52 protein-coding genes and 1 rRNA gene are annotated in these 56364 nt (G+C 47.7%); 18 read left to right on the plus strand and 35 right to left on the minus strand.

Going from position 1 to position 56364, the window contains the following annotated elements; all coding sequences use genetic code 11:
* The 3 genes from HAL07_RS08225 to HAL07_RS06275 form a co-directional block, all read left to right on the plus strand.
* The coding region (locus HAL07_RS08225) for a methyl-accepting chemotaxis protein (RefSeq protein WP_238374500.1) at positions 1-549 on the plus strand (549 nt) is incomplete at its 5' end.
* Positions 550-580: 31 nt separating this feature from the next.
* On the plus strand, positions 581-1471 hold the full coding sequence (locus HAL07_RS06270; protein ID WP_053945478.1) for a DMT family transporter: 891 nt from the start codon (positions 581-583) through the stop codon (positions 1469-1471).
* A gap of 73 nt (positions 1472-1544) precedes the next feature.
* Entirely contained in the window at positions 1545-2744 is a 1200-nt protein-coding gene (locus tag HAL07_RS06275) for a hypothetical protein (RefSeq protein WP_053945479.1), read from the plus strand.
* Here the strand turns inward: HAL07_RS06275 and gatC are convergent.
* The 3 genes from gatC to HAL07_RS06290 all read right to left on the minus strand — a co-directional run bounded on the left by gatC (position 2741) and on the right by HAL07_RS06290 (position 6575).
* Positions 2741-3025 carry an Asp-tRNA(Asn)/Glu-tRNA(Gln) amidotransferase subunit GatC gene (gatC, locus tag HAL07_RS06280; RefSeq protein WP_053941555.1) on the minus strand — a complete coding sequence of 95 codons (285 nt, stop codon included), beginning with the start codon at positions 3023-3025 and terminating at the stop codon, positions 2741-2743. The two genes, HAL07_RS06275 and gatC, sit on opposite strands and share 4 nt — an antisense overlap.
* 8 nt (positions 3026-3033) lie before the next feature.
* A complete protein-coding gene (locus tag HAL07_RS06285) occupies positions 3034-3987 on the minus strand; it encodes a Gfo/Idh/MocA family oxidoreductase (protein ID WP_053945480.1) in 954 nt (317 codons plus the stop codon).
* A 65-nt stretch (positions 3988-4052) separates the two neighbouring features.
* Complete coding sequence (locus tag HAL07_RS06290) at positions 4053-6575, minus strand: TonB-dependent receptor domain-containing protein (RefSeq protein ID WP_202903488.1); 2523 nt, start codon at positions 6573-6575, stop codon at positions 4053-4055.
* 295 nt (positions 6576-6870) lie between these two features.
* Here HAL07_RS06290 and HAL07_RS06295 point away from each other — a divergent pair, with 295 nt between their 5' ends.
* Entirely contained in the window at positions 6871-7854 is a 984-nt protein-coding gene (locus HAL07_RS06295; protein ID WP_053941558.1) for an outer membrane protein, read from the plus strand.
* Between the two features lie 16 nt (positions 7855-7870).
* Here the strand turns inward: HAL07_RS06295 and HAL07_RS06300 are convergent, their stop codons facing one another.
* From HAL07_RS06300 to HAL07_RS06330, 7 genes are read right to left on the minus strand one after another with little or no spacing between them, the layout of a single operon-like run.
* A complete protein-coding gene (locus HAL07_RS06300) occupies positions 7871-8890 on the minus strand; it encodes a GDP-L-fucose synthase family protein (protein ID WP_053945482.1) in 1020 nt (339 codons plus the stop codon).
* A gap of 8 nt (positions 8891-8898) precedes the next feature.
* Positions 8899-10143, minus strand: coding sequence for a hypothetical protein (locus tag HAL07_RS06305; protein ID WP_053945483.1), 1245 nt, complete (start codon positions 10141-10143; stop codon positions 8899-8901).
* Positions 10130-11668 (minus strand): carbamoyltransferase HypF, encoded by a 1539-nt coding sequence (locus HAL07_RS06310; protein ID WP_053945484.1) that lies wholly within the window; start codon positions 11666-11668, stop codon positions 10130-10132. Before HAL07_RS06310 ends, HAL07_RS06305 begins: the two co-directional genes overlap by 14 nt.
* A complete protein-coding gene (locus tag HAL07_RS06315; RefSeq protein ID WP_053941561.1) occupies positions 11665-12204 on the minus strand; it encodes a HyaD/HybD family hydrogenase maturation endopeptidase in 540 nt (179 codons plus the stop codon). The genes HAL07_RS06310 and HAL07_RS06315 overlap by 4 nt, the downstream gene beginning before the upstream one ends.
* Before the next feature lies 1 nt (position 12205).
* Positions 12206-12874: a Ni/Fe-hydrogenase, b-type cytochrome subunit gene (cybH, locus tag HAL07_RS06320; protein ID WP_053941562.1), complete on the minus strand. Its 669-nt coding sequence runs from the start codon at positions 12872-12874 to the stop codon at positions 12206-12208.
* On the minus strand, positions 12867-14624 hold the full coding sequence (locus tag HAL07_RS06325) for a nickel-dependent hydrogenase large subunit (protein ID WP_053945485.1): 1758 nt from the start codon (positions 14622-14624) through the stop codon (positions 12867-12869). Before HAL07_RS06325 ends, cybH begins: the two co-directional genes overlap by 8 nt.
* Positions 14624-15790 (minus strand): hydrogenase small subunit, encoded by a 1167-nt coding sequence (locus HAL07_RS06330; protein WP_053941564.1) that lies wholly within the window; start codon positions 15788-15790, stop codon positions 14624-14626. Before HAL07_RS06330 ends, HAL07_RS06325 begins: the two co-directional genes overlap by 1 nt.
* 511 nt (positions 15791-16301) lie before the next feature.
* Between HAL07_RS06330 and HAL07_RS06335 the strand changes: the two genes are divergently transcribed.
* Positions 16302-17051 (plus strand): carbonic anhydrase, encoded by a 750-nt coding sequence (locus HAL07_RS06335; RefSeq protein WP_053945486.1) that lies wholly within the window; start codon positions 16302-16304, stop codon positions 17049-17051.
* Here the strand turns inward: HAL07_RS06335 and miaA are convergent.
* The 16 genes from miaA to glyS are packed head-to-tail and all read right to left on the minus strand — an operon-like array spanning position 17032 to position 33099.
* Entirely contained in the window at positions 17032-17916 is an 885-nt protein-coding gene (miaA, locus tag HAL07_RS06340) for a tRNA (adenosine(37)-N6)-dimethylallyltransferase MiaA (RefSeq protein ID WP_053945487.1), read from the minus strand. The genes HAL07_RS06335 and miaA overlap by 20 nt on opposite strands.
* A complete protein-coding gene (gene rsfS / locus HAL07_RS06345) occupies positions 17913-18233 on the minus strand; it encodes a ribosome silencing factor (protein WP_053941567.1) in 321 nt (106 codons plus the stop codon). Before rsfS ends, miaA begins: the two co-directional genes overlap by 4 nt.
* The gene (gene nadD, locus HAL07_RS06350) at positions 18220-18819 is read right to left on the minus strand and encodes a nicotinate (nicotinamide) nucleotide adenylyltransferase (RefSeq protein WP_082355911.1); all 600 of its coding nucleotides are present in this window, start codon (positions 18817-18819) and stop codon (positions 18220-18222) included. Before nadD ends, rsfS begins: the two co-directional genes overlap by 14 nt.
* Positions 18803-19246: a nickel-responsive transcriptional regulator NikR gene (gene nikR / locus HAL07_RS06355; protein WP_053945488.1), complete on the minus strand. Its 444-nt coding sequence runs from the start codon at positions 19244-19246 to the stop codon at positions 18803-18805. The genes nadD and nikR overlap by 17 nt, the downstream gene beginning before the upstream one ends.
* 25 nt (positions 19247-19271) lie before the next feature.
* Positions 19272-20117, minus strand: a complete 846-nt coding sequence (gene lgt, locus HAL07_RS06360) for a prolipoprotein diacylglyceryl transferase (RefSeq protein ID WP_053945489.1) — start codon at positions 20115-20117, stop codon at positions 19272-19274.
* On the minus strand, positions 20092-20847 hold the full coding sequence (locus HAL07_RS06365; protein WP_053945490.1) for a pseudouridine synthase: 756 nt from the start codon (positions 20845-20847) through the stop codon (positions 20092-20094). Before HAL07_RS06365 ends, lgt begins: the two co-directional genes overlap by 26 nt.
* The gene (gene waaA / locus HAL07_RS06370; RefSeq protein ID WP_202903489.1) at positions 20834-22021 is read right to left on the minus strand and encodes a lipid IV(A) 3-deoxy-D-manno-octulosonic acid transferase; all 1188 of its coding nucleotides are present in this window, start codon (positions 22019-22021) and stop codon (positions 20834-20836) included. Before waaA ends, HAL07_RS06365 begins: the two co-directional genes overlap by 14 nt.
* A 3-nt stretch (positions 22022-22024) precedes the next feature.
* Positions 22025-22744 (minus strand): zinc ribbon domain-containing protein, encoded by a 720-nt coding sequence (locus tag HAL07_RS06375; RefSeq protein WP_053945491.1) that lies wholly within the window; start codon positions 22742-22744, stop codon positions 22025-22027.
* Position 22745: 1 nt separating this feature from the next.
* The gene (locus tag HAL07_RS06380) at positions 22746-23501 is read right to left on the minus strand and encodes a Nif3-like dinuclear metal center hexameric protein (RefSeq protein WP_082355914.1); all 756 of its coding nucleotides are present in this window, start codon (positions 23499-23501) and stop codon (positions 22746-22748) included.
* Entirely contained in the window at positions 23494-24375 is an 882-nt protein-coding gene (gene glyQ, locus HAL07_RS06385; RefSeq protein ID WP_053945492.1) for a glycine--tRNA ligase subunit alpha, read from the minus strand. The genes HAL07_RS06380 and glyQ overlap by 8 nt, the downstream gene beginning before the upstream one ends.
* 10 nt (positions 24376-24385) lie before the next feature.
* Entirely contained in the window at positions 24386-25318 is a 933-nt protein-coding gene (locus tag HAL07_RS06390; protein ID WP_053945493.1) for an NAD(P)H-dependent glycerol-3-phosphate dehydrogenase, read from the minus strand.
* A gap of 35 nt (positions 25319-25353) precedes the next feature.
* Positions 25354-25644 carry a DUF3240 family protein gene (locus tag HAL07_RS06395; protein WP_053945494.1) on the minus strand — a complete coding sequence of 97 codons (291 nt, stop codon included), beginning with the start codon at positions 25642-25644 and terminating at the stop codon, positions 25354-25356.
* On the minus strand, positions 25644-28706 hold the full coding sequence (locus HAL07_RS06400) for an efflux RND transporter permease subunit (RefSeq protein ID WP_053945495.1): 3063 nt from the start codon (positions 28704-28706) through the stop codon (positions 25644-25646). The genes HAL07_RS06395 and HAL07_RS06400 overlap by 1 nt, the downstream gene beginning before the upstream one ends.
* Positions 28706-29770 carry an efflux RND transporter periplasmic adaptor subunit gene (locus HAL07_RS06405; RefSeq protein WP_053945496.1) on the minus strand — a complete coding sequence of 355 codons (1065 nt, stop codon included), beginning with the start codon at positions 29768-29770 and terminating at the stop codon, positions 28706-28708. The genes HAL07_RS06400 and HAL07_RS06405 overlap by 1 nt, the downstream gene beginning before the upstream one ends.
* Positions 29767-31026 (minus strand): TolC family protein, encoded by a 1260-nt coding sequence (locus tag HAL07_RS06410; RefSeq protein ID WP_053945497.1) that lies wholly within the window; start codon positions 31024-31026, stop codon positions 29767-29769. Before HAL07_RS06410 ends, HAL07_RS06405 begins: the two co-directional genes overlap by 4 nt.
* Before the next feature lie 3 nt (positions 31027-31029).
* Positions 31030-33099, minus strand: coding sequence for a glycine--tRNA ligase subunit beta (gene glyS / locus HAL07_RS06415; protein WP_202903490.1), 2070 nt, complete (start codon positions 33097-33099; stop codon positions 31030-31032).
* Positions 33100-33200: 101 nt separating this feature from the next.
* On the opposite strand from glyS, the gene HAL07_RS06420 reads away from it, so the two are divergent.
* Together HAL07_RS06420 and gpmI are read left to right on the plus strand one after the other, a co-directional pair.
* Positions 33201-34076 (plus strand): hypothetical protein, encoded by an 876-nt coding sequence (locus tag HAL07_RS06420; RefSeq protein WP_202903491.1) that lies wholly within the window; start codon positions 33201-33203, stop codon positions 34074-34076.
* Positions 34077-35546 (plus strand): 2,3-bisphosphoglycerate-independent phosphoglycerate mutase, encoded by a 1470-nt coding sequence (gene gpmI / locus HAL07_RS06425; RefSeq protein ID WP_053945499.1) that lies wholly within the window; start codon positions 34077-34079, stop codon positions 35544-35546.
* Here the strand turns inward: gpmI and HAL07_RS06430 are convergent.
* The 4 genes from HAL07_RS06430 to HAL07_RS06445 are packed head-to-tail and all read right to left on the minus strand — an operon-like array spanning position 35538 to position 39121.
* Positions 35538-36476: a 5-oxoprolinase subunit C family protein gene (locus HAL07_RS06430; RefSeq protein WP_053945500.1), complete on the minus strand. Its 939-nt coding sequence runs from the start codon at positions 36474-36476 to the stop codon at positions 35538-35540. The two genes, gpmI and HAL07_RS06430, sit on opposite strands and share 9 nt — an antisense overlap.
* Entirely contained in the window at positions 36469-37176 is a 708-nt protein-coding gene (pxpB, locus tag HAL07_RS06435; RefSeq protein ID WP_053941581.1) for a 5-oxoprolinase subunit PxpB, read from the minus strand. Before pxpB ends, HAL07_RS06430 begins: the two co-directional genes overlap by 8 nt.
* Positions 37177-38313, minus strand: coding sequence for an NRAMP family divalent metal transporter (locus tag HAL07_RS06440; RefSeq protein ID WP_053945501.1), 1137 nt, complete (start codon positions 38311-38313; stop codon positions 37177-37179).
* A gap of 25 nt (positions 38314-38338) precedes the next feature.
* Positions 38339-39121: a LamB/YcsF family protein gene (locus HAL07_RS06445; RefSeq protein WP_053945673.1), complete on the minus strand. Its 783-nt coding sequence runs from the start codon at positions 39119-39121 to the stop codon at positions 38339-38341.
* A 37-nt stretch (positions 39122-39158) separates the two neighbouring features.
* Between HAL07_RS06445 and HAL07_RS06450 the strand changes: the two genes are divergently transcribed.
* The 6 genes from HAL07_RS06450 (at position 39159) to HAL07_RS06485 (ending at position 45247) form a co-directional block, all read left to right on the plus strand.
* The gene (locus HAL07_RS06450) at positions 39159-40034 is read left to right on the plus strand and encodes a class 1 fructose-bisphosphatase (RefSeq protein ID WP_053941583.1); all 876 of its coding nucleotides are present in this window, start codon (positions 39159-39161) and stop codon (positions 40032-40034) included.
* The gene (locus HAL07_RS06455; RefSeq protein ID WP_053941584.1) at positions 40010-40192 is read left to right on the plus strand and encodes a hypothetical protein; all 183 of its coding nucleotides are present in this window, start codon (positions 40010-40012) and stop codon (positions 40190-40192) included. The genes HAL07_RS06450 and HAL07_RS06455 overlap by 25 nt, the downstream gene beginning before the upstream one ends.
* An 8-nt stretch (positions 40193-40200) precedes the next feature.
* The gene (locus HAL07_RS06460; protein ID WP_053945502.1) at positions 40201-40884 is read left to right on the plus strand and encodes an outer membrane protein; all 684 of its coding nucleotides are present in this window, start codon (positions 40201-40203) and stop codon (positions 40882-40884) included.
* A 515-nt stretch (positions 40885-41399) separates the two neighbouring features.
* Positions 41400-42248, plus strand: a complete 849-nt coding sequence (locus HAL07_RS06465) for an aldo/keto reductase (RefSeq protein ID WP_053941586.1) — start codon at positions 41400-41402, stop codon at positions 42246-42248.
* Between the two features lie 753 nt (positions 42249-43001).
* Positions 43002-43760, plus strand: coding sequence for a hypothetical protein (locus tag HAL07_RS06475; RefSeq protein WP_156295955.1), 759 nt, complete (start codon positions 43002-43004; stop codon positions 43758-43760).
* A gap of 332 nt (positions 43761-44092) precedes the next feature.
* A complete protein-coding gene (locus HAL07_RS06485; protein WP_053945505.1) occupies positions 44093-45247 on the plus strand; it encodes a DUF2130 domain-containing protein in 1155 nt (384 codons plus the stop codon).
* A gap of 630 nt (positions 45248-45877) precedes the next feature.
* Here the strand turns inward: HAL07_RS06485 and HAL07_RS06490 are convergent.
* The 4 genes from HAL07_RS06490 to HAL07_RS06505 all read right to left on the minus strand — a co-directional run bounded on the left by HAL07_RS06490 (position 45878) and on the right by HAL07_RS06505 (position 49448).
* Positions 45878-46408 (minus strand): tetratricopeptide repeat protein, encoded by a 531-nt coding sequence (locus HAL07_RS06490; RefSeq protein WP_104707354.1) that lies wholly within the window; start codon positions 46406-46408, stop codon positions 45878-45880.
* A 489-nt stretch (positions 46409-46897) separates the two neighbouring features.
* A complete protein-coding gene (locus tag HAL07_RS06495; protein WP_104707363.1) occupies positions 46898-47350 on the minus strand; it encodes an S-ribosylhomocysteine lyase in 453 nt (150 codons plus the stop codon).
* Between the two features lie 28 nt (positions 47351-47378).
* Positions 47379-48521 (minus strand): cystathionine gamma-synthase, encoded by a 1143-nt coding sequence (locus HAL07_RS06500; protein WP_053945506.1) that lies wholly within the window; start codon positions 48519-48521, stop codon positions 47379-47381.
* Positions 48522-48530: 9 nt separating this feature from the next.
* Complete coding sequence (locus tag HAL07_RS06505) at positions 48531-49448, minus strand: PLP-dependent cysteine synthase family protein (protein ID WP_053945507.1); 918 nt, start codon at positions 49446-49448, stop codon at positions 48531-48533.
* Between the two features lie 689 nt (positions 49449-50137).
* On the opposite strand from HAL07_RS06505, the gene glaH reads away from it, so the two are divergent.
* A complete protein-coding gene (gene glaH / locus HAL07_RS06510; protein ID WP_053945508.1) occupies positions 50138-51094 on the plus strand; it encodes a glutarate dioxygenase GlaH in 957 nt (318 codons plus the stop codon).
* Positions 51094-52299: an L-2-hydroxyglutarate dehydrogenase gene (lhgD, locus tag HAL07_RS06515; RefSeq protein ID WP_053945509.1), complete on the plus strand. Its 1206-nt coding sequence runs from the start codon at positions 51094-51096 to the stop codon at positions 52297-52299. Before glaH ends, lhgD begins: the two co-directional genes overlap by 1 nt.
* Here the strand turns inward: lhgD and HAL07_RS06520 are convergent.
* Complete coding sequence (locus HAL07_RS06520; RefSeq protein ID WP_156295956.1) at positions 52296-52688, minus strand: C40 family peptidase; 393 nt, start codon at positions 52686-52688, stop codon at positions 52296-52298. The genes lhgD and HAL07_RS06520 overlap by 4 nt on opposite strands.
* Positions 52689-53087: 399 nt before the next feature.
* On the opposite strand from HAL07_RS06520, the gene HAL07_RS06530 reads away from it, so the two are divergent.
* The 3 genes from HAL07_RS06530 (at position 53088) to HAL07_RS06540 (ending at position 56315) form a co-directional block, all read left to right on the plus strand.
* Positions 53088-53417, plus strand: coding sequence for a DUF1104 domain-containing protein (locus tag HAL07_RS06530; protein ID WP_053941849.1), 330 nt, complete (start codon positions 53088-53090; stop codon positions 53415-53417).
* 528 nt (positions 53418-53945) lie between these two features.
* Positions 53946-55445, plus strand: a 16S ribosomal RNA gene (locus HAL07_RS06535).
* Between the two features lie 234 nt (positions 55446-55679).
* Positions 55680-56315 (plus strand): DUF262 domain-containing protein, encoded by a 636-nt coding sequence (locus tag HAL07_RS06540; protein ID WP_053945511.1) that lies wholly within the window; start codon positions 55680-55682, stop codon positions 56313-56315.
* Positions 56316-56364 lie beyond the last annotated feature (49 nt).

The following is a 56364-nucleotide window of genomic DNA, read 5'->3' on the forward strand; positions in this document are numbered from 1 at the left end:
ATTTATAAATTCATCAAATTTGCGCTAGATGTTACAGGCAAAGAAGAAAAAATTCTAATGATTCTCGGTTTAATTAAAGACAACCAACGCTTAACCGGCGAGGGAAACACCATGGTTGAAAAAACCACAAATAATATCCAAAGCGTGACCAACACGATGAGAAACAATGTGCATTTAGTGGATGACTTGAGCACGCAATCTGATTCGATCAGCTCCATCACTCAAACCATTAAAGACATCGCCGATCAAATCAACCTACTTGCCCTAAACGCCGCCATTGAAGCCGCCAGAGCAGGCGAGCATGGGCGTGGCTTTGCGGTGGTGGCTGATGAAGTGCGTAAATTAGCCGAGCGCACAGGTAAGTCTGTCACAGAGATTGCGGCCATCATCGGTTCGATTCGCGAAATCACCCAACAAGTGGTGACCAACATCAACATGGGTGCAGAAGAATCGGAAAAAACCCTAGAGCTCTCTTACCAAACCAAAGAACTCGTGGAGGAGATCAAAACCGCCACCGATCGCGTGGCTCAAGGCATCGGGGTGGTTTAATGCTATAATGCCCTTTTGTTAAAGGGGCATTATGGAGATCAAGAAGGGCTTGTTTTTTATGGCTTTGGGGGCGTTTTGCTTTGGCCTGATGAATGCCTTAGTCAAAATCACCAGCCAGCACTATTCCCCCCTTGAAAATGTCTTTTACCGCTCGTTTTTTATGATCATTTTTATGGGTTTGTTCTACTTGGCTAAACCTTTTAAACTCAAGGCGCATAAAAAAGGCGGGGGCAAAATCCTAGCGTGGCGCATGGGGTTAGGGGCGGTGGCTATGGTGCTTTTGTGCTACAACATTTACACCATGCCCCTTGGCACAGCGATGGCGTTTGGGCAAAGCGCGCCCGTTTATGCGATTTTCATTGCGTGGCTGGTGTTTAAAGAGCCCTTAACTTGGCGTTTGGCTTTAGCGGGGTTTTTAGGGCTTTTGGGCGTGCTTTTAATCGCCAACCCGCACACGAGTGGCTTAACTTTTGGCTTGATCTTATGCGGGGTTTTAAGCGCCTTGTTTAAGGCCATCGCCTACACAAGTCTTAGCCAGCTGAAAACCTACTACGACAGCGAGTTTGTGATCTTCACCTTTTCGCTCTTTTTATGCGCCTTTGGGGCTTTGGGGCTGTTTTTAAATGTCCCGCCCTTTGCTACGGGTTATCATCCCATGCGCTTTGAGGGACCTTGGTGGCACTGGGATTTGTGGCTTTTAATGGGCATGGGCTTTAGCGGGACTTTGGGGCAGTATTTTTTAACTAAGGCGTATATGTGCGCCCCTGCGGGGTTGGTTTCGCCCATAGATTACACCCGTTTGTTTTGGGGGACTCTCTTTGGCATGTGGCTTGGCGATCCGTGGCTTGGGGCTTATGAGGGGCTTGGCATGGCTCTTGTAGTGGGGGCGGGACTGCTCATCACTTTAGGGCATAAAAAATAGTTTATCTTTACAAAGTATAATGGGGCTTTACACTTAAGGAATTTTATGTCTATCCCAAGTCTTTTTCAACCCCTTGAGTAGTTTGCCCCAAAGCGCTCCCAAAACGCTCTACCATTTGGGTTTGGCGTTGCTGGTGGTGTTAAGCCTAAGCTTGGGGGTGTGTAAAAGTTTAGAAATCTCTGTGAGTTATAAAGAGGCTTTGCTTTACTTTGGCACGCCACACTTTTTTTTAGACAAAATCCTTTTAGAGGGTTTGCGCGGTTTTGTCAAGTACACTCCCTTTTTGCCTAAAGACTTGGCCCTGCGCCTGCCCGGGTTGCTCTTGCACGCCTGTAATATTGTCTTAATGTATGTGCTGAGTCTGCGCCTGCGCGCCCAAAGACCTTACGATCCGCTGTTAGTGGCCCTCACTTTCGCGCTCTTGCCGGGCATCCAGCTAGGGGCGATTTTATTAGGCAAGGTGAGCTTGTTACTCAACCTCTCCTTATTGTCTTTGCTTCTTTACAGGACCTATTTTATTTATCCTCTGGTGTGCCTGAGCACTTTTTTAGACGCGAGTTGTGCGGTGTTGCTCTTAGGACTCTTGCTCAACGCCTTTAAGCGCAAACAAAAAGTCTTAGGCTTTTACTTTGCGCTGGCTTTAGCAAGCAACCTTTACGCCTTTGCACCCATCTCGGGCATCCCACAGGGCTTTTTCTTAAACACCCTTTTTTTAATGCTCATCCTCTATTCCCCTTTTTTATGCATTTACTACCCCTACACTTTATACGCCCAAGTGGTGAAAGACTATAAGCAAGAAAGTTTAGTGGGGATTGTGGGGGCTGTGGGCTTTTGTGCCCCCTTATTGCTCTCCTTGCGCCAAGAACCCAGCCCCGAGTTTTTAAGCTTCGGGGCTCTTGGCATGCCCGTTTTATTGCAAAAAGCCCTCTCTAGCATCCGCTTACACTTGCCTATCTTTCGCAGCCATTACCGCATCCGCCATAGCTTAGTTTTTGGTACGCTCTTGCTTGAAAGCGTGCTGTTATGGGGGGGGGGATACAACCAATTTGTGCGCACCCACTATGTGGCTAAAGAATTGGCCCACGCGCTCAAAAGGCGGGGAATCACTTCGATCAACACCCTATCGCCTAAAATGGCCCTTAGATTGAAGTTTTATGGCATCGGCTTTGGGGGGGATTTGTACTTGATCCAGCAAGATCGGCGATCAGACATAGAAATTAGCTACAGGCATGAGATCGTGGCCCGCTACGCCGTGTTGCAAAAACACCCTTAAGTTTCTATGATTTTAGGCACGATGAAATAGCCATCCTGTGCCTTTGGGGCTTGTTTTAATAAGTCTTTGGATATTTGCGAGTCGTGGATGATCGTGTCTGCTCTCAGGGGGGCGGGCGCGCTTTGGTGAGGCTGCACGCCACTTAAATCCATCTCGTTTAAGAGATCCACAAATTCCAAAACTTCTTTCAAATGCCCCCTTAGCTCTTCGCACTCTTTAGGGGTGATCTCTAGCATGGAGAGCGTGGCAAGCTTGTCTAAAAGCGCGTTGTCAATTTGCATGTTTTTCCTTAGTTGTGGTGTGCGCAAGCGGCCTTGTGGCAGAGCGGGTGGCACCCTTCATCCGGGTTGCTTAAGTTAGCGTGGCTGATGTCTTGAGCCAATTTTAAAACGGGGCGGACATCCTCTAGGCCAAAGCCCTCGCCATTGATGATCTCTTGGTAGCTCTTGGTGTGTAAATCTTCAAAGCCAGTGGAAAAATCGATCTCTTGACCTTCGAGTACTAAAGACCGATAAGAGCTGTTTCTGTGTAGGCCCAATTTGGCCGGATTGATGGAGAGAAACCAAGACACGTTGGCGTGCTCTAAGGTTAAAGAACCGCCGATGCAATCGTGTTCATGCACATGCACCGCAAAATCCACAACCCCCCCAAAAATGTCTAATAGCATGTCAAAAAAGTGGATGCAAAGATTAAAAGCCAACCCCCCGCTGCGCTCTTCATTGCCCTTCCACGAGTTAAAATACCACTTGCCCCGCAAGATCAAATAAGTTAAAGAGAGGTTATAGACCTTATCCGGCTCGTTTAAAAAGGTGGCTTGTACGCTCTTTTTAAGGTCAATCACATGAGGGTGCATGCGCAGTTGCATGATGCTAAACACCCGCTTGTTGTATTTTTTCTCTAGGTTGCGGATTTCATCCAGTTCACCCGGGTCGAGCACTAAAGGCTTCTCACAAATGACATTGATCCCGTGGTTTAGGGCAAATTCAATGTGTTCAAAGTGCAAATAGTTGGGCGTGCAAATCACCATGTAGTCCAAAAACTTTTCTACGGCTTTGCATTCTTGCAAATATTGGTGCAAGTCCTCTAAACTCGTGAAAAACTCACAATCTAAGTAGTATTGGTCTAAAACCCCCACGCTATCATGTACATCCACAGCGCAATCTAAAACATGCCCGGTTTCATAAATGGCTCTCAAATGCTTGGGTGCAATAAAGCCCCCCACCCCGATGATCCCAAACAGCATGCACACTCCTTTAATGACAATACCTAAAAGCCTTTATGCTAGCAAAATTCCCTTTAGGTTGTCCTTTAATACTGGTAGGAGATTTCAAAACGGGCGTTAAAGCCGGGTTCTGGTAAGGCCATGCGTACTTGCCCGGCGCGGGCCACCATGTCCTCGTGTGGCGCGTCTGCGCTCGCCTGCCACACGGAGGTTTGGTTGACATACTGCTTGTTAAAAATGTTGTTAAACACCGCAGACAAGCGCAACCCATTCCAGCGTCTGTAAGGCGGTGTCCAATTGACAAAAATGCTGCTCACGCCATAACCGGGCTTATGCACGGGCATGAGCCCATAGCCGGGGTAGTAAATGCTATAACCATTATAAAACATGTTCGTCACAAAGCGGCTAAGCCAAGTTAAGCTTAAGCCCGCGCGCTTGAAAACATAGTCGGCCTTTAAAATAAAGACATTGCCGTAAGTGGCCGCTAAAGCGTAGGTGTCGGCAAGCAGATAATATCCTCTGCGATACCCCGTAGGATTAGCCACCGTGGGCCACGAGCGGGCAATAGAAAAGGTCCCTGTAAAGCCCTTGTATTTGACATTGCCGCTCACTTCGTAACCAAAAATGGCGATGGTTTGGGGCAGGTTGCCTGTGAGGTTTTTAGCGGTGGCGTTGCCCCCGCCGTTTTTAGAGATGTCTTGCCCGTAGGAATTGACGAAGTTGTTGATGACTTGATAAAAGCCTGCCCCGCGGACATTAAAGTAAGGGTTGTTGTAGTCAATGTTAAATTCCACATTTTGCCCGATCGCGGGCTTTAAGTTCTTTTCATAAATCACGCTTGGATCGCGCATCAAAACCCCATCCCCGGGCAGTGCCCCCTTCGTCACATAGGCGTAAGAGAGCTTTAATCCCAGCGCTTCAATGGGGTTGTATAAAATCGTGGCGCTGGGGCTAAAGCCAGAGGTCAAGTGGTTGTCGCCGTCCTTGTCTTTGAGGGTGTAAATGTCATAGCGCGTACCCGCCCCCACGATCAAGTTTTTTAAGAAGTTGTAGTTGGCTTGCACATAGCCCCCGATGATGTTGCCGATGCCATAGGAATTTTGGGGCAAATTGCGGTAAGCAGGGTTGGCTGTGCTCATGTTTTGGTCGTATTCATCGGTGTTTGGATCGACATAGTAGTGGCGGTAGGGCAGGCCCGGACCGGTGGGGTCGTTAGGGTTGATGTTGCCCGGATACAAGCCGTTCTTTTTGCCAAGACCTGAAAAGGCGCTTAAGTTTTGATAAATCGCCCCGTATTCGAAGACATTGCCATAATCTGGGCTAATGGGGTGCTGGACCTTGACATTGACCCCGGAGTTGATGAGGAAAATATCCCTTTGCAAAGTCCCCTCAGCGTCTGCGTTGCCTAAAGTCCAATCATTAGGGGTGGGGTTACTGGCGTTGGGCGGAGTCATGTCATAGGCTTGGTGTATGGGGACCATCTGCTTGCTATCAGCGTTGTAGCCGATGTCATAACCGCCCCCGGCAACGGGGGTGATCGTGCCGGGTTGGCACTGGCTTGGGTTTGCAGCACACCAACTATTCACCTCTGAAACATAATAGGGGTTTGTGGGCTCGTTGGAGGTGACAGCAAAGGGGTTGCGCACGGGTTTATAATTGCCGTTGCGGACATTTAAAAAGGTCGTGGCGGTGATTCGTGGCTGGCCAAAGCTGTCCCCGCCCTCGTGGTTGTATTTAAACGAGAGGTTGTGATTCACATTGATGAGGTAGGCCAATTCTTTACCAAAGTCGATCAAAAAGGGGGCGGGTTGTGTGCCCGGATCATTTGCCTTGCTCAAAGCACTCGTGGCATTAGGGCGCAACAGCCGTTCAGAGTTGTAGCGGGTCATGTTGTAGCTCACGGCGAGGCTGTCTTTTTCATTGAAGTAGCCATTGATTTTAAAGAGGATATTGTTTTGTTCTCCCATGCTGCCGATCACTTTGTCGCTTAAAGCGGGGTTGTTGATGTCATAAGTGGGGTGGAAAAGATTTTTCATGTCATTGGTGCCATCGCGGTAATAATAAATATTTTGGTTGGTGTAATAACCCAAGATGTCCCATTTATTCGCCCGGTAAGCAGCGATGGTGTTGACACGGTAACCAAAGTTCGTGTAAAAGCTCACGGCTGCGCTCCCCCCATAGGTTTGTCCCCGGCGTAAAAAGTCGTTCGCCCCGATGGTCTCCATCGCCATTTTTCCCGCGATCGCACCGGGCCCAGCGGAGGCATTGGCCGCCCCTTTGATCACATCGATTTCTTTCAACATCCCGGGGTCAATGATTGTGTTTGCATCGTGGTGAAAAATATTCCCATTTTGCGCCGCTCCATCGATTGTAACACGCAAAAGCCGACTCTCCATGCCCCGCACATAGACTTTTTGCGCCATATAGCCCCCACCAGCCACATTCACATCCGCTCTAGTCCTAAATAGATCATTGACTTGGTTGCTTTGGCGCTGTTGCAACTCTTTACGGCCGATGGTCATGCGGTTATTGTATTCAAAGGTGCGCTCGCCCAAAGTGGTTACCTTACCCAAAGTGTGCGACTCCTGGGCCAAGAGGGCACCCCCCATAGCCCCCAGCACACAAAAGGCCGGGGCACAAGATCTTAATCTTCCACCGGAAGTGTGGCGGCATTTACGCGAAGTTTTCATCAAATGGTCCTAATCAAATGGAATATAAGCGTATTCTATATACGGAAAGCTTATATTTTATTTAAAAATAATTTTTAGTAATATGCAAATGGATTATAATATGTTTATATTTATGTAATAATGACATTTATATATTTCATTTGCTTTTTATAAGTGCTTATGCTATAATAAAAAATCTTTATATGATAATACCTACAAGGAAAATGCAATCTTTATGAATACACAAGGTCAGGCTTATGTCGGGCGAAAAGGCCTACAAATTGGGTTGTTATTGGGGGTTTGTGCGTTGCAAGCCGAGCAAAGCGGGGCTTTTATCGGCGTGGGGCTAGAAATCGGGCGCGCAAATAAAGAAGTCGTGGGCGAGAAAAATGGCCAAGTCTTTCAAGTGCCCAGCGGTACGGTTGTGCAAACCGCATCTTATGCACCCGGGCATGAGAGCGATCAATGTGTCAAGGGCAATTGTAAGGCGGTATGGACCTCTGGGGTCAATGGCTGGATGCAAAGCTCTAATGCGACAAATTATGGGCGCAACCAGCCCATGTTTGGGCTGAATGTCTTGGCCGGGTATAAACAATTCTTTGGCAAGAAAAAATGGTTTGGTTTGCGCTATTATGGGTTTTTTGACTATGGACACAGCAATTTTTCCAACGCCACAGCCGCCAATCGAGTGAGTGTCTTTTACCTCAACAACGACAAAGTGGATATGTACACCTACGGTGCGGGAATCGATGCCCTCTTTGACATCATCAATAAAAAGAAATTTGCCTTTGGGTTGTTTGTGGGGGTGCAGTTTGCAGGCAATTCTTGGACGAGCAACAAGACGGGCTATTACAACCAGGGCTTTGTCATCGGCACTGTCCCCGGACAATGCGCCTATATCCCCGATAGCGGCAACCCTTGTGATGGCAAACCCTTGAGCGGCCCGGTGGGCACCACAGGCGAGATCAACCCCGCAAGCCTCATTTCCACTGGCCCGCTAACCTCCCACATTAACAATACACACTTTCAATTCTTGGTCAATGTGGGACTGCGCACAAACATCATCAAACACCACGGCGTGGAGTTTGGGATCAAAATTCCCACCATAGCTAACCTCTATTACAAGGGTAGCGCCACTAAAGGGGGCAACCTCTACACTCTAAGCGAAACCTTTAGGCGGCAATACTCGATGTATTTGCGCTACATTTATAACTTCTAATCCCCCACAGCGCGCTTTAAGGGCGCGCTAAATACCAGTCATACACCCTCCTAATCCCCTCCTCTAATTTAATGCTCGCTTTCCAGCCCAAGTTAGCAATTTTAGAAACATCGCAGCGTTTTAATAAAGTCCCATCGGGCTTAGAGTCATCAAACACCAACTCCCCCTTAAAGCCCACAATCTCTTTCATCAAGTAGGCCAAATCTTTGATGCTGATGTCCTCACCTGTGCCAATATTGGTGTGATTAAGCGTGGAGCTAGCCTGTTGGTGTTTTAAGAGAAACAAGCAACCATGCGCCAAATCCTTGACATGCAAAAACTCGCGTCTGGGCGTGCCAGAGCCCCAAACTTTGACGGCCTCCACACTGATGCCCTGCTGTTTTAAAAAGCTTAGGGCGTGCTCTCTAGGTAAATTTAAATCCTTAAACACGGCCTCTTCTTGCTTGTTTTCTAAGAGTTTAGCTAGGTGCAGCTTTCTAAGCAGGGCGGGCAAGACGTGGGAGTTTTGCAAATCAAAGTTGTCAAACTCTCCGTATAAATTCGTGGGCATGGCGGCGATGAAGTTTGTGCCATACTGCGTGTTGTAGGCCTCACACATTTTAAGCCCGGCAATTTTGGCGATGGCGTAAGGCTCGTTCGTGGGCTCTAGGGGGCTGGTTAAAAGATACTCTTCTTTAATGGGCTGGGGGCACTCTTTGGGGTAAATGCAAGTCGATCCCAAAAAGAGCAATTTTTTAACCCCGTATTTGTAGGCATTGTGGATGGTGTGGGTTTGGATCGCTAAATTTTCATAGATGAAGTCGGCTCTATAGGTGTTGTTGGCTAAAATCCCCCCGACCTTGGCCGCCGCTAAGACAACAATCTCGGGGCGTTCTTTTTCAAAAAACGCCTCCACTGCGCTTTGATTGCTTAAATCTAACTCGCTATGGGTTTTTAAAATGAGATTGCTGTAGCCCTGCTCTTGCAAACACGCGGTGATCGCGTGCCCCACTAAACCCGTATGCCCGGCGACAAAAATACGATCACTGCATTGCATACACTCTCCTAGACATTTTTCAAGGTTTGTTTAAAAAGCCACGCCCGGATAGGCTCAATGTTGTAAGCCACCTGCCAAGTGCCACGGTGTACACTCATTTTATCCCTACTTGGCAGACTGCCTTTTTTAAGCACGGCGTAATTGATGGGTGCATTTTGGGCCATCATCTCTGTGCAAGCCTGCATGAAGTGCGCTTGATCCCACCTGCCATCCCAAACGGCTTTAGCCACTTTAACCCCCTCACGCTCTAATTTTTCGACAATGGCCGTTTGTGCCGGGTAAGCCCCTAGGTCGTCTTGAGAAACCAAAATCCATAGCCTATCATGCACTAAGGGACCACATAAAGACGCTTTCCACTGCCCGGCAACTAAAAAAGCCCCAGCAAAAAAGTGTGGATATTTGATGAGCATAGCGATGGACATCATACAGCCCATAGATTGCCCTGTGGTGTAGATTCTAGAGGGGTCTATGGGGTATTTTTGGCACAATTCTTTGACAAGGTGCATGGTAACATCCAGCATGGGCGAGGCGTTGGAGTTGTCATCGACCACGATCTCATTGTATTGCGGGGCAAGCACATAACAAGGGCGTTTAGCTTGCTCTTTAGGGTGCGCCCAAATGAGCGCGCCCAAACCTTGCAATAAAGTGGCCCGCTTTAAATCGCCCACCACGCCTGCATCGTGCATGAAAAGCACGAGGGGGAGTTTGTCTTTAGATTGGGGGATAAACAAATGATAGGGCAAAGTCCTTTGCAAGGCTTGATCCTCAAAAACAAATGGCTTAAAATCCTCGACAATCGGGTAAGACACCCTAGCAAGCCCCAAAGTCCTGCCTTTAATTTTAAGGAGCATTGTCGGGATTTGCAGCTTTAGAGTGTGCTCGGGTTTGCCCCCAGCGATAAATTTCCTTTGGGGGTGTGCCTGTGGTTTGTGGTGCTGGATGCTTTCTAACAGGGGCTTAGCCTCCTTAAGCTTTAAAATGACAAAATGTCCGCTTGCGTGGTGGTTTGCGCCCCAAATGTCTTGACTGATATAGACCTCTTGAACCACACGCCCATGCACTTTAAAGTCGTGGGGATGCACCCTAGAAACCTCTGTGTCGTAGGCGATGCTTAGGGTGTCTAGCCTCGCTCCATCACCAAAAACATGCACAATGCCGACCACTTCTTTAACCCGTGCCTGTGCTAAAAGGGGCATGCTAAGGCTTAAGAGAAGCCCCGTCCCCGCCAAAATAAATTTTCTACGCGCCAGCATCTTGGTAATCCATCGCCTTTGTGGGGAAAATGGAGGGACATTCTTTGGGGAAATACTGCAAACACAAATCCAAGAAGACCTTTTGCAAAAACACCTCTCCACACAGATACACCCGATCGCAACTAAATTTTGTGTGCGCATCGTAAATGACATTGCCTAAAAACTCCGCCAAAGAGTCTAAAATCCCAAAGCACATCGTGGGCGCGTCCGTGCCCCCTAGTGTGTAGCTGGCAGCACTCCTTAAAGTGGGGGTGGGATTAAGGCTCAAAGGCTCTTTAGTGAGTTTGAAGTCCACGCGCGGGCCCTTGTTGCGTAAAAAGCTTGTGGCTAGCTCAAAAATGGTGTGGGGGTTATGGGTTTGGCTAAAGCCTAAAACCTGCACTAGCCCGGCTAAAAAGTCTAAGAGATTTTGGCTGGGCGGGGTTTGGGGGGCTTGCTCTAGGGCTTGGCACAAATCAGGGAACGCCTGCTTATAGTTGGCATAAAGTTTGCGCCCCTTGGCATTGCTTTGCAGCTGGGCGAGTAGGGCTTGTGGGTGGGTTTCTTGCTCCACGCTTAAAAGTTGCTTGTAGCCCTCTTGATACACCCAAAAGCAACTGGGACGCTCAAAGTTTAAATAAATGAGTAAATGTGGCTCTTTGGGGGCTTCTTGTCTAATAAAATCTAGGGTGTTTTTAGCCCTTGTGCGCTTGTGGGCAAGCAAGAGCCCATTTTGTGCCACACTGAAGGTTTGCGCTTGGGTGCTGGGGGCTTTAGGGGTGTAGGCAAAGTCAGGGACACTTTCAGGGCTTTGGGTGAGAAAGAGATAGGAAATGTCCTTTTCTAACAAAAAATGCCCCAAAAGGGCTAAACCCAAATCATAGGGCAACAACGCGTCAATCTCTAGGCGTTGAAACTCTTGGCTAAACACTTCTTTGAGTGTGGCGCGGATCGTGGGTTTTTCAAAGGCGCACAACACCTGCGCACTCTTGTGATCAAGCCTTGTAACCGAGAGCACGCTGGCTAAATCCATGAACAGCACGCTGGCATCTTTTTTAGGCGTGGGTGAAAGGGTTACAACCCCTCGAGAAGTTTTTACGACAAGATTTTGCCCCGCTTGCAGGGTCTGCACGGCACTTTGCATGGCCTCTTGCACCTGCGTAGGGGTTGTTAGCTCTTGGTTTTGGTAGCTAAGGCTGAAAAAATGGACTTTAGGGGCGCAAAAGTCCTTGTGCGTGGGGTCTAAAAAGTCCTTGGCTTGACTGATGTCAATGGGTGGGCAGGGCACTTCCTGACTGTGCCACTCTAAGGGCTCTTGCGCCACTTCTACGCCCAAAAAGTTAAAACTAAGGGCTAAAGGCAGGCGCAGACTAAGTTGGGTAGCAAAGCTTTTGGCCTGCTCTAGGGGGGCTTTGAGATAAAAGACCTCTGGGGTTGTGGCGTAGGACAACCCTTGGGCATGGGCGTGGTGCGCCATAAAGTCCATGAACAAAGGAGCTAGCTCTGTGGTGCCGACAGATTTGAATTTAAACGCAAAGGTTGTCATAGGGCCATCCTGTAAGAGTTGTTGGCGATTTCTTGTAAGCTTAAGGGCTTTGGCTGTGGTGTGGCTCTTACGCCCCATTGTTGTAAAATTTCTAAGGCTTTTTCTTTGGCAAGCTGTGCGCCCCGCAACATTTTAGGGCTCAACTCAAAGGTCGTTGTGTCGGAGACAATTTCAGGGATCAACCCTAAAATCGTGGTGGGGGGCAAATCTCCCATTAAAGCGGTGAGTTTTAAAGTTTGCAACATCTCCACTTCGTGCGCGCTGCCCGCCCAAGTGATGTTAGAGGGGACATTTTCAAAGTCAAAGCAAAACACCTCGCCCACGCTTGCCCCCGCCACGCTCACGCAATCTAAGAGCAGAATTCGATCGTATTCCACAATCCACGGGATCAAGGCTTGCGCCATTGTACCCCCGTCCATAAATGCCAAACTCTGTCCGCTAAAAGTGTAGTTGTGCTGCAATTGGTTACACAGATGCACCCCCACCCCCTCATCGCCTAATAAGATATTGCCGATGCCAAGGACTAAAATTTTCAGACTAGTCTTTCACATAGCGGATGCCACTAACCATCACATCCGCCCCACCATCGGGGAATTTAACCGAGTGGAAAACCACCATATAAACATGGATGGGAATAAACAAACAAATCCCCCAAGTGGCTAAATGGTGCAAATAGCGCACATTAGACAACCCCCCGCACAACACTTCAAACCACTTAAAGCAAGGCTCCAACACCCCGCCTAGCCCCAAATGATAGACATTGTAGTAAAGCACCAACCCACTTAAAATCACAAGCACAAGCAAGACACAAAAGGTGAAATAAGCCATGAACTGCATGGGGTTATAGGCCCCTTGTTTGTGCTGGGGCTTGCCTAACCAAAAATAGACCTTGAGCTGAGAAACCCACGCCCCCACGCTGGCAAGATTTTTTGCCGCTGCGCGCTCGCCCTTGCTCTTGCGGTCGAAAAAGAAGAGGTAAAAGCGGAAAAGACAAATGGCGATGAGGACAAGGCCTAGCATGGTGTGTGTGCTTCTGACGTAGGCTTGCAGCAAATCCATGTGCTTATACACGCTAGAGTGGGGGGCTAAAAAGGGGTAGGCGATGTAAAAGCCTGTGCCCATTAAAGCAAAAATCGCCAGCGCCCGCCCCCAGTGAAATAGGCGCACCAATCCGCTAAATTCTTGCGTTCTGTGGTAACTATCCATGCTGTCCCCCCTTGTCAAAACGGGCAAAACTAGGATCGACTCTAAACTCCCCGAAGTCTTGCCCTTTGCTATCGATCACATGCACTGAGCAGGCAATGCAGGGGTCAAAAGAGTGAATCGTGCGGATGATCTCTAAAGGCTGGGTCAAGTTGGCTAGTTTAGTGCCAATGAGGCTCATTTCATAGGGCCCCTTTTGCCCCTTAGAATCGCGTGCCCCCGCGTTCCAAGTGGAGGGCACGACCGCTTGGTAATTCTCCACCACGCCATTTTTGATCCGCACCCAGTGGCTTAACATCCCGCGCGGCACCTGCCCGATGTAACGCCCCTTGTATTCTTTGTTTTTATCGATCACATAGGGGGCGCAAGTGCTCTGATCGGATTTTAAATTCTCCACTAAAGAATCCCAAGTTTGCAGCCCATTTTCCACTAAAATTTTGGCCTCTAAACAACGCGCCGCCGTGCGCCCGAGGGTGCTAAAAATCGCCTCAATGGGCAGCCCCGTGTCTTTTAAAAATTGGTTAGCGACTTTGGTTGTGTAGGGGTTTTTGGCCGCAAGCCCCACAGCCAAGGAAGCCAAAGGCCCCACCTCCATAGGCATGCCATCGTAGCGGGGGGATTTGATCCAAGAGTATTTGTTGTTTGGATCTAGGACCTTGCTTTTTTCCAACTTCCCGCTAAGACCGATGCTCTCGCCGTCTTTAAAGCCTGTGTAATGCGGGTTTGTCTGCCCGTCATAGGGGTGCAACTGGACTTCTTTGGTGTCGTTATACTGGTACCAAGAGTGCGTCACTTCTTCTTTGATCAGGTTTTCATTGATGGGGTGCAGGGTGCTTAAATCCCCATTTAAGACCACGCCTGAGCTGAGTAAATATTTGCCCCGACTAAGCAACACCTCCTCATGGGCGATGAAGTTTTTAAGCCCACAGCCGTGCAACACGCTATCCTCTTTATTAAACGCCCCCGCTGCCATGACAATGTCAGAGTAATATGCCCGCTCGACAAAATCCCTCACGGTTTCAAACTTGCTTTTCCACTCGGCCAGCCTTGTGGGGTCTAAGATGTCCATCACGGAGGTGATCCCTCCCACGGTTAGGCTCTGCGGGTGGGGTTGTTTGGCCCCAAAAATGGCGGTCATTTTGGCAGCCTCTCGTTGGATGGCCAGCAATTTTAAATAGTGCGAGAGCACGATCAAATTTTGTTCAGGGCTTAAGTGGTAGGTCTTGTGCCCATAGTAGCCGTTGTTAAAGGGACCTAACGCGCCCTGTTTGGCAAAATCGCCCACGCGCTTTTGCACCTCTTTAAGCTCATCTGCTCCCGTGCCTAGGGGGTATTCGCTGTAATGAAAGGCGATTTGGCTCGCCTTTTTGGGGTCGGCTTTGAGCGCGCTTAAGAGGTCGCACCAATCTAGCCCGTGCAGGGTGTAAAAATGCACCACATGGTCGTGCAACAAAAGCGCAATGTTCATCAAAGAGCGCACCAGTTGGGCATTTAAGGGGGGTGTGATGCCTAAAGCGTCTTCGACCGCACTAACGCCCGCCTTGTAGTGCGAATAGGTGCAAACCCCACAAATGCGCTGTGCGATGAAGCCTGCATCTCTAGGGTCGCGGTTTTTAATGATGGTCTCAAGCCCCCTAAAGAGGGTAGAGGAAGAAAAAGCATCGGTGATGACATTGTTGTCATCGACCACAACTTCAATGCGTAAATGCCCCTCAATGCGTGTGATTGGATCGACAATGATTTTCTTAGCCATTAAGCGTCCTTATCTTTAGCTAGCCCTGAGATCAAGGCGTGCGCGGCAATGCCAATCGCGCTCGCACTGAGCGCAACCACGCCCACGGTGTCGGCGACTCTATCTGCCCCCGCTCCTCCAAAGGCGGTCGTTACGGGTACAATCAAGCGGTTAGAAATGGGCTCTTCAAAGGGACTCATGGTGTCCCAAAAGTTGGGCTCAGAGCAACCAATGCAACCATGCCCGGCCTGAATAGGCCAAGAAGTGTGGGAGTTGAAGCGTAGTTTTGAGCAGTTGTTGAAGGTGTAAGGGCCTTTGCAACCCACTTTATACAGACAAAAGCCGTTTTTGGCGTTTTCATCCCCAAAGTGTTGTACAAACTCGCCGGCATCAAAATGCCCCCGTCTTTCGCAAAGGTCATGCACGCGGTGCCCATAAGCCCAAGTGGGGCGGTTGTACGCGTCTAAACGCGGGAGTGTGCCAAACATGATGAAATAAATGATGTTGCCCACAATGTTTTTTTCACTCGGCGGACAGCCGGGGACATTCACGATGGGCTGGGAGATGATTTTATCTAGGGATTGGGCGTTTGAGGGGTTAGGATAAGCCGCCTGCACGCCCCCAAAGCTAGAGCATGTCCCAATGGCAAAGATCGCTTTAGCGTGTTCGGCAGCGTGAATACACTCTTGTGCGCCCGTGCGTGCCTGTGCGCCCATGGTCAAAAAGTATTCTGTGCCCTTAGGAATCCCACCCTCCACCATTAAAACATAATTGCCCTTGTGCTTTTCAATGGCTTGCTCTAGGCTCAAATCCGCCTGATGTCCGCTGGCGACCATGATCGTTTCGTGGTATTCCAAATTGATGTAGTCAAAGATCACGCTGTCAATGCTGGGGTCTTCGCTCCTTAGCAAACTCTCGCTACACCCCGTGCATTCGGCCATGTGTAGCCAAATCACGGGCAAGCGGTTAGCCACCTCCACAGCCTTGGCCATTAGGGGGGTGAAGCTGGCGGGCAGGGCAAAGGTAGCCGTCATCGCCCCCGCCCACTTGATGAAGTCGCGCCGCTCAAAACCGCTTTTTGCCATCTCTTCATGGATGTTTTTATCGGCGTTGTGGGCGTTTAAAGGCACCAACCTTTCTAGGCGGTCTGATATATTCTTAAAAAGCGCATCGTAAGGCTCTTGCATGTAATCCCCTAATCTCAAAATAGTAGCTTGATGATACAAAAATATAGATATCAATGGGCTTAAGTCTGTGCTTTTGGGGGCGCAAAATGAGTTAAAGGATAACAGCGTGTTAAAATGGCCCGCGTTCCCCCCTGCCCTTTTCTTGTGATGTTATGGGTGCGCGCCAAATATCTTTTTTAGGATTTACAACTTCTACCCCTCTTAAACTTTGACACTGGGCTTATAGCGTGGTGATCTCAGCCTGATGAAGATGACGCTCATCATTTTTGACACACCTCCCATGACTAAAGTTAGGGAATTCCAACTTTAGCTGGGTGTGTTGGATCGCCCACATTTTTGTTTGGTCTTTTAAAACCCAAGCAAAAACCCATTTGCCTGGCTTTAAGTTTATGGGCTAGTGTTACCGCTTTACCGCCTTTGTAGGGGTTTAAGGGGGGGTTGTGGGGTTTGTTGGTTTTTGGTGATTAATCTGCGCTATGCTACTGGGTATCATTTACTTGAAAGGATGGTTATGAAAAAAGGCTTGGTGCTTATTTGTTTATCTTTAAGTCTGCTTGGGGCTTTTGGGGGGGAGCATTGGGGTTATAGCAAGGGTGTGGGTCCTAGGTATTGGGGAAAATTGAGCCGAGATTATGAGATTTGCAAAAGCGGCAAAACGCAATCGCCCATCAACATCCAACACTACTACCACTCCCCAGACAAGGAAGATCTCAGCTTTGAGTATGAAAACACCAAGCCTCTATCCATTGCCTACTCTCATTACACTCTCGTGGCGCAGTTTAACGAGCCGGGCAATGCCGTTATCTTTAGAGATCACGAATATAGCCTTGTGAATTTGCACTTCCACATCCCTATGGAATTTGCTATCCATGGCAAAAAACAACCCTTGAGCATGCACTTGGTGCATCGGGATAAAGAAGGGGATTTATTGGTTGTGGGGATTGGCTTTAGCATAGGCAAAAAAAACCCTTTTTTTACCCCTATTCTCAACGCCTACAAATACCACACAGAGCCCAAACTCTTAGCCTTAAAAACTTTATTGCCCGATACCATACACTACTACCACTTCAACGGGTCGCTCACCACACCCCCTTGCTCGGAGGGTGTAACTTGGTTTATAATTGAAGAAACCCTTAGCATTTCTAAAGAGCAGTTTGATGAGATGCAGCAAATCATGCACCACCAGTCAAATCAACGCCCCTTACAAAAGGATTATAACCGCGTGATTGTCAAAAGCTCGGCTATTGTGCGCGAGCATTGAGGCTCAAGACTTCCTTTTTAATCTCTATAGGGCTTAAAAAGCGGGCGTTTTTAAATTGCGCCTTGTTAAAAGTCATCTGCCTTTTGGCAAGTTGGCATGTGTGGGTGGTGATGAGATTTTCTAGCTCTGTGGGGCCGATTTCTTGATTGAGGTACTGCAAGCACTCTTTAGGGCCTATGGCCTTAAAGGGTTGGCAGTGTGCGCCGTATTTTTGGGCCAACGCGTGAATCTCTTGCACCATGCCCTGTTTGAGCATGTCTTTTGTGCGCTGGGCGATTTGGGCGTGCAAAGTGGCTTTGTCTAGGGCCAGAACAAAAACGCGGATGGGGTGTTTAAAGGGTTCTTTGGGGTGCTCTTGAAAATAAAGGCTTGGGGGGGTGTTGGTGGCAAAGTAGAGTTTGAGTCCTTGCGTGGTGCGGTAGGGGTCAATGGCGCTCGTGGCGTAAGTGGGGTCAATTTGGGCTAAAAAGGCGTGGGGGTCTTTTAGAGCGCGGATTTTTTCTAAAATCTCTTGCTCTTGAGCTTGGGTGATTGAGGGTTTAGGGCTTAAGCCATCGATGAGCGCCTTTAAATAAAACCCGCTCCCGCCCACGATCAAAAGTGTTTCGTGTTCTAACATAGCCCTTTCAAGTTCAGTTTTAAAAACTTGGGCGTTGTTCTTTTGGGGGATTTTTAAGACATTTACGCCGTAGTGCTTGACAATCTCTAGCTCTTTGGGGCTTGGCTTTGCGCTGGCGATGTCTAGCTCTTGATAGACACTCAGCGAATCTAAAGACACAATGGGGGCGTTTAAGCTTAGAGCCAGCTCTAAGCCTAGGGTGCTCTTGCCGCTCCCGCTAGGACCGATGATGGCGATTAAACTCAATTGGGTTTATTGTAGGTTTTTAAAAACCCGTCTAGATCAAAGCGGTCTCTGTAACTTTGGGTAAAAAGGTGAATCATAATGTCTCCCAAATCGATAACGATCCACTCTTCATTGCCATCGTCTATGGCGTAAAACTCCTCACCCAAAGGCTTGAGCGTGGTTTTTAGGTGATCTAAGAGAGCTAGGGCGTGTTTGCCCGCTAGGGTGGTGGCAATCACCACATGCTCAGTGATGTAGTCTTGCTCTCTTAGATCAAAGGTGGCGATGTCTTCGGCTTTCTTTTCTTCTAATAGGGCAACAATTCTAGCAATTCTCATGGTTCTCCTTAAAGGTTGTCACCACCCCTTCTTGCACCAAAGGGGGCAGGTGGGGGGGGATTTGGTGTTTTTCTAAAACGGCTTTGATTTGAGTCGATGAGATCGGGCATTTGATTTTATCAAGGGGCAAAAAAGAGTGGGCAAAACTTGGGGGTGTGTCTATTGGGTAGCCTTGCCTTTGCACTAAAATAAAATGTGCCAGTTGTATAAGCTCATCATAGCCCTCCCAATCCTTTAAGCTAGCCACATTGTCCGTGCCCATGACAAAGTAAAGTTTTTGTGGGGCGTAGGTTTTATGGAAGTGGCGCACGCTCTGAATGCTAGGCACGGGGCGCTCTTGCTGGATTTCATAATCGCTCACCTGCACTTTATCCACGCCCCTTAAAAGCTCTTGCATCCATAACAGGCGTTGCTTGGGAGTGAAAGCGGGGGGGTTTTTAAAGGGGTTTTGGTGGGCAACTAGGACGAACAACAAGTCCAGCTCAAAGCAAGCTAGGGTTTGGTAAATCACTTCTAAATGGGCGATGTGCGGGGGGTCAAAGCTGCCCCCATAAAGCGCAATGGTGGGCTTAAGTGTTGTGCTCAAAGCTCGATGCTTTGGTGAGCTTAGAAAATTTCACCCCTTTAAGCCCCCCGATTTCTAAATGCAAGTGCATGATGTCTGCCGGCTTGCCCTTTAAGATGATCGTTTCTAGGCAATTATGGGTGTCTAAATGTACATGCGTGGTGCATAAAATGCTGATGTGGCTCTCGTGCTGGATGTCTATCATGCGCTGATTCAATTCGCGCTGGTGGTGGTCATAAATGAGCACCACCACCGCCACAATCGGCCCGCTATCTTGTGTATCCGCCCTAGACCAGCTGTCCTCAACCAAGCGTTCTCTGATCATGTCGCGCACCAATTCGGATCGGGAAGAATACCCGTTTTTAATGATGCGGTTGTCTAGCTCATCTAAAAGATTTTGTTGCAAGGACACCGAAAACCTGATGATCGAATCTTCTTTGTTTTCCATGGTACTCCTCTAAAAAACCGCCATTTTAGCGCAATTGTGCGGATTTATCAAGTTTGATAAACGCCCACAACCCCAAAGACACCAGCACCATACAAAAGCTCAAAATCTGCCCCATGCTCAAGTGCCACGCATAATAGCCAAGTTGTGCGTCCGCCTCCCTAAAATACTCCGCCACAAAGCGCGCACACGCATAAGCAAAGCCATAAACCACCATGAGCATGCCATGCGCCTTGGTGTATCGTTTGGCAACAACAATCACCAAAAACACGCAAAAACCCTCTAAAAATGCCTCGATGAGTTGGCTAGGGTAGCGCAAAACCCCATTCACCACAATGCCTATGCTTTCACCAAAGCGATCCCCGGGGGGCACAACGCGCCCGAAGAGCTCTTGGTTTAAAAAATTGCCGATACGCCCAAAGACATAGGCTAAGGGCAAACTCACGGCGATCAAATCCAAATAAATCAAGAAGTTTTGCTTTTTAACTTTACTAAAGAGCCAAGATGAGATCAAAAAACCCACTAGCCCGCCGTGATAACTCATCCCTCTAATGCCGATGAATTGCCCCTCATAAAAGGGGTTAAAAATTTGCCACGGGGCTTTGAGGTAGTAGAGCGTATTTGGGTCATAAATGAGGATATAGCCCAGCCTTGCGCCCAAAACCACCCCCACCTCAGCGTATAAAAAATAGCTCTCAAAGTTGCTTTGGCTAATGGGAAATCTCTTAGGGTCTGTCTTTAACGCCCTCTTAGCTAGAAAAAACGCCACTAAAAGGGCGCTCACATAGGCAAGCCCATACCAATGCACGGGAATGCCAAAGAGATGAAATGCAATGGGGCTAAAGTGGCTATAAATCGTGTTCCAATAACTCACAAAACTCCTTAAGGCAAGGGGGGATGGGGGCTTTAAACTTCAATCCCAATAGCTCTAACTTATAGGCGTGTAAGAAAAAATGCTTATGTGCCCTTGCGCCGTAAAAAATGTCGCCCACAATGGGGTGGTTGAGATGGGCTAAATGCGCGCGGATTTGGTGCGTCACTCCCGTTTCAATCACCACCTTTAATAAAGTCATCTGCCCGATGCTTTTAAGAGGCGTGATATGTGTGATGGCCCTTTTGCCCTTGCTATCCACAAATGCGCGTACAAAGCCCTTTTTATCCTCTATGTGGCTCTTTTGCACGCTTAAGGGTTGCTTTAAAGTTAAGGGCTTGTCTAGCACCCCTTGCACTAAAGCGACATACTCTTTATAGACTTTACGCTCTTTAAACGCCTCTAGGGCTTCCTTGTAAAACCCCCCCAAACCCAGTAACAAAACCCCGCTTGTGCTTTTGTCCAAGCGGTGTATCAACTGATAGGGCTTGTGGATGCGCTCTAGCTCAAAGCTCGACACATTGGGGGCTTTATCTAGGGCTAAAAACTCCGCCCCTTTAGCTAAAACCGCGCTTTGGCACTCCAGCACGCTTAAAAAGGTGTGTGGCTCTAACAGCTTTCTAGCCAATTTTAGCCTCTGGCCTGCTACACTGACAAGCCCCCTATCGATGAGCCTTTTAGCCTCTTTGTGTGAGACTTGGCGTTGCTTGGCTAGGATTTTATAGGCGGGCATTGGCACGAATCGCCTCCACTAGGGTTTGTAAGCTTTGGTTTTGTGTGTTGATGTGGCTAGGTTTTAGCATGGCGTGCTTGGCTAAAGTGGGGGCAAGCTCTTGAGACTGGACTAAGCTAAAGTTTTGCACCCAAGCAAATAGAGATTCTTGATTAAAAATATGCACCCCGCTGATGAGCTTGACCCCAAAGTAGGCGGGCTCTAGGGGGTTGTGCCCGCCAATGGGCGCAAACGCCCCGCCCAAAATCACAATGTCGGCGATCGCATAAAAGTTAATGAGCTCGCCTAGCGCGTCAATGAGAAGCACTTTACTACCCCACTTTAGCCCACTGGAAAAACAGCTAAAATCGCCCTTTAATTTGGGGTGCTTTTCTAAGTAGTTTTTCACTTCCTTAAAGCGCTCGGGGTGGCGGGGGACTAAGATGAGTTGCGCCGGCTCTTGTAGTCTCAAAAACGTCTCCACAATCAACGCTTCTTCGCTCGGGTGTGTGCTTGCACCCACGATGGTTAAGTTTTTAAGTTTGGGGTAATTTTTGGTGCAAAGGGGGGGGTTGAATAGTTTTGTGTGTGGGAAAACGCAAGGTGTTTTTGCTCCCAAACTCTCTAACCTCTCTTTGTCTAAGGCACTTTGGGCATAGATAAAGTCAATGTTTTTAAAAAGGGCGGTGTAAAAGGGTTTGAGGCGTAGGTATTTAGGGTAAGAGCGGTGCGAAATGCGCGCGTTGATTAAAAAAGTCTTGGCTCCCACAGCTTTAGCTGTGGCAAAGAGATTGAGCCACAGCTCCGCCTCTGTCACCACAAGGGCTTTTAGCTCACTTAAATCCTTGCGCCATAAAAACAACAAAGTTTCAAAGAGCAAAAAGCGCACTTGGAGTTTGGGGTGGATCTTGGCTAATTTTTGGGCGTGGTTGTAGCCCGTCTGTGTGGTCGTGGTTAAAAGCGTGGGCGTGTCTTTCAAGGCATTTAGCACACACTCTAAAGACTTCGCCTCGCCTAGCGAGCAGGCGTGCAACCACAAGCGGGGCTTAAACTCAAGCGCATGCCCTTTGGCAAAAAAACGCCCTTTCAAAGAGTAGCGGTACTTTGCCTTAAGCGAAAATAGGGCCAAAAGGGGCGTGGCTACACAATGGCCCAAGCCCAAAAGCGACACATACACGGCTTTAAAAAATGCCAAATCTTAAGCAGGCTGGGCGGTGCTGTCGATGTATAAAATCCGCCCACAATGCGGGCAGGTCAAAATGTCGCTGCTGCTTAAAACCTCGGCATAGGTGCGATCATTAATGCGGATAAAGCACCCCCCACAAGCCTGCTTTTTCACGCTCACCACGCAGGTGTTGCCGGCCCAACGGCGGATTTTCTCATAAAAGGCGATCAGTTTATGGTCCATTTTCAAGGTCAAGTCTTGTTTTTCTTGAAAAATGGCTTGTTGTTTCTCTTTAATCTCGGCGGTGTCTGCCTCCACTTTTTCCTCTAAAACGGCGATCTCTTGTGCCAAACTCTCTAATGCGCTTTGCAATTCCTCTTGTAATTTGCTCTTGTGTCCGCTCTCATTTTGCAAGCGTTCGATCTCTTTGTTGGCTTGGTTCGCCCGCTCTTTGGTGATGTCCTCTTCAATGCTAAGAGAGCGCAACTCTCGCTCAGACTTCACCTGAGAAATCTTTTTTTGGATGCTATCCACCTTAGCGTTCGTTTCGTGCAGGGCTTGCTCGTTCTTTTGGATTTGCAGATGCAAGCTTGCCTTTTCTTCCTCAAGTAGGGCGTATTCTGTCTGCTTTTTCTGTCTTGTAGCGAGGGCTTTGTCTAAGTCGGCTCTCTTTGCCTTAATCAAAGGCTCCAGGGCTTCAATGTCTTTATCTAACTTGGCAATTTGGATCAACTGCACTAAGTGAGCGTTCATGTCAAACCTTAAGCATAAATGGATTTTTACAATCCAGTAGTTTAACACACTTTACTTGAGATTGCAAAATGTAGGGCTCTAGCAAGTCTTTCAGCAAAGGCACAAAAAACTTTTCGCTCTCATAATGGGGGACTTCTAAAAGCGAAACCCCCACACTCAAAGCCTGCATGGCATCGTGGTGCTTGATGTCGCCCGTGATGAGACAAAGATTTTTAGGGGCTTCTTTAAGCTCGTGTAAAACCCCACAGCCCGCCCCGCACACCACCGCCACACGCTCAATCGGGGTTTTCGCGTCTGCTAGGCGCACATAGGGCAGGTTTAAACGCTCTTGCACTTGCGTGGCTAGGTGGTCTAAACTTATAGGCGTGGTGTCTGCCACTAACGCCATGCCCTCTTCTTTGGTGTGGCTCAAGCCCAAAATTTTGGCAAAGTGGGGGTTTAAATGGGTCTTGTCAAAATTCGTGTGCAAAGCTACAAGAGCACAGGATTTTTGTAGCAACAAAGCGGCGATGTTGGCGGGGTAAAGGCTGGGGTTAAAGTTTTTAAAGGGCTTGAAAAACAGGGGGTGGTGGGTGAGCACCACGCTTTTAGGGGGCAATTCCTGCGCCAGCTCTAAAGTGAGCTCTAGGGCGATGGCGATGTTTTCATACTCTGCGTTGTTACTGCCTAAATTTAGCCCACAATTATCCCAGCTCTCTTGCAAAGAAAAGGGGCTTAAGCCCTCTAAAAAGGCGATGAGCTCGTTTAACTTAAGCATTAAGCCGTTTGAGCCGCTCGGGCTCTTGTTCTTTGTAAAGCAAGGCACAGGCTTTGGCAAGCTCGCGGATTTTTAAAATGCACTCTTGGCGTTTAGCCACCGATAGGGCTTTTCTTGCGTCTAGGACATTGAAAAAATGGCTAGAGAGCATCACAAAATCGTAAGCTACTAGGGGCAAGTTCTGCTCTAAGCACCGCTTGGCTTCGGCTTGGTTGTTGGCAAAACTTGTTTGCAAAAAGTCTAAATTAGCGTGGTTGAAGTGGTAATGGCTAAACTCAAACTCGCCCTCCAAATGCACCTCTTTATAATACACGGGCTTGTTGTCTTTAAGCGTCCAAACAATATCCAGCACCGAATCGACTTGTTGGATATAAGTCGCTAACCTCTCCACGCCATAGGTGATCTCAATGGGCGTAGGGCTGCACGCGATCGAGCCCACTTGTTGAAAGTAGGTAAATTGCGTGATCTCCATGCCATCAAGCCACACCTCCCAGCCTAGCCCCCACGCCCCCAAAGTGGGCGACTCCCAGTTGTCCTCCACAAAACGGATGTCGTGTTTGGCAAAGTCAATGCCTAGAGCCTCTAAACTTTGCAAATACAATTCTTGGATATTTAAGGGGCTTGGCTTGATTAAAACCTGAAATTGATAGTAACTGCCTAAGCGATTAGGGTTTTCCCCATAGCGCCCGTCTGTGGGGCGGCGGGAAGGGGCGACATACGCCACGCTCCACGGGGTGGAGTCTAAACTTCTTAGCAAGGTGGCGGGGTGGAATGTCCCCGCCCCTGCTGGGATGTCATAGGGCTGTAACAGGGTGCAACCTTGCTTTGCCCAAAACTCTTGTAATTTTAATAAGATATTCGAAAAGGTTAGCATGGCGTTATCCTTAGCGTTTAATCAAAGCGGTCATGCTCTCAAGCGGGTTTTTGCCCTCTAAGAGCAAGTCTAATTCTTTGGCAATGGGAGTGTGGATGTTCTCCCTGGTGGCGATCTGCACGATGGCTTTGGTGGTTTTGATCCCCTCGGCGACTTCTTGCAATTCCTCAATGATTGTGGCTAGGGGTTTGCATTGGGCAATGCCTAGCCCCACTCTATAATTGCGTGAGAGCAAAGAGTTTGCCGTTAAAAACAAATCCCCCGCTCCAGACAAGCCTAAAAAGGTTTGCTGTTTACCCCCAAAATGCGCCCCAAAACGACTCATTTCCACAAGCCCCCTTGAGAGCAAACTTGCCTTAGCCCCCTGCCCTAACTCCAGCCCATCGCACACCCCAGCGGCGATGGCAATCACATTTTTATACGCCCCGGCAATCTCTGCCCCCCTCATGTCCTCTTGGATATACGAGCGGATGAAGGCGGGCAAACAGGCGGCAAACTCTTGGGCTAATTCGGGGTTTTTAGAATGGAGTGCCAAAGCACAGGGCAAGCTTGTCACAATCTCTTTAGCAAAGCTAGGGCCTGCCAAATAACAAATGTTTTGGCTGTCTAAAAACGCCTCGGCAATTTGGCTCACAAAACACCCCCCGATCTCAATCCCCTTAGCGGCGATCAACACCCTAGAGTTTTTAGGCAGTTTTGCCTCTTCAAACCACGCCCTCAAATGCTGTACGCTGATGGCAATGACAAATAAATCCGCCTCTAAAGCCTCTTGCAAAGAGCCCTGAGTGATTGGCTCATGCCCCTTGAGTACAAGGTCTTTGTTTAAGGGCATGAGTAGGGATGTTAAATCCTGTCTGGAAACAATCTTGATGGGGTTTTTATGCCCTAGTGCAAAGGCCAATGCCCTCCCCCAAGCCCCCCCGCCAAAAACCGCAACACGCATAGCCATCCTTTCGCAAAAACTTTATTCTAGCATGTTTAAACTAGGGGTGTAGAGATCGCCCCCAGCGGGATTAAATACAAGGTTGCCTCTTTGCTGAGGGCGTGGATTTGCTTGGCTAAAACTTGTGCCCTCTCCTCCTCTAAGTAGAGTTTAAACAGCCCGTAGTCCTTGCGTCCGCTCACCTGCTCTTTTTCGCTTTTTAAAAGCGTGGAAGTGGCGTACTCAAAGCACTCCCCAAAGTAAAAATCCTCATGCCCGTGGGCGAATAGGTGGTCCACGATCATGTCCTTAATCGCTAAGTCCGCATAAATCTCCACTAAAACCATCACACCACTTTTAATTTTTTGGCTAAGAGCATGAACATCGGGGGCAAGAGTAGGAGCGTTAAAATGCTGGAAGTGGCTAGCCCGCCTAAAACCACAATCGCTAGGGGTTTTTGCACCTCTGAACCCACGCCATGCGAGAGAAGTAGGGGGATTAGTCCTAGCCCCGCAATGCAAGCGGTCATCAACACGGGGCGCAAACGCCGTTTTGCCCCCATAAACACGACCTCATCCACACTCTTGCCCTGCCTTAAGAGTTCTCTAAAATACCCGACCATCACCACGCCGTTTAAAACCGCAATCCCAAAGAGCGCAATAAAACCCACACTCGCAGGCACAGAGATGTACTCATGGCTGGCAAAGAGCGCAATGAGCCCGCCCGTGATCGCAAAGGGCACATTTAATAAAATGAGTAGGGACAAGGGCACGCTTTTAAAGGTGAAAAACAAAATAAAGAAAATCACCAAAATGCTTAAGGGGATCACCGTGGCGAGGCGTTTGTTGGCCCTTTCTTGGTTTTCAAATTGTCCGCCGTAGGTGATGTAGTAGTTGGGAGGCAGTTGCACTTTTTCAGCGATTTTTTGGCGGGCTTCTTGCACGAAACCGCCCAAATCCCGCCCCACAACATTGCTTCGAACCACACTCACCCTTTTGCTGTTCTCGCGCACAATCGCCACGGGGCCATCGACCTCTGTAATGTTGGCAATGGAGGTGATGGGCACGGCAAAGCCCCGATTAGAGGTCATCTCTAGGCTTTTTAGCAAAGTGGCGTTAGAGGCGATGTCCTTGTTTTGGCGGATGATCACGGGGGTACGGGAGATGCCTGTGGGGATGTACTCCACGACAATCCCCTCCAAAGCGGATTTAAGGAATTTAGCAAATTCATCGCTGGTGATGCCGACATTTGCCATAGAGTCCCTATCTGGTGTAACATACAAATAATTCACGCCCTTATTTAGGGTTGTAAACACCTCGTCCGAGCCCTTAATGCCCTTAATCACCTCTACAATTTGGGCGCTGATGTCGTTGAGTTTTTCTATGTCGTTGCCAAAAACTTTAATCGCCAAATCCCCCCGCACCCCTGTGAGCATCTCCGACACCCGCATTTCAATGGGTTGTGTGAAGGCAAAGTTAATGCCCTTGTAATCCTCTAAACAAGCCAAAATCTTGTCTAGCAACTCTTGCTTGGTCTTCACGCTCCACTGCTCTTTGGGGATGTAAGAGATGAACATGTCGGTGTGATTGAGCCCGTCTAAGTCTAGCCCTAGCTCGTCTGAGCCCGTGCGCGCCACGATCATTTTCACTTCTTTGACCTTGTCTTTAATGGTCTTTTCAATGCGTAAAACCAAATCCTTAGATTGATCGAGCGAAATAGAGGGCACGGTATGCACGCTCAAAACACTGCTCCCTTCATCCAAGCTTGGCATGAAAGTTTTACCCACAAAGGGGAAAAGGGACAGACTAGACGCTAAAAAGAGGAGTGCACCAACAAGCATCGTTTTAGGGTTTTTGAGCGCAAATTGCAGGGCTGGGGTGTAAATCCAGTAGAAAAAGCGCGTCAAGGGGGTTTCTTTATGCGCTTGCACTTTAAGCACCATAGAGCTGATCACGGGCACCACAGTGATGGCTAAAACCAAAGTCCCCAAGAGCGCAAACACGATGCTGGTGGCTAAGGGCACAAACATTTTACCCTCAATGCCCTCTAAGGACATGATGGGCACAAAGAACACGATGATGATGACAACCCCGCTCACCACAGACACGGCGATCTCTTTAGAGGAGCGGTAAATGGCGTGTAACTTCGTGGTGCTGGTGTGGGTGCTTAATTTTTCAAAGGCGTTTTCCACCACCACCACCGCCGAGTCGATGAGCATGCCTATGGCGATGATGAGCCCGCCTAGACTCATTAAATTTAGTGTCATGTGATTGAGCTTGATGAGAATGAACGCCACACTAAGGCTCAAGGGCAAGATCACGCCCACCGCAATGCTCGCCCTAAAATTGCCTAAAAACAAAAATAAAGTGATGATGATGAGCACAACGGCTTCAATGAGCGTTTTGGTGACGGTGTTGATGGCTTTTTTCGTAAATTCCGAGCGGTCGTAAAAAATATGCGTATGCACGCCGGTAGGCAGCAGGGGCTTGATCTCTGTATCTAGCTTTTGGCGCACGGCTTTAATGATGGTGCTGGAGTTTGCCCCTTTGAGCGAAAGCACGAGCCCCTCTGTGGTTTCATCGATCCCGTTTTTCGTCACAAAGCCTAGCCTTGTGCGCGAAGACACGACCACCCTTGCAAAGTCCCTAATGTGTAAAAATCCCTTCTTGGTGGAGATGGTGATGTCGCCAATCTCCTCAGGGGTTAGGGCCATGGTTTGGATTTTGACTAAATAGGTTTCCCCATCGCGATCGACCCGCCCCGCCCCGCTGTTGCTTAAATTCGCGCGCAAGGTGTTTTCTAAATCGCTCATAGAAATGCCCAGCCTTGCCATGTCGTCGAAGTCGGGCACCACCACGAAGGCACGGCTGAACCCCCCGATGGAATTGACATCTGCCACGCCCGGGATCGTGCGCAGCATGGGGCGGATCACAAAGTCGAGTAATTGGCGTTTGTCCACATCGTCTAAGTTGCCATCGATGGTGAACATGAGAATGTCTGACAAGGGCGTAACAATAGGCTCGATCCCGCCCTCGATCTCATCGGGCAAGTCAGGCAAGACAAGGGCTAGCTTTTCATTCACCATGTTGCGGGCTAAATAAATGTCCATGCCATCGTCAAAGTCAATGGTGATGTCGCAAACGGAATACTTAGAAGTGCTCCTTAACGACTTTTCGCCCTTTAAGCCCAATAACTCTAACTCTAGGGGGCGGACAATATTATTCTCCATTTCTTCGGGAGAATAGCCGGGCAACTTCAACACGACTTTAACTTGTGTGGGGGACATGTCGGGGAAGGCATCTATGGGCGTGGTGAAAAAGCTATAAAACCCAAAGAGCAAGAGCAAAAAGGCACAAATGAGCACAACCACACGCTGTCTTAGGGCAAATTCAATGAGAGAGGCTAGCATCAATCGTCGTCCCCTAAGTTATTGACAATGCCCTTTAAGCTCACCAAAGCCCCCGTGGCGACTTTGGCATGCGGGTTGATGTTTTGACTGCTGATGACAAAGACATGGTTGCGCTCCTCAATGACTTTCACGGGGGTGGGCATGAAGCCCTTCTTGGTGCGTACAAAAATCAAATAATCCTGGTCGTTTTTAATGACGGCACTAGAGGGGATAAAAAGCGAATTTCTAGGCTTTGCCCCCTCAATATAGACATCGGTCGTCTCGCCCACATGGAAATTGCCCGCCTCGATTCGAGCCGTGGCTAAAATCGTGTTGGAGCTTTTATCCAACACCACAGAGATGCTTTGAATCGCCCCGATGGCATTGCCCATTTGATCAAACACCCGCGAGCCCCGTTTGATGTAGCGCGAGAGGCTCACGGGGAGTTTAATGCGGGCAATCAAGTCGTTGTTCTCTGAGATGCGGATATAGGTCGTGAAGGGCAAAATCTTTTCGCCCAAAACTTTAGGGGCAATGGAGAGAATTCCGCTGTTGCGGGCGATGATTCGAAACCCATACAGCCCCAAAGGGTCTTTAGGGTCGATGCCAAAGTTTTGGAAAGTGGTCTCTAGTTGGCGCACTTTTAGGCTCATCTCTTCACTGATCAAAAAGCTGTTTTGGTACTCCCTTTTGGCGATCACGCCCTGTTTGTAGAGTTCGTGGTCCTTAGTGCTGACATCTAGGGCGACTTTTAATTTATTTTGGTTGTTTTGTAACTCGAAGTAAAGATTGCTTAAATCGATCGAGCTGATCTCGCAAATCAAGTCGCCTTTTTTGACAAACTCGCCCTCATTTTTATAGATCGCCACCACTGTGGCGTTAAAACTCAGGCTTTGAATCACCGTGTGTTTGAGGTTGAAGTTATTAAAGTCAATGGAGGCGCTAAAAGGCAGGCCGTGCGTGGCAAATTTTTGGTTTAAGGAGACCATCTTAAGCCCTAAACCCTCAATTTGTTTAGGGGTTAGGGCAATTTCCTCGTAGGCTTGCAATGCACAGAAACACAAAAGAAAAATCAGAGCTTTCAAAACGCGTTCCCTATGTGTGTGAGGGTTTGCCCTAAAGTTTCTTCTAAAAGGGCGGTGATGTTGACATATTCAATCCGGGCCTCTGCCAAAGCGATCAGAGCGTCCATGTAGGCGTTTTGGTAAAACAGATATTCAAACAGCCCGATTTTTTGCGCTTCATAAGCCACCCGCCCCATCTCCATAAGCTTTGCTTTGTTGTCGATGGCATCGATTTGGATTTTAATGTAGCGCTCCTTGGTCTGCAATTGGTCCAGGTAGGCGAGGGCATTGATGTGGATGTTGCGCTTCATCACAACATTCTGTGCACGGGTGCCATTTTCTAGGGCGAGGTATTTGCGTTTGAGGTGGATGTTCTTGGGCGTTACGGGCAGGGGGATGTAAAACTCCATAGACAGGTGGGTGGAGGAGTTATAGCTCTCTGCCCCAAAGCCAAATTCAAAATTATGGAACACATCGCGGTTGGCAAGATTGGCGTTGACATGGTAATCTCTAGCGGTTAAGTCCAGCACTTCCACATACAGCGAGTGCTCTAAAACCCGGTTGATGGCCTGCTCGCCCATGTGCACATATTCAAATTTCAATTCGGGGATTTTGATTTGGTGCTCATTGTCCACAAAGCTGGAAAAACGGGCATTTTGCCCAATGGGATCGACAATAGCAAGCATGGTGTTTAAAGTGCGCTCTTGGTTGATGATGAGCGTTTCCATGTTGATCTTGGCCAATTTAGACTCCAAATAGGAGTTTTTAAAGTTGATGTAGTCCTTTTTAGACATGCTCCCGGCAGCAACCTTTGCCTTAGCGGCGTTGAGCTGGGAGTAAAAGATTTGCTCCCGTTTGGCGTAGATGTTGTGTTTTTCAATGTTTAAAATGTAGTTAAGATACAGCCGTTTTGCCCCAATGAAGGCCAAATTGCGGCTGAGTTCATAACTCTTGCGGTATTGCACATTTTTAATCGATAAACTGCGCGCGAGCAGACGACTTACCCATGGCAGTTTAGGTTTAATCATTAAAACCGTGCGGGGTTGGGGCTCGGCGATGCCTTGGTAGTTGCGTACCATAGAGGTTTCGTTAGAAATGTAAGGAAAATCCCACGAGTTGGTCGCCTTTTGGTCCTCTAAAAGGCTGATAAAATCTGCCTTTTTTTGGATGAGTTCCATAGAGTTGTGCTCCACCCGCTTAAAAAACTCGGCTAAAGAGAAAGTGCGGCCCCCTAAACTTGTTAGCAACAGCCCCCACAATAATAAGAGTGCCCGCATGCCCTACAATTCTTTGGCTTCTGCTACACCCAAGAACGCGCAATAGATCAAGCCCAACAAGCCCTTGCGGTTGTTTTGCACCGCTAAATTGGGATCATTGACAAGCACATGGTCAAAAAACGCTTCTAGGGGCTCTTTAAGCGCAAAAAGGGCGTGCAGTTGCTCTAAATAGTTTTTAAAGGGCGTGGCTTTTAGGGTGTTGTAGGCGTTGTAAAGGGAGTGCTCGCTTTCATGGGTGAAAAGCTTAGGGTCTGGGGCGATGTCTAATTTATCATCTTGGGTGATGTTAGCCACTCGTTTAAACATCGCCACAAACTCCCTAGTTTGCGTGGTTTGAAGGAAAGTAGCTAAGGCTTGCACCTTTTTAGCGATTTGGCACACTTCGCAAGCTTCTTGGCTTTGGGCGATGCCTGCAAGCACCGCTTTATAGATGTTGGGGGTGTAGCCTTGCAGGCTACTCTCTAAAATGTGGCTCAAGCGCTCCAGCGCAAAATCTTTTAAAAGGGCGGTGTCAAAGCTTTGATAATTTTTGGCGAGTTTTTCAAAGTCTTTTTGCAAATCAAAGGACAAATTAAAATGCAAACAAATGCGCAAAATAGCGTTGCACGCGCGGCGCAGGGCAAAGGGGTCTTTGGAGCCTGTGGGGATTTTATTCACGCTAAAAAGGGCTAATAAGCTGTCTAATTTGTGGCTCAAAGACACGAGCGCGCCCAAGAGGCTAGAGGGCAGGGGGGCGTTTTCGCTGTTGGGGAGGTATTGCTCTTTGATCGCGGTGCTGATGCTTTCTTTGTAGCCCTTGGCTTTAGCGTAGTAGCCCCCCATAATCCCCTGCAATTCGGGGAACTCATAGACCACTTCGCTAAGAAGGTCGAGTTTAGAAAGGCTCAAAGCCTGTGTTAAATCGTCTTGCAAATGGGGGGCGTATTTTTGCGCCAAAGCCTGCCCGATTTGTTGCTCCCTTTGGACTTTGTCGGCAAGACTGCCCAAGCCCTGCACGAAAGCGATCTGTCCTAGGGCATTTTTGGCGTGTGCGGGCTCAAAAGGGTTTTTTAAGTCGTTTTGATAAAAAAACATGGCATCGCTGAGGCGCGCTTTTAACACCTTTTCATTGCCCGCCACAATGTTTTTAAAGTCGGCTGGATGCTCTAAGGGGGTGTTGCTCACCACAATGAAGCCAGCGTGCAACGCCCCGTTTTTAAAGGCAGCAAAGTAGCGCTGGTGCTCTTGCATCGAAGTTGTGGTGATCTCGGGGGGTAGGCTTAAAAATGCGGGATCAAACTGCCCATAGAGGGCGGTGGGGTAGCTTGTGATCGCCACCACTTCAGCCAATAAATCCTCATCTATCCGCACTTTTAGCCCATGCTCTTGCTCTAGGGCGTGGATTTCATTTAAAATTTTAGCTTCTCTAGCTTTGGGGTCTAAAAGGACTTTGCCCCGCTTTAAGGTGTCAAAGTAGGTTTCAATGTTGGGGGTTTTATGCCAGCCAAAGCCCATAGAAAAGTGCAATTTTGTGGCGCGCTTTGTGGTGCATAAAAAGGCCTCTTGACACGAGGGCAAGGGCACTTTTTGTTCTCCAAAGAGTACGCAAATGTTGTGGACGGGGCGGATGAAGCGGGCTTTAACCTCCCCCCATGCCATGCTTTTGCCAAAGTTTAGCGTCTGTAAAAAGTTTAAGATCAAAGCATCGAGCAGGGGGGCTGTGGGTTGGATCTTGGTTTGCACACAGGCGTATAAAACTTCTTTGTTGTTTTTCATGGCCGTTTGCCACACACTCGGCACCTCTAGGTCTAACTTGGTGTAAAACTTCTGCCCTATGGCGTTTAGGGTGTTGTTGGTGATACCCACGGCTAAAGGCGGGCCAAAGTGTTCCTCAGTGCTCGGGGGCGTGTGGGTGGGAAAACTTGGGGCGTGTAAAACGAGCCTTGTGGGGGTGTAGCCAAGCTCTGTAACCGTGCTTAAACCCCGTGCGTTTAACAGGGCTTGCCATTTGTCTAACATGCGCGGGAACTCCTGTAAAAGGGGCTTGGCGGGCAACTCTTCTAAGAGGATTTCAATAAGGAGGGCTTGATTCAAGTAAGCTCCTATGGGTTTTGTCGGGTTTATGGTGTTTCAAGGGTTACTTCTGCTACAATTATAACAAAATCAGTGATTAAAAACTCTTAAGAGGTTCTGCGATGCGTTGTGTGTGTAAGGCGGTTTTTGGGCTGTGGCGTTCTTCTTTGTGGGCTTTGTTGGCTTTTGTTTGTTTGTCTAACAGCTTGAGCGCGGGCCACAAAGAGGCGAGTCTAGCCGAGTGCATAGACCCGCGCCATTTCAACGCCTTCCAAAAGCGCATTTTGGTCTATGCCTACCGCTATGGGTTTAAAGAAAATTTGGGCTACGAATTGGCCGCCATCGCGTGGAAAGAATCTTGTGCGGGCATGTATCGGGTGGATTTTAGCGATCCGAGTGCGGGCATTTACCACGCTTATATCCCCGATGTACTCAAGCGCTACAACGAGCGGGACACCCGTTTTATGCAAAGCGTGTATGGCGACTTGTTGATTAAAGATCAAAATTTCGCTTCTAAAGTCGCCCTAGACACTTTAATTAGCTGGAAGCGCATCCACAAGGGGGATTTAAAAGACATGATCAAATCCTACTATAAGGGCCTACGCTGGCAAAAAAACGAGCACATTGACCAAAGCGCCAACGAGTATTACCAAGACATTTTAACCAAGATCAAAACCTTGCAGAGCATGATGCCTGCCCTAGAAAAAAGCGTGGATGAAGACCAAGCCGCACCCTTACAAACAGCCAAACACGAACACAAGGATGAAACGATCCAAGCCCAGCCGCAACTAGAGCTCCAGCCACAGATTGTCTCCACCTCCAAACCCCGCTCTCAAACCCGCAGAAAGCCCCGCCCGCATAAGAGTGCTAAACACCCCACGCACCACGCCACCCCTAAACCCCCAGAGTCAAAAGACAAAACCCACACCGGCAAGACCCCTAAAAACAGCAAAGATGCCAATAAAATCATGTTAATGCAAGAATCCCCGGTGTTTTAAATGCAAAAGACCCTCCTCATCATCACAGACGGCATCGGGCACAACCCCAATCCCGAGGGCAACGCCTTTTTAGCGGCTAAAAAACCCACCTATGATTGGCTCTTTGGCCATGTCCCCCACAGCTTGCTAAAAACACATGGCTTGAGCGTGGGGTTGCCAGAGGAGCAAATGGGCAATTCTGAGGTCGGGCACATGTGCATAGGAGCGGGGCGCACCTTTTATCAAGACTTGGTGCGCATTTCTAAGGCGTTTGCCAAAAGCGCGCTTGAGGACAATCCTGCCCTTAAAAGCGTGACAGATCACGCCAAAGTGGTGCATGTCATTGGGTTGATGAGCGATGGGGGGGTGCATGCCCACATCCAGCATTTTACGAGCATGGCGCTGTTGTTAGAAAGATTGGGTAAAAAAGTTTGGTTGCATTTAATCACCGATGGGCGCGATGTTTTGCCTCAAAGCGCGCTGGAGTATTTAGAGATCATCAACTCCATTTGTAGCGAGAATATCCACATCGCCAGCCTCGCCGGGCGTTTTTTTGCTATGGATCGCGACAAGCGCTACGAGCGGTTGTTAAAAGCCTACAACTGCATGGTGCATGCTGAAAACAAAACAGACTTCACCCCTGAGCGCTACATTAAAGAGATGTATTATCAGGGCGTTAGCGATGAGTTCATCGAGCCAGTGAGCTTTGCGCATTACCCGGGCATGTTTGATGGCGAGGGGGTGGTTTGCATTAACTTTAGAAGCGATCGCATGCGCCAGCTTGCCCAAGCTTTGGGCGGGTGTGGGGACCTTGAGGGCTTTAAACCCCCCCCCGAGCTTTACATCGCCACGATGACAAGTTATAGCCCCGACTTTGCCTACCCCGTGTTGTTTGAAAAGCCCAACATCACCCACACTTTAGCCCAAGTGGTTTCAGAGGCGGGTTTGAGCCAAGCCCACATCGCCGAAACCGAGAAATACGCCCATGTGAGCTTTTTTATCAATGGCGGCGTGGAAGAGCCCTTTAAAAATGAAGAGCGGGTTTTGATCGAAAGCCCTAAGGTTAAAACCTACGATTTATGCCCTGAGATGAGCGCCTTTGGCGTGGCCGATGCGGTCTGCGCGCACATGCAAGCGGGCAAGGATTTAATCATTGTCAATTTTGCTAACGGGGACATGGTCGGGCACACGGGCAATTTTAAGGCGGCCATCTTGGCGGTGGAGGCGGTGGATAAAGCCCTAGGGCAAATCGTGCAACTAGCCAAAGAGCTGGATTACGCTTTGGTGCTCACCAGCGACCATGGCAACTGCGAGCACATGCAAGAGGGCGGGCAGACGCTCACCAACCACACCACCTATGAGGTCTATTGTTTCATCATGGGAGACGGGGTTAAGCGGCTGAAAAACGGCGGGCTTAACAATGTCGCTGCCAGCGTGCTAAAACTCATGGGCTTAGAAATCCCTAGCACCATGGACGCGCCCTTATTTTAAAATCTCTTGCAGGTGGGCGAGGTTTTTATAAAAGGCGCAATATCTTTTTTGTGCTTGCTCTAGTCTTAGGGGGATAAAGCGCACCACTTGCCCGGGGAGCATTTGGGCTAAAGCAATTACACTTTCTTTAAGAAGTGTGGCGATTTTTGGATAACCCCCCAAAGTCTGCCTATCTGCCATCAGCACAATGGGTTGGCCGCTGCTTGGCACTTGCACACTGCCTAGCACTAAAGGGTTAGACACCAACTCGGTTTGCAAAAGCCGCTCTAAGGGCTCGCCCTCCAAGCAAATGCCCATGCGATCGGCTCTAGGGCTGATTTTATAGGCAGAGGCAAAAAAGCGGCGTACACTTTTTAAGCTAAAGTAGTGGGCTTCTGGACCTAAGAGGGCGGGTAAGCTGGCTTGTTTGTGGTAAATGGGGCGGTGTTTCTCGGGTAAGTGGCGTTTTTTTTGCGCGGGGTGGGTTTGGATCAAGAGTTCATCGCCCTTTTGCAAAGCCCGCCCACAAAACCCGCCTATGCCGGCGCGCATGTAAGTCGACTTGCTCCCATGCACTAGCGGCACGCCTAAGTTGCCCGAAAAGGCTAAATACGCCCTCGCTCCGCTTAAAAGTTGCCCAAACTGCAAAATATCCCCAGCTTTGACGGCGTAAGACTCCCAATTAAAAATCTCTTCACCGTTTAGCTTGGGGCTTAAATGAGCCCCTGTGAGGGCAATTTGCATGGGTTCTAAAAATTCTAGCGCCCCGCCCGTATAGGTCATCTCTAAGAGGGCTTGCCCCCTTTCATTGCCGACTAAAAAATTAGCTACAGAGGCGCTAAATTCGTCCATCACCCCACTTACAGGGATGCCAAACTCTTGATACCCCCCCCGCCCCAAATCTTGGATACTGGTGCACAACCCCGCCTCTAACACCCGTACACTAGACATGCAAGGCATCTTTAGACACAAGAGTCCGCTTAGGGCAAGTGTGACTCTCTTGGTATTCTTGTAGGCTAATGGGCTTATAGCGGATATAATCGCCAGCACGCACACACACGGGGGGCTCTTGTGTGGGGACATAGAGGCTTATGGGGGTTTGGGCGAGGATGTGCCAGCCAGCGGGGCTATCGATGGGGTAAATGCCCGTCTGCTCGTTGGCGATGCCAATAGAGCCCGCGGCGACTTCTAACCTAGGTATAGCCAGTCTAGGTAGTCTGAGTGCCGGGTCCAAGCCGCCCAAATAGACAAAGCCGGGCAAAAAGCCCAAGCAATATACTAAATAATCCCGCCCGCTGTGCTTTTCTATCACTTGTGCAGGGCTTAAACCTGTCTGCTCTGCTACGCTTTCTAAATCCAATCCCAGCTCGTAGCAAGCGGGGATTTCCACCAAATACGCCTCTTGCTCTTGCTCTGTGGGTAAGTCTAGGTTAAGATTTTTAACAAGCTCTATTAAATGGGCGTGGGTTTGGATAAAAGGGTCATAGATCACAAGCAAAGAGGCGTAAGCGGGGACAATCTCTACAAGGCCCTTGAGATTTTGCGCTCTTAAGGTTTTATACAAAAGGCGCACTTTGGCATTGAGGCTAGGCGTGATTAAGTCGCCCAAAGTGATTAGTAGGGCGTTTTCAGCGCAAGGTTTAAATTCCACTTAAGCCGTCCATAGACTTAAAAAAGGTTTTAAAGAAAGCACACCCAGATATGCGCTAAGGGCGACCACAACCCAGCCCAAAAGGCTCAGGATGAGGGGATGCTTGTAACTGCCCACGATTCTAGGGCTTTTGGCGGCGAGCAACATGACCGCTAAAGTTAAGGGCAAAATCAGACCATTGAGCGCACCGGCGGCAATTAAGAGCGTGGCAGGCTTACCCACGCCCAAAAAGATGAGAGCCGACACGCCGATAAAACCAATCACCCAAGTGTTCTCACGCCGGCGCACCCAGCTAAAGTTTCTTAAAAAAGACACGCTCGTGTAAGCCGCTCCGATGATGGAGGTTAAACTAGCCGCCACAAAGACCGCACCAAAAACAAAACGCCCCCGCTCCCCAAAGGATTCAAAGGCACTAAGCGCCGGGTTAGAGGGCTGTAATTTGGCCCCGCTCTCCACCACACTCAAAATCACCAAGAACAACAGCCCACGCACTAAAGTCGCCACAAAAATGCCTAAATAAGCCGCCAAATCCACTTCTTTTAACCGCTTGGGCCCCACGACCTTAGCGTCTAAGAGTCGATGCCCTCCTGAGAAAATGATATACCCGCCCACTGTGCCCCCGATTAAAGTCAGCACCGCCACCATTGAAAAGTGGCTCGGGTGTAAGGCTTCTTTGGCCACTTGCGCTAGGGGGACTTTGGCGCTAAAGGCCACAAGCCCCATCAGCAAGATCATAAAAATTCCTAAAATTTGGGTCAATTTATCCATAAAGGCCGTTGCCCGCTTAAAAAGAAAAACCCCAATGGCCAAACAAGCCCCCAGCCCCGCCCCGGTCTCTAAATTGAGCCCCACTAGCACTTTTAAACCCAAAGCCACGCCGCCCACATTGCCAATATTAAAAACCAACCCACCTAAGCAAATTAAAAAAGTGAGAAAAGCTCCCAGCCCGGGTAAAAGCGTGCTGGCGATCTCTTGCCCTCTTTGATTAGCCACTGCCAGCACCCGCCACACATTGAGTTGGGCGATCAAAGAGGCGAGAGTGGCGATTAAAATGGCACATGCAAAGGCACTTTTTAACTCTTGCGTGAATTGCGCGCTTTGGGTGAGAAAGCCCGGACCCACCGCTGAGGTCGCCATTAAAAAAGCTGCTCCGAGTAAGTGGCTAATGCACGCCCCCTTTAAGAAACGCCCTTAAAGGCTGGATTTTGACCCCGTTTTTTAGCAGGGCTTCTTTGATGTGTATCGCTAGTTGCACCGCCTTAGGGTTGTCGCCATGCACGCAAATGGTGTCGGCGCAAATCTCTATTTCTTGGCCGCTAATGGTTTGTACCCTGCGATCTTTTACCATGCGCACCACCCGCGCTAAGGCTTCTTGCACATCTGTAACAAAGGCTCGAGGGTGGCTTCTTGGCACAAGCCGTCCATCGTCTAAATAGTGGCGATCGGCAAAGACTTCTTGGGCAACCCTTAAGCCCATTTCTTGCCCTAACTTTGCCATAGGGCTTAAACTAGGCGCGAGCACAATCAAGTGGGGGTCAAAATCTCCAAGGCCCTCCAACACGGCCTGAGATAGGGTTAAATCGTAGGCGACTTGGTTGTAAAAGCTCCCGTGCAATTTGACATGCTCTAAGGGGATTTGTTGCGCCCGCGCAAAGCCATAAAGCGCGCCCACTTGATAGAGCGTATAAGCCCGAGCCTCTTTAGGGCTTAGTTTTAAATCGCGCCGCCCAAAGCCTAACAAATCTGGATAGCCCGGGTGCGCACCCAGCCCTATGGCTAAATCTTTGGCTAGAGCGACCCGCTCTTGCATGATCAAAGGATCGCCCGCATGCCACCCACAGGCAACATTAACGCTGCTGACACACTCCATAATAGCAACATCATCGCCCAAGCGATACACCCCAAAACCCTCACCCATGTCGCTGTTTAAATCCACAATTTCCATGCTAAAATGATAGCATGCAATCGTAAAGGACACAAGAATGCTAACCCCGATTTTGCAAGCCTTGCAATCTCTAGCCCCTAAAATTTACCAAGCGATTAAACAGGGCGACACCCGCTACACCGACCATAAAAACCCCACGGCGGATTTACAATTGGCCGTAGATGTGGCTGTGGATCGCTTGATTTTTGAGGCCCTAATCCAAACACCGGGTGTGGGGGGCGTGATGAGCGAGGAGAGAGAGCAGGCGCATTACAATGAAAGCGGAGATCTTTTGATCGCCTTTGATCCCCTTGATGGCTCTAGCGTGGTGGGGGCGAATTTTCTTGTGGGCAGCATTTTTGGGGTGTATGCCCGCCCAGCTTTGGGCTTTAGCGAGCCACAAATGGCGAGCCACCTTAAAATGGGGGCGTATATTCTCTATGGGGCAAAGTTAGAGTTAGTCGTGGCAAGCGATCAAGGGGTTATGCACTATGTCTTCAATGAAGACAGCCAAGAGTGGCACAGCCAAAAGGATTTAAAACTTAAAGACAAGGGCAAAAACATTGCCCCCGGGGGGAGTTGGCAGTATTTTAGCCCTGCTTATGTGGAGTTTTTGACCGCATTTTTTAAGCAGGGTTACCGCCTGCGTTACAGCGGGAGCATGGTCGCTGATGTCCATCACCTGCTTAGTAAAGAGGGGGGGTTGTTTTGCTACCCGGCCACACAGGACGCGCCCTTGGGCAAATTACGCAAGCTTTTTGAGGTCTATCCTTTAGCTTTTGTGGTGGAAAAAGCGGGGGGGTTAAGTTTTGATGGAGCACAAGAGACCTTAAACACCCCCTTAAATGGTCTGCACGACAAAAGCCCTTGTTTTCTAGGCTCAAAAGTGGAAATGGAGGTTCTCAAGCAGTGGATGCATACGAACAAAAGTTAGACGAATTGGTGCAAAAGGTGCAAGCTTGCCAAGAGAGAAAGGGCGTGGGGTCTTGTTTGCGCTGCAGTTTGACTCTAGAGTGCGTGGATCGCAAGGCGTATGTGGCGAGTGTATATGCAAGCATGAATAAGGGACAACAAGGTAATTTCGATTTTTAAGGGTAATGATGTTTTTTCATAGATTAGCGGTTAGTTTAGGGCTTGTTTGTGGTTTGGCTCATGTGGCCTTAGCGGAGAAAAACGGCATTTATGTTTCGGGTGGGTTGCAATACACCTTGGTGAAAACCACGATCTCTAGGGGGATGTATGCCAACGAGGCCCAGCCTTCAGGCTTAAGCGGTTACACCCCGGGGATGAGCAACATGTACGGCTTTAGCCTCAATGCAGGGTATAAAATGTTCTTTGGCAATCTGGAAAGGCGCAATGGGGTTAGGGCCTATGTGTTTTACGAGTATGGCTATGATAACCCTAGTTTTAACGGACCACGTTTAAACGACAATGTCTATGGCGTGGGGGCGGATTATCTCTTTAACTTCATCGATCAGCGCAAAATGCAGGTGGGCTTTTTTATGGGGCTAGCGTTTGCAGGCAGCTCGTGGAGCAATTCGGGGGCTTCTTATGTCAAAAGCCTAGCCAAATATCCCGGGGTGAGCGAGAATTTTAGCTATTTTCAAATCCCCGTTAATGTGGGCGTGCGGGCCAATGTTACTAGGCATCAGGGCTTTGAATTTGGGCTTAAAATCCCTTTGGTGCGCAATTACTACTTCCGCTCTGTTGCCCCCGGCGGGATTTATGGCTTGACCTTTCAAAGAAGCATCGTTTTTTATGCCAACTATGTTTATAATTTCTAGGCAACGCCTAAAATGCACGCATGCGCTGGCCGACTTAAATGGATGGGTTCAATTGCTTTACAAGCATCCATTCTTAAACTCTTTTTGGCTTTTTCTATCGGCGGCCACTAAAAGCTTGATTCGATTTAATACCAAATGACAACACTGTGACTTAATCCGAGTTGTTGGTGTAGTCCCAAAGCATTTCGATACTGTGTGCCAGCGACCATAAAGGCAAGCGGATTGTCCTCTTTAAACAGATTGGACAAACCGGCTTTCACACTGGCAGGCAGAGTTAAAAACAATTTGTAAGCTTTGATTTCGCGTTTTTACTCTGTTTGGGCTCGCTCTAGACTTCTTGGGTGCGCTCTAATTCTGCTTGTTTTTGCCTGTCTGCCTCTTTAAATGTTTTGCGTGGGCGCAAACAAATAACAAATCTCATAGATTGTATGGTAGTATTGGGGGTTGCTCTTGATTGCAGGATGGCGCAGTCAAAGAGAGTCGTTTTAGAAAAAGTCAGTTTTAAGGAGAGCTAGATGGAACATGTCGTTTTAAACAACCAAGTCAAGATGCCTATTTTGGGGCTAGGGGTGTTTCAAATCCCCGATCCTGAGTGCGAGAAAGTGGTTTTAGAGGCCATAGATAGGGGCTACCGCCTGATCGACACCGCCCAAATGTATGGCAATGAGGCGGGCGTGGGGCGGGCCGTCAATCAAACCAGTGTCCCCCGCGAGGAATTGTTCATCACCACAAAGGTTTGGTTTAGCAACGCCGGAGAGCAAAAGGCAAGGGCCTCTGTTGAAAAATCCTTACAAAAAATGCAACTGGATTATTTAGATTTAGTTCTCGTGCATCAGCCCTTTAACGACTACTACGGGACTTACCGCGCCCTAGAGGCTTTGCATCAAGAGGGCAAGATCCGCTCCATTGGGGTGAGCAATTTCTACCCCGATCGCCTAGCTGATTTGATCACCTTTAATGAAATCGTCCCCACCATCAACCAAATTGAAGTCAATCCTTTTTTCCAGCAAACAAAAGCCCAAGAGTTTATGCAAAAATACAAGGTCCAGCCTCAAGCATGGGCACCCTTTGCAGAGGGCAAAAACGATATTTTTGAAAACCCCACTTTGCAAGAGATTGCACGCAAGCACCATAAATCTGTTGCACAGGTGATCTTGCGTTGGCTCACACAAAGGCAGATTGTCGTTTTGTTTAAGTCGGCTAAACTTGAGCGGATCGTAGAAAACGGCCAAATCTTTGATTTTAGTTTAGACACAGCAGACATGGAAAATATCGCCAAGATCGATCAACAACAAAGTGTCTTCTTTGACCACAGAGAGCCCGGTGCACTAGAATATTTAAGGACCATCCCTTTTAGTTCATGAGTCAGCCACTCTAAAGGGAGGGCTTCTTGACTGGATTCTAGCTAACCTCTTAAGAATGCGGGTGGCTTTGCACCCTAGAGTTGCAGGGTTAGACCTCTAATTCAAGAGACTTGATTACGCTTGAAGGTGGTCGCTCGTTAGCGTCCTTGTTAGCAATGGGTTTTTGTTAATCTAAATCTAGAATGCAGCTATTTTCAGCTCGTTTTCGAGCAAAGGCCCTTTTGTTTAGGGCTATCTACCCTGTCTATTTATCTTTCAACACTTCATTAAATTTACACACACATATATAATGGCCACCGCAATTTGAAGAGAATGCGGGTGGTTGGTGTATGATCCTTTTGCTGGGCGTGGCACAACTCCCTTTGAAGCCTGCAGAATGGGGCGCATTGGCCAACGATCTTAGTTCGCTAGCCATCTATCTTACAAAAGCCAAAACCAATATCCCAAAGATTCGCAAAATTAAAGCCCGTTTAGAGGATTTGGCACGCCTCTACACGCCCCCCGACATTGAGATTGATATGCCAACATCTTTAGCATGGCACCCAACTACACTAGGGGTTTTGTTGCCAAACATGATCTTAAGAAATTGCGCCAAAGTGCGCCCAAATATTTAAGGGTGAAAGATACGATGTGGCTACCCCGAAGGCGTATTTGCAAAATTATATTATGGTTTTATCACGATGAAGGACATTAGTTGATGAGTAAGCGCGTTTTATGGGGGTGTCTTTAGGGGTTGTTGTCATAGCCTTGATTATGACTTTGTTGTTAAAAAACCACTTTGATGCACCACAAGAGCGCGCGCCCACACAGAGTGCTCCGGACACAAACGCGTTTATCACGGCTGCCCAAGAGTATGACTCCATGATAAGCGCACACAAAGCCACTTCTATATTGGCTCTTGAAAATGCTTGTGAGGAGCACATGCCAGATCCCACTTACTACTACACAGATATGGTCGAAAAATACGCCCCCACTTGGATCCATTTAGCCACTAAGATGATCGATGCCCTCCGTGTCATGGCGCATATCCAAAAGAGCCTGCCCCAAGATGTCTCCCAAGAGATTAGAAAGTTTGAAACTCTGCACGCCCTCTCTTTAGTGCGTGATAAGATTCCGGGTGTAAATTGCTATCATTTTAAAAAGAATGACACTTCTGTGAATCGTAGCGATGACGACAATGATGATAACGACAATTGCGCAGATCTCACACCCCATCCGCTCAATCCCCAAGCCCTTTTAAAAAATTTTTCTCAGAGCTTAGAGATCATTTACCCGCCTTTAATCAACTCTTTTAAGCAAGGACTTCCCCTAGAATCTTATTTACGAACACTAAGCCATCAAGAAAACCTAAGTGTTTCTGGTGATGAGATTGATAAACATCTAGAAAGCATGCGCGCCAACGCCACCAGCAGCACACAACCCCTATCCTCAAGTCCCATGCATGAATCCTTTAAATTTTTGCTTGGATTGTATCCGCATACGCCCTTAATCTTTGATCCCATAAGGCTTTAACTTTTTTAATCTGCTGTTTCTTTTTAAAGCCCGTATAGAGTTTCCCATGACATCATAGGCGATTGAGCCATTTTCATGGACGCGTAGAGAGATTTTAGGAGGATTTAAGATTTTTTTAAAATCGCGCACTAAGATACCTTGTAAAATCTTTTGGAACTTGTTAAGACAAGCGAGCACGAAAAGTGCAATGTAGTGGTATTTGCTTGGGGTTGAAGGACATTGTCCTCGTTGCTGGGGGTAGGGTTGGCAGTACAAAATCAAGCGCAAGCATCCGCAGTGTTCATTTATCCTTTGTCGTTTATAATGCACAATTCTAAAGATAAAGGACCAACATGGACGACAGCATTACATGCCCTAATTGCCAATACACTTTTAATGTAGGCGAGATTTTATCTAAGCAGGTGACACAAGAGTTGCAACGTAAAATGGCCCAAGAGAGAAACAGATTTGAGCAGGAAGTTGCCAAAAAACGCCAAGAGTACAGCCAAGCCTTTGAAAAACTCAAAGCGCAAGAGCAATCATTACAACAGCAAATCCAACAAGGCATAGAGCAGGCCCTCCAACAAGAGCGCGTCCAAATGCAAGCACAAGTGCAACAAGAGAAAGCGCGCCTACAAGAGCAAAACGCTGCACAACTACAAGCCCAAAAGGAAGAGATGGTAAAGATGCTCGAAATCCAAACTAGGGAAAAATACGAGCTTAAATTCAAAGAACAAGAAGTACAAAGGGAACGACTAGAAAAGGCACTCCAAGAGGCCAATAGGATGGCACAGCCCGCGATTTCTCAGCAATTGCAAGGAGAAGCCCAAGAATTGGCGATTGAAGAATATTTACGCCATAAATTCCCCTTAGACATGATTGAAGAGGTGAAAAAGGGGCAAAGGGGAGCTGATTGTTTGCAGATGGTGCGTGATGGCAGTGGTCTAGATTGCGGGTTAATCTGTTATGAAAGCAAGCGCGCAAAAGAGTTTAAAGAAGAGTGGATTGAAAAACTCACACAGAATAAACGAGAAACGGGGGCGCACTTGGGAGTGCTTGTCACAACAAAATTGCCAAACTCTATGGAACGCATGGGGCTTTATAAAGGTGTGTATGTCTGCACTTTCCAAGAATTTAAAGGGCTTTGCGGGATTTTAAGGGAGATGATTTTAAATCTCGCGCGGGCGCAAAAAAGCCAAGAGAATAGAGGCAATAAAATACACGAACTCTACAACTATTTAGTGGGGGCAGAGTTTGCGAAAGAAGTTGAAAATGCAATCATTCTATTTAGAGAAATGGAGAATGATTTGAGTGAAGAAAAAAAATTTTATAGCAATTTTTGGGCTAAACTCGAAAAACGCTGGGCGCGGCGCTCCAAACACATAGAGGGGTTGCATTTCATCGTGGCGCGTACGCGCGGCTGTATTGAAGGCATTGCGGGCAATGCCATTGCTCCCCTCCAAGCTTTAGAATTGGGCCTAGATAGAGAGGATATGGAGGGGGAATAGATATCCAGTTGGGCTACGCTGCAATGCACTCCACTCTAAGCGAGGTGGTGTGCCTAGTTCTGTGTCGGGTTTCTTTAATTGCGCCCTGATGCCTTTTAACTTTTTTCCCTTTTCTCTGCACTCTCGAGGCCTCTCCCGCGCAAATTTAAAGCACACATTTTCATACTATTTAAGGCTAAAAAACATGTGTGTAATAAAATGGGCTGCACTAGACCAATGCTTCTCAAGACTTTATATAAGACATGTAAATACACCCAATCTAAATTCCAAGGTCATTTGTCTTGCCAAAACAAATCGATCACGACCCCATATCCATAAACTTTTCTCTTCTGAGGACTCCAAAATTTAATCTCAAAGCCTTTGAGCCAATGGGCAAAGAAAACACGATGCATATTTTGTGAGTCTTTTTCTCATTTTAAGCCCTATCATGTTCTTTAAAAACTTTTACACTAAACAAGGGATTTGCACACCTTGCCATAATCTGTAGATTCACTGGCAACATTTGTCTGCCGTATTCTCATTTCAACATGCTAGTTGCTAAACTTGTGTTTAACAAGGCCGTCCCACCTTAATGAGACATATGAAAAATTGCTCGAGGTAGCCTGAAGTTAAAATTATTGTTTATCCGATTTACTTCCTAGCTTTTTTACAACCGATCTGATTACCCAGATCACAAGCTTTTTGGTAATAATGCCGTGCCATTTCTTTGTCTTTTCCCACACCTTCGCCCCTCCAATACATCACTCCCAAGCTGTAATAACCATCTGCATCCCCCATCTCCGCTGCTTTTTGGTAATATTGCAAAGCTTTAGAATAATCTTTGACTACTCCCTCACCATCCTCATACATCACTCCCAAGTTATAATAGGCATCAGAAACCCCCATTTCAGCGGCCTTTTGGAAATATTGTATGGCCTTAAGATAGTCTTTAGCAACACCCTGACCATTCCTATACATCCCTCCTAAGTTATTATAAGCATCAGCGTTCCCAATTTCTGCTGCTTTTTGGTAATATTGCAAAGCTTGAAAATAGTCTTTGCTTTTATAAGCATCTGCGCCAAGATTAAAATACCGATTCGCCTCTTCGCCAGCATAGGCCCCACTTAAACAAAGCAAAATTAACAGCATTGCTTGGTATATATTTTTGAATAAACTTACCATCTTTTCTCCTTTGGCTATTGCCGACTGATTATGGCTTTAAAATTTAAAAAAGCCAATCACAATTTAGATCAAAACAAGTTAAAAGATACTATATGTCGTCAATGATTGCACTTATGTTATGTGTTAAATGATAGCAATAAAAATAACATTCAGCCAAAATGATAGAAACACACTAAAATAACAACCGTATCAGTGGGCGAGGTACGCCACCGCATTAATGCTTGTGAATACACTCTTGCACACAAGAACCCCCGTCTTGTTAAACAAAAGTCTAGCAATTAGCAGTTGAAATGAGAATACGGCTATCGTCGAGGGTTAAAGCACCTTTGCGTCCTTTGGGCGTTGATGCGGCTTTGTTGCGCTACATCACTAAAAGCTTAAATCCCTTTGACTTTTACAACATTAGAGATTAACCATAGCGCGGGTGTGTACGGGGCTTGCATAAACTAGCAAGTAAAGCACCCACACCACACCCCTTTTGCAGTCTGATTAAGCCTCCACTTCAGACCACTCAGCGTGTTTAGCCAAAAAGGCGCGGGCCAAAGATTGTGCGCCCTCTAGGGTATGGCTGGCAGCAAAACCACATTGTCTCTCATTGCATGCGGGCACCTCTGTGGCCTTGAGTACATCCTGCATGGTTTTTTCTAAAAGCTCTAAGATTTCTGAATAGTTGTCGTGATTTAACACCATTAAATAAAACCCCGTCTGACAACCCATCGGTGACCAATCCAAGACATAATTGGCGTGGTTGCGGATCAATTCTGCAACTAAATGCTCTAGGGAATGCAGGCTTGGCATGTCCATGTGTTCTTTGTTGGGTTGTTTTAAACGCACATCGTACTTCACAATCAGATCACCGCGCTCGCCCCTCTTGCGATCGGCCACACGCACATAGGGGGCTTTCACTTTGGTGTGATCTAAGTTAAAACTTTCTACATTCATTTTCACATTCAACTCCTACATTTAATGGTTATTTTAAGCGTTTAAACGCTTGTTCTAAATCCTCTAGCAGATCTTCTTGATCTTCAATACCCACAGATAAGCGCACAAGCCCATCCTCAATTCCCGTAGCGATGCGCTTTTCTTTTGGAATGCATGCATGCGTCATCACCGCTGGGACACCCACAAGGCTCTCCACCCCACCTAAACTCTCGCCCAAAATAAATAACTGAAGACTCTCTACAAAGGGGATCGCCTCGCCATCATTTTTGAGCGTGAAAGAGAGCATGCCACCAAATCCACGCATTTGGGCTTTAGCAAGATCGTGGTTAGGGTGAGTTGGCAGACCCGGATAATAGACCCTTTTGACTTTGGGGTGTACTTGTAAAAACTGCGCCACACACAGGGCGTTTTTTTGGTGTTCTTCCATGCGCACGCCCAATGTTTTGATGCCCCGTTGCAACAACCAACTATCCTGAGGGCCTAGTACTCCCCCGATGGCGTTTTGATAAAAACCAATTTCTTGGGCCAATTCTTGGCGGTTGGTCGTAACAAGTCCGGCGACCACATCGCTATGTCCTCCTAAATATTTTGTCCCGCTGTGCAACACAATATCCGCACCCAAGGCTATGGGATTTTGCAAGTAGGGGGTCGCAAAAGTGTTATCTACAATGGTGAGCAGATTGTGCGCTTTGGCAATCGCGGCACATTGCTTAAGGTCAGTGATTTTAAGCAGGGGATTGCTGGGTGTTTCTAAATATAAGGCTTTGGTGTTGGGCTGGATAGCCTCTTGTATTTGGACGGGGTCGCTGGTGTCTAAGATCGTGCAAGAGAGCCCACCTTTAGCCAGCACCTTATCAAAGAGGCGGAAAGTCCCCCCATAGACATCATCGCCCAGTAAAATATGATCACCTGATTGGAATAGTGAAAAGACAGCATGAATGCCTGCCAAACCAGAGGCAAACGCAAAGCCATTAACCCCCCCTTCTAACGCGGCAATGAGCTCTTCTAGGGCAAAGCGGGTTGGGTTGCCTGAACGGGAATATTCATAACCTTTAGGGCGGCCCACTCCATCTTGGCGGTAGGTTGATGTTTGGTAAATAGGCACACTCACCGCCCCAGTCGCCTTATCTTCGCTAATCCCCCCGTGGATTAATTTTGTTTGCAAACGCATGCTCGTCTCCTATTGATAAATGCCCTTAGACAGGTAGCGATCGGCCATATCCGGAAAGATTGTCAAAACCAAACTCCCCTCTGGCAGGCGTTGCACCTCCCGCAAAGCTGCCACAAAGGCCGCTCCACTAGAGCTGCCCACCAAGAGGCCATGCTTGCGTGCAAGTTCTCTAGCGTATGCAAAGCCCTCCGAATCGCTGATCGTTTCAAAACCATCAATGGGTAAATCTGAAAAAAAGGGAGGGATGAACTCTACACCAATGCCCTCAATTTCATGGGCATGGGACTCTCCTCCATTTAAAATCGAGCCCTCCGGCTCTACACCGATGAGGCGGATAGAGGGGATGTGCTCTTTCAAGTATTTAGCTGTACCTGCAAAAGTCCCCCCGCTTCCAATCCCGGCCACGAAGCTACTAAGTTGTGTTCCCAATTCTTGGACAATTTCAGGACCCAAACTGCAATAGTAGGCCTCTGGATTAGCGGGGTTTTCAAACTGCAAAGGCAGGTAGCTATGCGGAGTGTTTTTAGCCAATTCCTTGCTCTTGGCAATCGCCCCAGCAATCCCCTCTTCACTAGGAGTGTTGATCACGACCGCACCTAGGGCTTTCATGATCTGCTGTTTTTCTAGGCTAAATTTTTTTGGGACAACAAAGATCGTCTTTAGACCATGCCTTAGGGCTACAAGGGCTAGAGCGATCCCTGTGTTGCCCGCCGTAGGCTCAATGATCGTTGTCTGATCTGTGATCTGACCTGTTTGGATCCCCTTTTCTATTAGATATTGACCCAAACGATCCTTAATGCTCCCCCCCGGGTTTAAATGCTCCAATTTGGCATAAATAACAGAGCCCCGAGGCATGGGATGATCTCGATCCGTGAATTTAAAAACGGGAGTGGAGCCAATGATTTGGCTCATTGTAGTGATGACCATGGCTTTCTCCTATCAGTAGCGCGCAGTATAACATAAAAAATCGATTGTTTTTGTCTTGCAATTTGTTTAAGGGACCTACGCTATCCGAAGCAATATCGGTTGCTTGTCCCCTGCTCAAGATTTATGCTGTGGGCTTAAGACTTCTTTAGTTTGAGGCTCGTGTTGGCGCAGACTTTTGGCCATAGCTTCTAGCAGCCCTAATGGGTTGTGAGGCACTAGTATTTTGAGGTCCTTGTCCACTTTGATAAATAAAACTCCAAATAAGTGCCTATAAGGATTTTCAAGACGAACAAAACGGGCAAATCTACCCACAACACCCGCGCTTTAACCTCTTTGTAAGAGACTTTTAACTTGTCTTCTAAAAATTTAAAGAGGGCATCTAGATTCTGTGTTTCTTCTTTGAGTTGGAGATCACACCTTTTAAACTCTCTTTCTCCTGTGTGCGCCCTTTAAGCTGAACCTCTAGGGTGTCTTTCAAAGAACTAGAGACTGCGCCAGCAATCTTAAATTTCCTGCAATCCTTTTGACTGATTTAGCTTACAAACCCATGAGCAAAATATTTGCCACTCTCTATTCCTGTTTCATCCATATGGTGGCTTATTGAGCGCCACTTTAGGCTTTAGTATTGGAACATTATGAATTGTTGGATAAAATCCTACTTATATATCAACCTTAATAAAGGAGAGAACATGGCAAAAACCACAAGCAAAGCCTTTAGTGTAGAGCCCACCCCCTACTCTAAGAGGCTCTTGCAAGTCACTTTCAGCCAAGACACCATCGCAAGCTTATTAAAAGAGTTAAAAGATTGCCCCGTGCAAGCCCTAGAGTATAAATCCTTTTTGCGCTTTAGATGCGCCCAAATCTTAGACAAGCTCTGCCACCACAAACTCAAACCCTTTTTAGAACAGACCTTGAGCGATCGCAAAACGGGCGCGCTCTTGGTGAATCCTGAGGGCATTAATTCCGTGGAGCAAGGCGATGACATGGTCAAAATCGCCACGGCTTTTGTGCATTTAGTGGGGCGCTCTAACTTCGATCAGATGACGGGGCAATTTTACGCCCGCTGGGCGGTGGTGAATACCGACAACTCGGACAGTTATCTACGCCAGCCCCAAAAGCCCCTAGAGCTCCACAACGATGGGACTTTTGTGAATGAAGTGACCGACTATGTGCTGATGTATAAAATCGATGAACAGCACATGCAAGGAGGAGACTCGCAACTCTTGCACCTAGATGATTGGGAGGACTTGGCGAAGTTTTATAACCACCCGCTGGCTAAAAAGGTCATGCGCTGGTCTGCCCCGCCGAGCAAAAAGGTTACCTGCGATGTCTATCACCCGGTGTTTGAGGCCGACAGCCATGCTAACCCGGTCATGCTCTACATCGATCAATTCGCCCAGCCCAAAGACTACGAGGAGGGCATTTACCTAGCTGATCTTAGCGACTCGCTAGAAAGTTCTAAAGCCAAACTCTCTTTTCCTGTGCCTGTGGGGCAGTTTTTGCTGATCAACAACTTATTTTGGTTGCACGGGCGGGATAAATTCCAGCCCCACCCCAAATTGCGCCGGGAGTTGATGCGCCAAAGAGGGTATTTTTCTTTCACCACCAACCCCTTTAGCCGCTACAAAGACTTTAAAAACTTCTAATGCTCCCCATTTATGATTGCGTGGTGATTGGAGGGGGGATTTTAGGCCACTGTGTGGCGATGCAACTTTTGGAAAAATACCCCAATTTTAAGGTCTTGCTTTTAGAAAAAGAAGCGCAAAGCGGCTTGCACCAAACAGGGCGCAACAGCGGGGTGATCCACGCGGGGGTCTATTACACCCCGGGGAGTTTAAAGGCGCGCTTTTGCTATGAAGGCAACAAAGCCACAAAGGCGTTTTGTTTAGAAAATGGGATCAAATACGAGGAGTGTGGCAAGCTTTTAGTTGCAAGCAACGCACTAGAAATGCAACGCATGCAAGAGCTCTTAGAGCGCACCAAAGAAAACGGACTAGAGCGGGTTTGTTTAGATGCTAAAGAACTTAAAGAGCTAGAGCCAAACATTACGGGTCTTGGGGGGATATTTTTCCCCACAAGCGCGATTGTGAGCTATAAAGAAGTTACTTTAGCGATGGCTAGACGTTTTAAAGAAAAGGGCGGAGAGGTCATTTACAATGCTGAGGTGGTGGTGATCACAGAGCACGCGAGAGGGGTGCAACTTTGCACCAAAAACGCTGTCTATGAGGCAAATTACTTCATCTCTTGTGCGGGGCTATTTAGCGATCGCATCGTTAAGATGCTGGGCTTAAAGCCGGGCTTTAGCATTTGCCCCTTTAGGGGGGAGTATTTTAAGTTGTCCCCTAAACACCATCAAATCGTTAAACACTTAATCTACCCCATCCCAGATCCTAGCATGCCCTTTTTGGGCGTGCATTTGACAAGAATGATCGATGGTAGTGTTACCGTGGGGCCTAATGCCGTGTTGGCGCTCAAAAGAGAGGGGTATTGCAAAACAGACATCAGCTTACAGGATTTAAAAGAAATGCTCGCACACAAGGGGGTGAGAAAGGTCATTGCCAAATATTTTAAACCCGGTTTGACGGAGTTTAAAAACTCTCTTTGCAAAAAAAGCTATTTGCGCTTGGTGCAAAAGTATTGCCCGAGCTTGCAACTAGAGGATTTAAGCCCCCACCCCGCGGGTGTGCGCGCGCAGGCGGTGAGCGAGTCGGGTGAGCTCATTGAGGACTTTTTATTTTGCAATAGCGCTAGAAGTGTCAATGTCTGCAACGCCCCAAGCCCTGCGGCCACCTCGGCTATCCCCATAGGCCAGCACATTTTAGAGCAACTAGAGGGGGTGATTGGGGGTTAATTGCCTCTATCCCAAACACGCCAGTTGTCCGCCCCTAGATACACCTTACAATATTCTATGGGGTCTTTCACCAAGAGGTCCTCTTTACATTCTTGTCCGGATAGGCACTCGATGACAAACCTATGGCTGTTATTGACTAAGGGATCGTATGGGCCCCTCTCATCTATGCCATGCCCCACTTGCGCACGGGCGCGTAGTGCCACTTGGGATGAGCCAATACACGAAACATAAATGCTTAGGGCTAAATCCCCACCCATTTGCAAAAACGCTTCTGGATTACATGTTTCAACTTTGCTGTTTTCGCTCCAATGGATGATTTGGTTACTGCCGACATAAATGCCTGTATGCTCCAAACCTCCATGGTAGCGCCGCACCACTGTCAATCTCAACAATATCCATAAAATCAACGAGCACACCACGGATATCCTTGAGAATGGAGATAAGATCGCCACCTGTGTGCAGGATTTATTAAAAATCAACGATTCTATGCAAAAATCCTCGCATGAGCTCAACGAGCAAACCCTCGATCTCAATGACTTCTTAAGCGCGTTTAAGATTTAAGTTAAACGCTTGTCTAGCTTTGTGTGCGTCTATTGGCAAGGTGTTAAATTCGGGCATGGTTTTGTCCTTTTTGCAGGGTTTGGTGAAATATTTTTTGAAAATAAATATCTTTAGATTGCATTAATTTTTACAAAATCTAGGATTTTAAGGCACTTGTTTTAACAGATTTACACAAGATTTACAAATGTGGCTAACATGAAATTGTATTTTTTTTACAAAGGATCAACATGCAGTCTTTTAAACTAGGAATTTCTGCTTTAATTGTCGCAGGTCTATGCACCACTCTATCGGCCTCCACAAAAGGAGTTTCCTTTAGCAACATGAGCAGTGCAAACCTCATTGGGTTGGCTGGTAAAATTGTCCCCGAAGAAGCGCTTGATTATCAAATGGAGCTTCACAAACGGGCCGAGAAAATGAACCCTGAACAACGCAAGGAGTTTTATCGAGAGGTTATTGCTATGGCAGATAAAAACATTGCCAAGACAGCAATGGAAAATATCAGTAAGCGTATGGACGAGCTATCTGCGTGGCAATCCAAGCTAGACTTGCCAAGATGACTTGTGCATAATAGCTAGCCAGTCTGTTTAGGCTAGGTGGGTAGGAGTTTGTTTCTCTTAGCTTCTACAAGACAAATTAGTAGCAACGAGGGCTTGCAAAAGGTCCTTTTTGTAGGGCTGGTTAGTTTAAAAGTGTTGTCGCCGCTGCGCATAAAATCTCATGTGGCCTCGCGCTTTTTCTAAGTAAGATAGATCGAGTTAAAACACGTTTTGGTTAGAAAACTTTGCTAACCCCTCCGTATTTAAGCTACACTTAAGCTTTAAAATCCTATAATCGCGTTTTGCCAAAGTTAAAGCGGTTTAAAAATCCAAAGGTTTAAAGACCAAAGCGGTTTTAAAGAAGCTTAAACTTCAAGCGCAACGATCTTTGACATCCAAGCAAGAGAGTCTTGTAGCCAAAATTTGTTTTTATATTTTGTTTTGGCTTTAAGGACTCTAGTTTTGACACAACTTGTCTAATAGAGTAACTTAATTTTGTGGCGTGGAGAAATCCACAACACAAGAGCCAGTTTGGGATTTAAACTTAACTTTATGGAGAGTTTGATCCTGGCTCAGAGTGAACGCTGGCGGCGTGCCTAATACATGCAAGTCGAACGATGAAGCCTAGCTTGCTAGGTGGATTAGTGGCGCACGGGTGAGTAACGCATAGATGACATGCCCTTTAGTTTGGGATAGCCACTAGAAATGGTGATTAATACCAAATACCACCCTACGGGGGAAAGATTTATCGCTAAAGGATTGGTCTATGTCCTATCAGCTTGTTGGTGAGGTAAAGGCTCACCAAGGCTATGACGGGTATCCGGCCTGAGAGGGTGAACGGACACACTGGAACTGAGACACGGTCCAGACTCCTACGGGAGGCAGCAGTAGGGAATATTGCTCAATGGGCGCAAGCCTGAAGCAGCAACGCCGCGTGGAGGATGAAGGTTTTAGGATTGTAAACTCCTTTTGTGAGAGAAGATAATGACGGTATCTCACGAATAAGCACCGGCTAACTCCGTGCCAGCAGCCGCGGTAATACGGAGGGTGCAAGCGTTACTCGGAATCACTGGGCGTAAAGAGTGCGTAGGCGGGGTTGTAAGTCAGGTGTGAAATCCTATGGCTTAACCATAGAACTGCATTTGAAACTACAACCCTAGAGTGTGGGAGAGGTAGGTGGAATTCTTGGTGTAGGGGTAAAATCCGTAGAGATCAAGAGGAATACTCATTGCGAAGGCGACCTGCTGGAACAATACTGACGCTGATTGCACGAAAGCGTGGGGAGCAAACAGGATTAGATACCCTGGTAGTCCACGCCCTAAACGATGGATGCTAGTTGTTGGGGGGCTTTGTCCTCCCAGTAATGCAGCTAACGCCTTAAGCATCCCGCCTGGGGAGTACGGTCGCAAGATTAAAACTCAAAGGAATAGACGGGGACCCGCACAAGCGGTGGAGCATGTGGTTTAATTCGAAGATACACGAAGAACCTTACCTAGGCTTGACATTGAAGGAATTTGCTAGAAATAGCGGAGTGTCTAGCTTGCTAGACCCTGAAAACAGGTGCTGCACGGCTGTCGTCAGCTCGTGTCGTGAGATGTTGGGTTAAGTCCCGCAACGAGCGCAACCCTCTTTCTTAGTTGCTAACAGGTCATGCTGAGCTCTCTAAGAAGACTGCCTGCGTAAGCAGGAGGAAGGTGAGGACGACGTCAAGTCATCATGGCCCTTACGCCTAGGGCTACACACGTGCTACAATGGGGCGCACAAAGAGATGCAATGCCGCGAGGTTGAGCCAATCTTAAAAACGCCTCTCAGTTCGGATTGCAGGCTGCAACTCGCCTGCATGAAGCTGGAATCGCTAGTAATCGCAAATCAGCCATGTTGCGGTGAATACGTTCCCGGGTCTTGTACTCACCGCCCGTCACACCATGGGAGTTGTGTTTGCCTTAAGTCAGGATGCTAAGGTAGCTACTGCCCACGGCACACACAGCGACTGGGGTGAAGTCGTAACAAGGTAACCGTAGGTGAACCTGCGGTTGGATCACCTCCTTTCTTAGAGAAACCTTTAAGACTTCGTTGTCTTAAGGCAGGCTCAAGGCTCTCTTGCTGGGGTGTTAGGGATGTTTAAAATCTCTCTGAAGTTTTCTTTTAAATTTTTAAAACTCGTTAAAATTCGTTTAAGTTTCTTGCTATAGAATCTCCTCCTTATCAACAATAGATCCAATTACTTTCTTATTTGTTTTTGTTATAATCCAGCTTTATCGTTTCAAAGATGATGGAGGCTTGATGCAAACCGATGGTTTTTGCCCTATAAGAGAAGATGGTTTATGTCCTGTGAAGGCATTGGAAAGGCGAAATTTTAAAATCCCTGCTTACCAAAGGGGTTATCGCTGGACTGCAAAAGAAGTACAGCTTTTGCTCAAAGACATTGTGCGTTTTATTCAAAAGGGCAAATCGGAGGAGTTTTCAGAGGAGTTTTATAGCCTACAGCCCATTGTTGTGAAAAAAATGAAGGAGGAGGGAAAGGAAATTTACCATGTCATTGATGGGCAACAACGGCTCACGACGATTTTTTTAATCATCAAGTACTTTGAGGGCAGGGATTTATTCACCCTCGATTATGAAACTAGGAAGGGGAGCTTTCAATTTTTATGCAACATCCACGATCCATCCAAATACCCTCAAAAAATCAACATCGATTTTTACCATTTTAAGGAGGCTTACAGAGCGATTAAAGATTACATAGAAAAGAAAGAAAAGGGATTTTTTGGTACGCAAAAACAAAAGTTCTTAGAGACTTTATACGATAAGTGCAAACTGCTTTGGCATGAAAGCGAGGATGATGAAAAAGAGGTGTTGTACGCCTCAATAGCGGGAAAATCCCCCTCATGGAAGCAGAAAAAATCAAAGCGTTGTTTTTAGCCAAGAGAGATGGACTCCAAGAGAAAGAGATCGAAAATATGGCTAAAAA

This window comes from Helicobacter ailurogastricus (assembly GCF_001282945.1).
GTDB lineage: Bacteria > Campylobacterota > Campylobacteria > Campylobacterales > Helicobacteraceae > Helicobacter > Helicobacter ailurogastricus.

Coding starts and splice junctions, on each gene's coding strand:
- HAL07_RS06270 (WP_053945478.1), top strand. CDS start 581: ATGGAGATCAAGAAGGGCTTGTTTTTTATGGCTTTGGGGGCGTTTTGC.
- gatC (WP_053941555.1), bottom strand. CDS start 3,025: ATGCAAATTGACAACGCGCTTTTAGACAAGCTTGCCACGCTCTCCATG.
- HAL07_RS06285 (WP_053945480.1), bottom strand. CDS start 3,987: ATGCTGTTTGGGATCATCGGGGTGGGGGGCTTTATTGCACCCAAGCAT.
- HAL07_RS06290 (WP_202903488.1), bottom strand. CDS start 6,575: ATGGGGGGTGCCCTCTTGGCCCAGGAGTCGCACACTTTGGGTAAGGTA.
- HAL07_RS06295 (WP_053941558.1), top strand. CDS start 6,871: ATGAATACACAAGGTCAGGCTTATGTCGGGCGAAAAGGCCTACAAATT.
- HAL07_RS06300 (WP_053945482.1), bottom strand. CDS start 8,890: ATGCAATGCAGTGATCGTATTTTTGTCGCCGGGCATACGGGTTTAGTG.
- HAL07_RS06305 (WP_053945483.1), bottom strand. CDS start 10,143: ATGCTGGCGCGTAGAAAATTTATTTTGGCGGGGACGGGGCTTCTCTTA.
- HAL07_RS06310 (WP_053945484.1), bottom strand. CDS start 11,668: ATGACAACCTTTGCGTTTAAATTCAAATCTGTCGGCACCACAGAGCTA.
- cybH (WP_053941562.1), bottom strand. CDS start 12,874: ATGGATAGTTACCACAGAACGCAAGAATTTAGCGGATTGGTGCGCCTA.
- HAL07_RS06325 (WP_053945485.1), bottom strand. CDS start 14,624: ATGGCTAAGAAAATCATTGTCGATCCAATCACACGCATTGAGGGGCAT.
- HAL07_RS06330 (WP_053941564.1), bottom strand. CDS start 15,790: ATGCAAGAGCCTTACGATGCGCTTTTTAAGAATATATCAGACCGCCTA.
- HAL07_RS06335 (WP_053945486.1), top strand. CDS start 16,302: ATGAAAAAAGGCTTGGTGCTTATTTGTTTATCTTTAAGTCTGCTTGGG.
- rsfS (WP_053941567.1), bottom strand. CDS start 18,233: ATGAGAATTGCTAGAATTGTTGCCCTATTAGAAGAAAAGAAAGCCGAA.
- nikR (WP_053945488.1), bottom strand. CDS start 19,246: ATGGAAAACAAAGAAGATTCGATCATCAGGTTTTCGGTGTCCTTGCAA.
- HAL07_RS06365 (WP_053945490.1), bottom strand. CDS start 20,847: ATGCCCGCCTATAAAATCCTAGCCAAGCAACGCCAAGTCTCACACAAA.
- HAL07_RS06375 (WP_053945491.1), bottom strand. CDS start 22,744: ATGAACGCTCACTTAGTGCAGTTGATCCAAATTGCCAAGTTAGATAAA.
- HAL07_RS06380 (WP_082355914.1), bottom strand. CDS start 23,501: ATGCTTAAGTTAAACGAGCTCATCGCCTTTTTAGAGGGCTTAAGCCCC.
- glyQ (WP_053945492.1), bottom strand. CDS start 24,375: ATGCTAACCTTTTCGAATATCTTATTAAAATTACAAGAGTTTTGGGCA.
- HAL07_RS06390 (WP_053945493.1), bottom strand. CDS start 25,318: ATGCGTGTTGCGGTTTTTGGCGGGGGGGCTTGGGGGAGGGCATTGGCC.
- HAL07_RS06395 (WP_053945494.1), bottom strand. CDS start 25,644: ATGGTTTTAGTGGAGATTTATGCGGACTTAGCGATTAAGGACATGATC.
- HAL07_RS06400 (WP_053945495.1), bottom strand. CDS start 28,706: ATGCTAGCCTCTCTCATTGAATTTGCCCTAAGACAGCGTGTGGTTGTG.
- HAL07_RS06410 (WP_053945497.1), bottom strand. CDS start 31,026: ATGCGGGCACTCTTATTATTGTGGGGGCTGTTGCTAACAAGTTTAGGG.
- HAL07_RS06420 (WP_202903491.1), top strand. CDS start 33,201: ATGCGTTGTGTGTGTAAGGCGGTTTTTGGGCTGTGGCGTTCTTCTTTG.
- gpmI (WP_053945499.1), top strand. CDS start 34,077: ATGCAAAAGACCCTCCTCATCATCACAGACGGCATCGGGCACAACCCC.
- HAL07_RS06430 (WP_053945500.1), bottom strand. CDS start 36,476: ATGTCTAGTGTACGGGTGTTAGAGGCGGGGTTGTGCACCAGTATCCAA.
- HAL07_RS06440 (WP_053945501.1), bottom strand. CDS start 38,313: ATGGCGACCTCAGCGGTGGGTCCGGGCTTTCTCACCCAAAGCGCGCAA.
- HAL07_RS06445 (WP_053945673.1), bottom strand. CDS start 39,121: ATGGAAATTGTGGATTTAAACAGCGACATGGGTGAGGGTTTTGGGGTG.
- HAL07_RS06450 (WP_053941583.1), top strand. CDS start 39,159: ATGCTAACCCCGATTTTGCAAGCCTTGCAATCTCTAGCCCCTAAAATT.
- HAL07_RS06460 (WP_053945502.1), top strand. CDS start 40,201: ATGTTTTTTCATAGATTAGCGGTTAGTTTAGGGCTTGTTTGTGGTTTG.
- HAL07_RS06465 (WP_053941586.1), top strand. CDS start 41,400: ATGGAACATGTCGTTTTAAACAACCAAGTCAAGATGCCTATTTTGGGG.
- HAL07_RS06475 (WP_156295955.1), top strand. CDS start 43,002: ATGACTTTGTTGTTAAAAAACCACTTTGATGCACCACAAGAGCGCGCG.
- HAL07_RS06485 (WP_053945505.1), top strand. CDS start 44,093: ATGGACGACAGCATTACATGCCCTAATTGCCAATACACTTTTAATGTA.
- HAL07_RS06490 (WP_104707354.1), bottom strand. CDS start 46,408: ATGGTAAGTTTATTCAAAAATATATACCAAGCAATGCTGTTAATTTTG.
- HAL07_RS06495 (WP_104707363.1), bottom strand. CDS start 47,350: ATGAATGTAGAAAGTTTTAACTTAGATCACACCAAAGTGAAAGCCCCC.
- HAL07_RS06500 (WP_053945506.1), bottom strand. CDS start 48,521: ATGCGTTTGCAAACAAAATTAATCCACGGGGGGATTAGCGAAGATAAG.
- HAL07_RS06505 (WP_053945507.1), bottom strand. CDS start 49,448: ATGGTCATCACTACAATGAGCCAAATCATTGGCTCCACTCCCGTTTTT.
- glaH (WP_053945508.1), top strand. CDS start 50,138: ATGGCAAAAACCACAAGCAAAGCCTTTAGTGTAGAGCCCACCCCCTAC.
- lhgD (WP_053945509.1), top strand. CDS start 51,094: ATGCTCCCCATTTATGATTGCGTGGTGATTGGAGGGGGGATTTTAGGC.
- HAL07_RS06530 (WP_053941849.1), top strand. CDS start 53,088: ATGCAGTCTTTTAAACTAGGAATTTCTGCTTTAATTGTCGCAGGTCTA.
- HAL07_RS06540 (WP_053945511.1), top strand. CDS start 55,680: ATGCAAACCGATGGTTTTTGCCCTATAAGAGAAGATGGTTTATGTCCT.